Annotated in this window: 52 protein-coding genes and 1 pseudogene (1 of these 53 running past the window's edge); 10 read left to right on the forward strand and 43 right to left on the reverse strand. The window is 46.9% G+C overall.

All coding sequences use genetic code 11. The annotated features are described in order from the left end of the window. Both F7Y48_RS00005 and F7Y48_RS00010 read right to left on the reverse strand, forming a co-directional pair. Positions 1 to 2,377 (reverse strand): tandem-95 repeat protein (locus tag F7Y48_RS00005; RefSeq protein WP_316679279.1); only part of this gene is annotated, 2,377 nt, incomplete at its 3' end. Beyond that, complete coding sequence (locus F7Y48_RS00010; RefSeq protein WP_316679281.1) at positions 2,343 to 3,056, reverse strand: cadherin-like domain-containing protein; 714 nt, start codon at positions 3,054 to 3,056, stop codon at positions 2,343 to 2,345. The genes F7Y48_RS00005 and F7Y48_RS00010, both read right to left, overlap by 35 nt. A 400-nt stretch (positions 3,057 to 3,456) precedes the next feature. On the opposite strand from F7Y48_RS00010, the gene F7Y48_RS00015 reads away from it, so the two are divergent. The 4 genes from F7Y48_RS00015 (at position 3,457) to F7Y48_RS00030 (ending at position 8,066) form a co-directional block, all read left to right on the forward strand. Next, complete coding sequence (locus tag F7Y48_RS00015) at positions 3,457 to 4,767, forward strand: TolC family outer membrane protein (RefSeq protein ID WP_005395046.1); 1,311 nt, start codon at positions 3,457 to 3,459, stop codon at positions 4,765 to 4,767. Positions 4,768 to 4,769: 2 nt separating this feature from the next. After that, entirely contained in the window at positions 4,770 to 5,384 is a 615-nt protein-coding gene (locus tag F7Y48_RS00020; protein ID WP_065646447.1) for an OmpA family protein, read from the forward strand. Between the two features lie 167 nt (positions 5,385 to 5,551). Next, positions 5,552 to 5,905: a DUF2750 domain-containing protein gene (locus F7Y48_RS00025; protein ID WP_005395049.1), complete on the forward strand. Its 354-nt coding sequence runs from the start codon at positions 5,552 to 5,554 to the stop codon at positions 5,903 to 5,905. Between the two features lie 187 nt (positions 5,906 to 6,092). Next, a complete protein-coding gene (locus tag F7Y48_RS00030) occupies positions 6,093 to 8,066 on the forward strand; it encodes a tetratricopeptide repeat-containing diguanylate cyclase (RefSeq protein ID WP_316679296.1) in 1,974 nt (657 codons plus the stop codon). Between the two features lie 12 nt (positions 8,067 to 8,078). On the opposite strand, the gene queC is transcribed toward F7Y48_RS00030, so the two are convergent. Next, positions 8,079 to 8,774: a 7-cyano-7-deazaguanine synthase QueC gene (gene queC / locus F7Y48_RS00035; RefSeq protein ID WP_104969424.1), complete on the reverse strand. Its 696-nt coding sequence runs from the start codon at positions 8,772 to 8,774 to the stop codon at positions 8,079 to 8,081. Positions 8,775 to 8,788: 14 nt separating this feature from the next. Next, positions 8,789 to 9,439, reverse strand: a complete 651-nt coding sequence (gene queE, locus F7Y48_RS00040) for a 7-carboxy-7-deazaguanine synthase QueE (protein WP_181869439.1) — start codon at positions 9,437 to 9,439, stop codon at positions 8,789 to 8,791. A gap of 216 nt (positions 9,440 to 9,655) precedes the next feature. On the opposite strand from queE, the gene F7Y48_RS00045 reads away from it, so the two are divergent. Next, entirely contained in the window at positions 9,656 to 10,465 is an 810-nt protein-coding gene (locus F7Y48_RS00045; RefSeq protein ID WP_316679301.1) for a Cof-type HAD-IIB family hydrolase, read from the forward strand. 162 nt (positions 10,466 to 10,627) lie between these two features. Here the strand turns inward: F7Y48_RS00045 and F7Y48_RS00050 are convergent, their stop codons facing one another. The 10 genes from F7Y48_RS00050 to F7Y48_RS00095 all read right to left on the reverse strand — a co-directional run bounded on the left by F7Y48_RS00050 (position 10,628) and on the right by F7Y48_RS00095 (position 24,103). Further along, positions 10,628 to 12,073 carry a bifunctional NUDIX hydrolase/phosphatase PAP2 family protein gene (locus F7Y48_RS00050; RefSeq protein WP_006741551.1) on the reverse strand — a complete coding sequence of 482 codons (1,446 nt, stop codon included), beginning with the start codon at positions 12,071 to 12,073 and terminating at the stop codon, positions 10,628 to 10,630. Between the two features lie 388 nt (positions 12,074 to 12,461). Next, positions 12,462 to 13,793, reverse strand: coding sequence for a trypsin-like serine protease (locus F7Y48_RS00055; protein ID WP_301658844.1), 1,332 nt, complete (start codon positions 13,791 to 13,793; stop codon positions 12,462 to 12,464). Between the two features lie 194 nt (positions 13,794 to 13,987). Next, positions 13,988 to 14,464, reverse strand: coding sequence for a GNAT family N-acetyltransferase (locus F7Y48_RS00060; protein ID WP_012841786.1), 477 nt, complete (start codon positions 14,462 to 14,464; stop codon positions 13,988 to 13,990). Positions 14,465 to 14,654: 190 nt separating this feature from the next. Next, positions 14,655 to 16,532: a propionyl-CoA synthetase gene (locus tag F7Y48_RS00065; RefSeq protein WP_316679309.1), complete on the reverse strand. Its 1,878-nt coding sequence runs from the start codon at positions 16,530 to 16,532 to the stop codon at positions 14,655 to 14,657. Between the two features lie 57 nt (positions 16,533 to 16,589). Beyond that, positions 16,590 to 17,786, reverse strand: coding sequence for a 2-methylaconitate cis-trans isomerase PrpF (prpF, locus tag F7Y48_RS00070; RefSeq protein WP_316679310.1), 1,197 nt, complete (start codon positions 17,784 to 17,786; stop codon positions 16,590 to 16,592). A 9-nt stretch (positions 17,787 to 17,795) separates the two neighbouring features. After that, the gene (gene acnD / locus F7Y48_RS00075; protein ID WP_316679312.1) at positions 17,796 to 20,387 is read right to left on the reverse strand and encodes a Fe/S-dependent 2-methylisocitrate dehydratase AcnD; all 2,592 of its coding nucleotides are present in this window, start codon (positions 20,385 to 20,387) and stop codon (positions 17,796 to 17,798) included. A 156-nt stretch (positions 20,388 to 20,543) separates the two neighbouring features. Continuing rightward, positions 20,544 to 21,686: a 2-methylcitrate synthase gene (prpC, locus tag F7Y48_RS00080; RefSeq protein WP_012841784.1), complete on the reverse strand. Its 1,143-nt coding sequence runs from the start codon at positions 21,684 to 21,686 to the stop codon at positions 20,544 to 20,546. A 130-nt stretch (positions 21,687 to 21,816) separates the two neighbouring features. Next, entirely contained in the window at positions 21,817 to 22,713 is an 897-nt protein-coding gene (prpB, locus tag F7Y48_RS00085) for a methylisocitrate lyase (protein WP_316679316.1), read from the reverse strand. A gap of 12 nt (positions 22,714 to 22,725) precedes the next feature. Further along, on the reverse strand, positions 22,726 to 23,439 hold the full coding sequence (locus F7Y48_RS00090; protein ID WP_005395069.1) for a GntR family transcriptional regulator: 714 nt from the start codon (positions 23,437 to 23,439) through the stop codon (positions 22,726 to 22,728). Positions 23,440 to 23,704: 265 nt separating this feature from the next. Beyond that, a complete protein-coding gene (locus F7Y48_RS00095; protein WP_053807462.1) occupies positions 23,705 to 24,103 on the reverse strand; it encodes a GFA family protein in 399 nt (132 codons plus the stop codon). A gap of 259 nt (positions 24,104 to 24,362) precedes the next feature. Between F7Y48_RS00095 and F7Y48_RS00100 the strand changes: the two genes are divergently transcribed. From F7Y48_RS00100 to F7Y48_RS00120, 5 genes are all read left to right on the forward strand, one after another. Continuing rightward, complete coding sequence (locus F7Y48_RS00100) at positions 24,363 to 25,334, forward strand: tripartite tricarboxylate transporter substrate binding protein (protein WP_005395072.1); 972 nt, start codon at positions 24,363 to 24,365, stop codon at positions 25,332 to 25,334. Positions 25,335 to 25,573: 239 nt separating this feature from the next. Then, a complete protein-coding gene (locus tag F7Y48_RS00105; RefSeq protein ID WP_012841781.1) occupies positions 25,574 to 26,068 on the forward strand; it encodes a tripartite tricarboxylate transporter TctB family protein in 495 nt (164 codons plus the stop codon). A 19-nt stretch (positions 26,069 to 26,087) separates the two neighbouring features. Beyond that, positions 26,088 to 27,614, forward strand: coding sequence for a tripartite tricarboxylate transporter permease (locus tag F7Y48_RS00110; protein ID WP_005395074.1), 1,527 nt, complete (start codon positions 26,088 to 26,090; stop codon positions 27,612 to 27,614). A 277-nt stretch (positions 27,615 to 27,891) separates the two neighbouring features. Continuing rightward, positions 27,892 to 28,407, forward strand: a complete 516-nt coding sequence (locus F7Y48_RS00115; protein WP_104971761.1) for an adenylate kinase — start codon at positions 27,892 to 27,894, stop codon at positions 28,405 to 28,407. Positions 28,408 to 28,488: 81 nt separating this feature from the next. Then, positions 28,489 to 29,259, forward strand: coding sequence for a sulfite exporter TauE/SafE family protein (locus F7Y48_RS00120; RefSeq protein WP_005395076.1), 771 nt, complete (start codon positions 28,489 to 28,491; stop codon positions 29,257 to 29,259). 305 nt (positions 29,260 to 29,564) lie between these two features. Here the strand turns inward: F7Y48_RS00120 and F7Y48_RS00125 are convergent, their stop codons facing one another. The 29 genes and pseudogenes from F7Y48_RS00125 to F7Y48_RS00265 all read right to left on the reverse strand — a co-directional run. Further along, complete coding sequence (locus tag F7Y48_RS00125; protein ID WP_006741544.1) at positions 29,565 to 30,536, reverse strand: TAXI family TRAP transporter solute-binding subunit; 972 nt, start codon at positions 30,534 to 30,536, stop codon at positions 29,565 to 29,567. Positions 30,537 to 30,741: 205 nt separating this feature from the next. Then, on the reverse strand, positions 30,742 to 31,746 hold the full coding sequence (gene vopD / locus F7Y48_RS00130) for a type III secretion system translocon subunit VopD (protein ID WP_316679326.1): 1,005 nt from the start codon (positions 31,744 to 31,746) through the stop codon (positions 30,742 to 30,744). 10 nt (positions 31,747 to 31,756) lie between these two features. Then, positions 31,757 to 32,956 carry a type III secretion system translocon subunit VopB gene (vopB, locus tag F7Y48_RS00135; RefSeq protein ID WP_006741541.1) on the reverse strand — a complete coding sequence of 400 codons (1,200 nt, stop codon included), beginning with the start codon at positions 32,954 to 32,956 and terminating at the stop codon, positions 31,757 to 31,759. 7 nt (positions 32,957 to 32,963) lie between these two features. Then, positions 32,964 to 33,449, reverse strand: coding sequence for a SycD/LcrH family type III secretion system chaperone VcrH (gene vcrH / locus F7Y48_RS00140; RefSeq protein ID WP_005395089.1), 486 nt, complete (start codon positions 33,447 to 33,449; stop codon positions 32,964 to 32,966). 11 nt (positions 33,450 to 33,460) lie between these two features. Beyond that, positions 33,461 to 35,578 carry a virulence-associated V antigen gene (locus F7Y48_RS00145; protein ID WP_309303519.1) on the reverse strand — a complete coding sequence of 706 codons (2,118 nt, stop codon included), beginning with the start codon at positions 35,576 to 35,578 and terminating at the stop codon, positions 33,461 to 33,463. 19 nt (positions 35,579 to 35,597) lie between these two features. Beyond that, positions 35,598 to 35,882: an LcrG family type III secretion system chaperone gene (locus F7Y48_RS00150; RefSeq protein ID WP_258507858.1), complete on the reverse strand. Its 285-nt coding sequence runs from the start codon at positions 35,880 to 35,882 to the stop codon at positions 35,598 to 35,600. Between the two features lie 60 nt (positions 35,883 to 35,942). After that, complete coding sequence (locus F7Y48_RS00155; protein ID WP_258507859.1) at positions 35,943 to 36,356, reverse strand: LcrR family type III secretion system chaperone; 414 nt, start codon at positions 36,354 to 36,356, stop codon at positions 35,943 to 35,945. Continuing rightward, a pseudogene (locus F7Y48_RS00160) lies at positions 36,356 to 36,577 on the reverse strand (FHIPEP family type III secretion protein); the annotation flags it as partial. The gene F7Y48_RS00155 and the pseudogene F7Y48_RS00160, both read right to left, overlap by 1 nt. 234 nt (positions 36,578 to 36,811) lie before the next feature. Beyond that, positions 36,812 to 37,852: a reverse transcriptase/maturase family protein gene (locus F7Y48_RS00165; RefSeq protein WP_316679331.1), complete on the reverse strand. Its 1,041-nt coding sequence runs from the start codon at positions 37,850 to 37,852 to the stop codon at positions 36,812 to 36,814. A gap of 269 nt (positions 37,853 to 38,121) precedes the next feature. Continuing rightward, positions 38,122 to 38,466: a diversity-generating retroelement protein Avd gene (gene avd, locus F7Y48_RS00170; RefSeq protein WP_316679333.1), complete on the reverse strand. Its 345-nt coding sequence runs from the start codon at positions 38,464 to 38,466 to the stop codon at positions 38,122 to 38,124. A gap of 54 nt (positions 38,467 to 38,520) precedes the next feature. After that, on the reverse strand, positions 38,521 to 39,918 hold the full coding sequence (locus F7Y48_RS00175) for a hypothetical protein (RefSeq protein WP_316679335.1): 1,398 nt from the start codon (positions 39,916 to 39,918) through the stop codon (positions 38,521 to 38,523). Positions 39,919 to 39,930: 12 nt separating this feature from the next. Continuing rightward, entirely contained in the window at positions 39,931 to 44,814 is a 4,884-nt protein-coding gene (locus tag F7Y48_RS00180) for a phage tail tip protein (protein WP_316679337.1), read from the reverse strand. Further along, positions 44,814 to 45,227 (reverse strand): DUF6950 family protein, encoded by a 414-nt coding sequence (locus F7Y48_RS00185; RefSeq protein ID WP_206955243.1) that lies wholly within the window; start codon positions 45,225 to 45,227, stop codon positions 44,814 to 44,816. The genes F7Y48_RS00180 and F7Y48_RS00185 overlap by 1 nt, the downstream gene beginning before the upstream one ends. Next, a complete protein-coding gene (locus F7Y48_RS00190) occupies positions 45,228 to 45,821 on the reverse strand; it encodes a hypothetical protein (RefSeq protein ID WP_316679340.1) in 594 nt (197 codons plus the stop codon). 8 nt (positions 45,822 to 45,829) lie between these two features. Continuing rightward, on the reverse strand, positions 45,830 to 46,438 hold the full coding sequence (locus F7Y48_RS00195) for a hypothetical protein (RefSeq protein ID WP_206955234.1): 609 nt from the start codon (positions 46,436 to 46,438) through the stop codon (positions 45,830 to 45,832). Continuing rightward, complete coding sequence (locus F7Y48_RS00200) at positions 46,438 to 49,281, reverse strand: tape measure protein (RefSeq protein ID WP_316679341.1); 2,844 nt, start codon at positions 49,279 to 49,281, stop codon at positions 46,438 to 46,440. The genes F7Y48_RS00195 and F7Y48_RS00200 overlap by 1 nt, the downstream gene beginning before the upstream one ends. Further along, positions 49,265 to 49,582 (reverse strand): hypothetical protein, encoded by a 318-nt coding sequence (locus tag F7Y48_RS00205; protein WP_102586067.1) that lies wholly within the window; start codon positions 49,580 to 49,582, stop codon positions 49,265 to 49,267. The genes F7Y48_RS00200 and F7Y48_RS00205 overlap by 17 nt, the downstream gene beginning before the upstream one ends. Positions 49,583 to 49,602: 20 nt before the next feature. Further along, a complete protein-coding gene (locus F7Y48_RS00210) occupies positions 49,603 to 49,929 on the reverse strand; it encodes a hypothetical protein (RefSeq protein WP_316679347.1) in 327 nt (108 codons plus the stop codon). A gap of 68 nt (positions 49,930 to 49,997) precedes the next feature. Further along, a complete protein-coding gene (locus F7Y48_RS00215) occupies positions 49,998 to 50,906 on the reverse strand; it encodes a phage tail tube protein (protein ID WP_265555939.1) in 909 nt (302 codons plus the stop codon). Beyond that, complete coding sequence (locus F7Y48_RS00220; protein ID WP_206955207.1) at positions 50,896 to 51,333, reverse strand: hypothetical protein; 438 nt, start codon at positions 51,331 to 51,333, stop codon at positions 50,896 to 50,898. Before F7Y48_RS00220 ends, F7Y48_RS00215 begins: the two co-directional genes overlap by 11 nt. Then, on the reverse strand, positions 51,330 to 51,758 hold the full coding sequence (locus F7Y48_RS00225; RefSeq protein WP_206955206.1) for a gp436 family protein: 429 nt from the start codon (positions 51,756 to 51,758) through the stop codon (positions 51,330 to 51,332). The genes F7Y48_RS00220 and F7Y48_RS00225 overlap by 4 nt, the downstream gene beginning before the upstream one ends. A gap of 2 nt (positions 51,759 to 51,760) precedes the next feature. Beyond that, positions 51,761 to 52,165: an HI1506-related protein gene (locus F7Y48_RS00230; protein WP_316679354.1), complete on the reverse strand. Its 405-nt coding sequence runs from the start codon at positions 52,163 to 52,165 to the stop codon at positions 51,761 to 51,763. A 76-nt stretch (positions 52,166 to 52,241) separates the two neighbouring features. Next, a complete protein-coding gene (locus tag F7Y48_RS00235; RefSeq protein ID WP_258669444.1) occupies positions 52,242 to 53,135 on the reverse strand; it encodes a Mu-like prophage major head subunit gpT family protein in 894 nt (297 codons plus the stop codon). Between the two features lie 40 nt (positions 53,136 to 53,175). Next, entirely contained in the window at positions 53,176 to 53,565 is a 390-nt protein-coding gene (locus F7Y48_RS00240; RefSeq protein ID WP_316679357.1) for a hypothetical protein, read from the reverse strand. A gap of 6 nt (positions 53,566 to 53,571) precedes the next feature. Next, complete coding sequence (locus F7Y48_RS00245; RefSeq protein WP_316679359.1) at positions 53,572 to 54,708, reverse strand: phage protease; 1,137 nt, start codon at positions 54,706 to 54,708, stop codon at positions 53,572 to 53,574. Positions 54,709 to 54,953: 245 nt separating this feature from the next. After that, entirely contained in the window at positions 54,954 to 55,415 is a 462-nt protein-coding gene (locus tag F7Y48_RS00250; RefSeq protein ID WP_316679360.1) for a phage virion morphogenesis protein, read from the reverse strand. Further along, positions 55,415 to 55,612, reverse strand: a complete 198-nt coding sequence (locus tag F7Y48_RS00255) for a hypothetical protein (RefSeq protein ID WP_206955218.1) — start codon at positions 55,610 to 55,612, stop codon at positions 55,415 to 55,417. The genes F7Y48_RS00250 and F7Y48_RS00255 overlap by 1 nt, the downstream gene beginning before the upstream one ends. Next, the gene (locus F7Y48_RS00260) at positions 55,609 to 57,012 is read right to left on the reverse strand and encodes a phage minor head protein (RefSeq protein WP_316679361.1); all 1,404 of its coding nucleotides are present in this window, start codon (positions 57,010 to 57,012) and stop codon (positions 55,609 to 55,611) included. The genes F7Y48_RS00255 and F7Y48_RS00260 overlap by 4 nt, the downstream gene beginning before the upstream one ends. After that, positions 57,012 to 57,671, reverse strand: partial view of a DUF935 domain-containing protein gene (locus tag F7Y48_RS00265; RefSeq protein ID WP_316679362.1) — the 3' portion only. The gene runs 918 nt beyond the window's last position; 660 of the gene's 1,578 nt are visible here — the last part of the coding sequence; its start codon lies off the right edge, out of view — the gene reads right to left on this strand; its stop codon occupies positions 57,012 to 57,014. Before F7Y48_RS00265 ends, F7Y48_RS00260 begins: the two co-directional genes overlap by 1 nt.

The following is a 57,671-nucleotide window of genomic DNA, read 5'->3' on the forward strand; positions in this document are numbered from 1 at the left end:
CGGTATTCAGATCGATGGTGTATGGCATAAAGTCTTCCGCCAAGGTTTGGTCTGCGATACTGCTTTCAACCACAGGCGTGTCGTTCACCGCATTCACGGTGACGTTGACCGTCGCTTGGTCAGTCAGCGAACCATCCGTAACGGTGTAAGTGATTTCGGCGTCACCATTGAAGTTCTCGGCTGGTGTGAACACCAACTTACCGTCAACAATCTCAACTGTACCTTGGTCACTCGGCACAGACGCCGAGTCAATGCGTAACGTATCACCATCGATGTCAGTATCGTTTGGCAGGGCATCAATCGTCACTGGCGTGTCTTCGTTAGTAACGGCATTGTCATTGGTCGCCACTGGTGCGTCATTGACTGGTGTGACATCGACGTTCACCGTGGTGGACTCACTGACACCTCCGGACGTAACGATGTACGTGAAGCTGTCTGCCCCGTGGTAGTTGTCGTTTGGCGTGTAAGCCACGCTGCCATCAGGGTTGACCGAGACCGTGCCGTTGGCTGGGCCGTTATTGGTATCAAGCGACACCACTTTGTCGTCGCCTTCAAACGTGTCGTTACCTAAAACCTTGATGATGGTCGGCGTATCTTCCACAACCGTCGCTTTATCTGCCACGATGTCCGCCACAGGGGCTACCGTGAAGTTCACCGTTTGACTAACGCTTTCGCCGCTTGGATCGGTGGCGGTAAAGGTCAACGCTTCTGAGCCGTTCCAGTCTGCGGTTGGAGTGAACGTAGCAATGCCGTTGACGATCGCCACTTGAATGTTGCTATTGCCAGAGACGCTAAACGTTAACTCGCCATCAACGTTATCCACATCGCTGAAGGCGGTATTCAGATTGATCGTATATGGCGTAAAATCTTCCGCCAAGGTTTGGTCTGAGATGTTGCTTTCAACTACAGGCGTGTCGTTCACGGCATTCACGGTGACGGTGACCGTCGCTTGGTCAGTCAGCGCACCATCGGTGACGGTGTAAGTGATCTCAGCGTCGCCATTGAAGTTCTCAGTTGGAGTAAATACAAGCTTGCCGTCAATAATCTCGACTTGACCTTGGTCACTCGGCACAGACGCCGAATCAATGCGTAACGTATCGCCATCGATGTCGGTGTCGGTGTCGTTTGGCAGAACATCAATCGTCACTGCGGTGTCTTCTTGTGTCGTAGCGGTGTCATCTTTTGCCACTGGCGCATCGTTGACTGGCGTCACATCGACGTTCACTGTGGTGGACTCCGATACCCCGCCCGATGTAACGATGTAGGTGAAGCTGTCTGTACCGTGGTAGTTGTCGTTTGGCGTGTAGGTTACGCTGCCGTCAGGGTTGACCGAGACCGTGCCGTTGGCTGGGCCGTTATTGGTATCGAGCGACACCACTTTATCGTCGCCTTCGAACGTGTCGTTACCTAAGAGTTTGATGATAGTTGGTGTGTCTTCCACGACTGTCGCGCGGTCAGATTCAATATCCGCCACAGGGGCAACTGTGAAGTTCACGGTTTGACTAACACTCTCGCCGCTTGGATCGGTGGCGGTAAAGGTCAGTGTTTCTGAGCCGTTCCAGTCCGCAGTTGGAGTGATCGTGGCAATACCATTGACTATCGCTACTTGAATGTTGCTGTTGCCAGATACGCTAAACGTTAACTCGCCATCGGCATTATCCACATCGCTGAAGGCCGCATTCAGATCGATCGTGTATGGCGTGAAATCTTCCGCCAAGGTTTGGTCTGCAATGCTACTCTCAACCACTGGCGTATCGTTCACGGCATTCACCGTAACTTTGACCGTCGCTTCGTCAGTCAGCGCACCATCAGTGACGGTGTAAGTGATCTCAGCGTCGCCATTGAAGTTCTCGGCTGGCGTGAACACCAGTTTACCGTCAATAATCTCGACTTGACCTTGGTCACTCGGCACAGACGCCGATTCGATGCTTAACGCATCGCCATCGATGTCAGTGTCGTTTGGCAACACATCAATCGTTACTGAGGTATCTTCCTCTGTAATTGTTGCGTCATTAAGGGCAATAGGCGCATCGTTAACTGAGTTTACTGTTACCGAGACTTGAGCTTCATCCTCTAGCTCACCATCTGAGATAGTGTAGCTAATAGTTGCATTACCATTGAAGTTTTCAGCCGGAGTGAAAACAAGCTTACCATCGACAATCTCAACGATACCTTGCTCTTCTGATACAGAAGCAGAAGTAATGGATAAATCGTCACCTTCAATATCACTGTCATTAGCGAGCACATCAATGACAACCTGGGAATCTTCGTCAGTTTGAATCGCATCGTTAGTCGCTATTGGCGCGTCATTAACAGGCTTAATATCTAAATTAGCAGTGCCATTAATAACCCCCCCCATCGTCATCAATGATGTCATAGGAGAATGACACTTCAGTATCATCATCAGCTTCTGGGATATAAGTCCAAGATCCATCGTTGTTATCAATTAAAGTACCATTCCCACTCTCAATAGTGACGTTTGTAACGATAAGAGTATCAGCATCGTCAATATCGACATTCGATAGTAATTCTTCGGTAGTTATCGTGATGGGATCGCTATCTTCTTCGATAGCGCTTAATGTCACTGGAGAATTAGTAAGTGGTTTATTTGAGCCATCTCCACTGGTTTCTATATTTGTTGCGAAAAAGTCATTTAAGGTCAACGCTTGTGTTTCAGATAAACCGAGGGATTCCAAGCCAATAGTTTCAAAATTTGTTGAGGCCAGTACTTCAGTGCCATCCCGTGCAATCGTGGCACTATTTTGTAAACTTGAACCACTGTTTTCACCCGCAGCTGGCGCGAGTTCTTCATCAACTATAGAAGGGTCTTGACCTTGCTCAATAGCACCAATAATTCGTGCCACATCATCAGAAATATCTTTTGAGCCTTGCTCTTCAGTTAGTTGAATGTTCAAATTTAGAGGTGCAGCATCTGTCGTTGCCACTACCACTTCACCTGCTAGGGGCTGTTGTCCTTCTGTTAGGACTCTCAGCTCCCCATCTAAACCTATTACGACGACTTGATTACCGAGTGACACTAACGCTGTACGATCCATATAAATCTTAACCCTAAATAACTGTCAAGTTTTTGACTAACAATACTAATTTGCTATATATTGCCTGATTATATAGTGCAATAACAGCAATTTGATGCTCAATTAAGTAATTATGTGTCATACATCAATAGGAATCTATGCGCATATTTGTCTTGTTTTAATAAAAGCCACTCAACTCTTGTTAAACATCAATTTCACTTTAAAATCGGGATCCTTATTCAAAATTTAGACCCACCAAATGAATTGATTTATCAAGAATGAAACAAATGAACAATGAATCAACAGGTTACTTCATCGTGTATTAATGTTATTGTGCGCTAAATTATTGACGCCCTTATAGGTATCCCACTTATAAGCCCTCTCACCTCGAGAAATTTTATTATTATCTAGGAGAATCACAGTGAAGTGGACTCGTGCCAACGCCTTTTGCATTGGTGTGTTCGCAGCTAGTCATGCTTTTGGGCAAACACTAGAGCAAGCGGTTGAAAACACATTAAAAACCAATCCTGACATCAAAAGTGCGTTCAATGAATTCGTTAGCAAGCAGTATGTGAATGAAGCATCTGGCGGTGCTTACCTCCCATCCGTAGATTTAGACGCCGGTATCGGTTATGAAGGCATTAACCCAGCAGAAGCAGGGCGAGATTCAACGGATCTGACAAGAAAAGAAGCCACCGTGACACTAACCCAGTTGATATGGGACGGTTCTGCGACACTTAACGATATGGATCGAACAGCAGCTGACGCAGAATCAGTTCGTTATCAACTGCTCGCTGACGCTCAAGACACGGCACTCGAAGTGGCAAAGGTTTACTTAGATTCAGTAAAAGCTTATGAAATTCTTACACTTTCAGAAAACAACTTGAAGGTTCATAAGAAGATCTACGAAGATATTAAAAAGCGAGTTAACTCAGGACTTGGGTCTACTGCTGACCTAACTCAAGTAGAAGCTCGTTTAGCAAAAGCTCACGGTAACTTGGTGGCGGCTCAGAACAACTTATATGACAGCCACACCACGTTTACACGCCTTGTCGGACAGTCCCCACAAGGATTGATTTTTCCGCGAGCGGACCAGAACTTTATTCCCTACACCATAGATGAAGCAATTGACTTGGCATTTGAATCGCATCCAGTAATCAAAATTTCGATGGCAGATGTAGACTCAGCGAAGTTCCAATATAAGCAATCTAAGGGAACTTACTATCCAACGATATCTGTAGAAGCGGCTCAAACGTGGCGTGATGATGCAAGCGGTATCGAAGGAAGCAGTGATGAAACGACAGCGATGCTGCGTATGCGTTACAACCTCTTTAATGGTGGTAGTGATGTCGCCAATGCTGAAAACTTTGCCTATCAACTAAACAAAGCCAAAGATCTACGAGAACGCGCATACCGCAGCGTTGAAGAAGGGCTTCGTCTATCATGGAGCGCGCTAGATTTAACGCTTCAGCAAAAAGAGTTTCTGGCGGATCACGTAGATTCGGCATCTGAAACTGTTATCGCCTACGAGAAACAGTATCGCATCGGTAAACGAACCCTTCTGGATTTGTTAAATACTGAGAACGAGTTATTTGAAGCGAGAAAAAACTACTTGGATGCTCGATATTCAGAGCAATACGCGAAATACCGTGTAATGAATGCGACCGGCCAATTGTTAAATGCCTTGCGAGTCGATGTGCCTACGGAATGGAATGAAAAGGTGGAGTACTGATCATGAAACCAATGAAAATTCTATTTGTATTAAGTCTTCTCGCCGTTACTCAACAGGTTGTTGCTGAAGACGAGTATGACTATCGACCTGTACCAAGTGCAGAGCAAATCGCTGACCTTCAAGATGAAGATAACGATGGCGTCATTAACGCTCGAGATATGTGCCCTGGAACACCGGAAGGCTCAGAAGTCGACAATGACGGTTGCGGCGAATACATTAAAGCATCAGATAACATGCAAGTGAGAATACTTTTTGCCAATGATTCTGATGAAATCAATCCCGTGTTCAGAAGACAAGTACGTGAACTGTCCGATTTTTTAAAAGAATACCCTACTACGTCTATCGAACTGCACGGCTACGCGAGTAAAGTTGGTGGCTCTCAGCACAACCAAGATCTATCAGAGAGACGAGCACGCAATGTCCGTGAGGCGCTATTGAGCTACAACATCGAACCGAGCAGAGTTCGTATTGTTGGCTTTGGTGATACTCACCTAGCGCAACAAGGTACCGATGAAGTCAGCCACGCTTTAAACCGCCGAGTAACTGCTTCTGTCGTTGGTTATAAAGGCGAGATTAAAAAAGAGTGGACAATATTCACTACCCTCCCTGAAAGGTAAAAATATCTGTATTAATGTTTGTTCAAACTAGCATTAATAAACCTAGAACGACATAAGAAAAGGAGCTTCGGCTCCTTTATTTTTACTCATTGCAATAACCGTATTATGCTTTAGGAATCGGCACTTTAGTGTTACCCTAGCGGCGTCATAACAACGAGAGTTTTGAAATGAGCAAACTTACATCAGATATCCAAGCAAACCTTGACCTTTTTGTTGCAGAAACAAAAGAAAACCAACTGGTTTGGGGTTTACGCAATGAAGAAGGTTGGCTATCTTGCGATTCAACTGAATTCGAAAACAGTGAAGTCATGCCTTTCTGGTCTTCTAAAGAAGATGCAGAAGCGCACAATGTTGAAGAATGGGCTGACTTCACTGTACTAGAAATCCCACTAGATATCTTTGTTGAAGATTGGCTTTTAACTCTTGCAGAAGATGGTGTTCTTGTTGGTACTAACTGGAACGATCAGCTAGAAGGCAAAGAAATGGAGCCTCAAGATCTAGCTAAGCTTTACATTGCATAACGACTTCTAGACCTCAACTTTATGTTGGGGTCTTTCTTTTTATGCTCTTTTTTTGATATGTCGACCAAGTGCATAGTTTTCCTATTCTTTTTCTTCGTACACCCAACTCAATCACAACGCTGATCAATTAATAGCGTTATGATTCTCCAATTCCAAAGCAACAAAAGAACATAAGGCACGTTTAAATATGCGCACGCTCTATCCTTTGCTTGCGTCACTCTTACTCGCCCCGGTATATGCTAGTGACACTCAAGATATTGAGCCAGAACAAAATATCACGCAGTGGCACGCCGTTTATCAAACCACATTGAGAAGTAATCCTGACTCAGCATTAAGCATGCTTCAAGATCGATACCACACCGCGAAATCGCACAGCGAAAAACTCTACGTCAGCGGGCTGATTTATGAATACATGTCGAACATAAAACAGCCGTACTATGGAAGCAGCCAAGTTCTCAACAATAACTTTGCTCAGTTAGAGTCAGAGTACATTCTTGCCTTAAATGAACGTAAGCATGGTAGTTATGACGCCTCAGTAAATAGCTTTTCTTCATTGCGACAAAAAATGAAGCAGACTTCAGATTCTGAAGGCAAAGCTTTGATGAACTATCAGCTCTGTTATACGTTGAATCAACAAGGTCGTTATCACAAAGCAAACTTTTATTGCTCGTCGTTAGAAAGCCATCTAAGTCAACAACACCAAGAAAACTTCCCTATTGATCTCGCGTTACGTGTGGTAGCGAATAACTATAACTATCGTGGTGACTATGAAAAAGCGCTGAGCCTTTATCGAAAGCTGCTGGCCAACATGTCTGCTCAAAGCGATCCTTCTGGCATTTACAATGACGTCGGAAATTTGCTAGCAGAGCTTGGGCAGTTTGAACAATCAGAACAATATCTCATCCAAGCCCTACTCGCTCGTCAAGATGAAGGGACACCACTCAAAGTCGCCCAGGTCGAACATAGCCTTGGGGCAATGTATAAGAAATCCAAAGAATTCGATAAAGCCATCAATCATTATCAAAATGCATTAACAATACTCAACCAGCTCCACTACCCATATGGTCAAGGGTTAAGCTACTTAGGGCTGTCTGCGGTTTTAGCCGAAAGTGGGCAACTGGATACCGCAGTAGATTACATTAGAAAAGCTTTAGACATTGCTGAGACGTATGAAAATACGCACCTCGAAACGGAAGGGCATTTAGCTGCTGGGTTCGCGTATTTGAAAAACCATGCTACTGAAAAATCGATTGCACATGGCAAAGTCGCGTTAACACTAGCGATCAATAACTCTAGACCATTATTACAGGCACAAGCTCAATTACTCCTTTCCGAAGCATACCAAGCCCAAGGTGATTATAAACTGGCATTAGAGCACCACGAAGCCTATTCAACCATTGAATTGGCCAACCGAGACGCTAGCAATATTAAAGCATTAGAGGCATTAGACCTCACAAAGAAAGAGTACGAATATGATCTTCAAGTCGCTCGGTTGAATAATGAAAAAAGCTTAAATCAGAATCAATTTGAGAAGCTTACCGATCAAAAGCGCACTTATAATTTTGTGGTTTCCTGTTTGTTGGTCTTGCTCATTCTGGCATTGATACTTCAGCGACAAACACGACAAAAAGCCAAAATAGATAGTCTAACATGTGCGTTGAATAGAGCGGCAATTATAGAGACCATCAAAGGTCAAACCTCCAAAGCAGACGAAGACTTCCGCTATGTTTTAGCATTAATCGACCTTGATGACTTTAAGACGATAAATGATCAATACGGTCATCCGACTGGCGACTTGGTGTTACAGCAAGTTTGCCAAGTGCTTAAAGCTAAGCTCAATAAGGGAGAGTATATCGGCCGTTTGGGTGGAGAAGAGTTTATCTTACTATTGAAAAACGTCGATGAAATTGACGTTCCTTTCCGCGTACAAAGCCTACACAAAACGATTTCAGAGAAGCGCGTACGCACGGTAAATAATAGTGATCTGAGTGTAACCGCTAGCTTGGCCTATCTATCAACATCAATGCCGCTTACCAACTTTGATGAACTTTATTCGATACTAGACCAAGCTTTATACCAGGCTAAAAAGCAGGGAAAAAACATCATTATAGACGCATACGATGAGCCAATTAGCCTAGGTTCTGACTATGTTAGCCAGTAAAGCAAGGCACGACTAAACGTCAGCAGCCTGCTTGTTCACAAGAGACTGCATTACGGTCTCTTTATTGTTTAGGTAATCATCTAAGCCAGCCTTGCGCAAATCGCACGATGGGCAATCACCGCAACCATCACCAATGACCCCGTTGTAGCAGGTCAACGTATTTTCACGAACCAGTTGCAACGCGTCATATTGATCAGCTAACGCCCACGTTTCTGCTTTATTTAGCCACATTAACGGTGTTTTGATCGTCAGGTTACGGTCCATCCCTTGCACCAAAGCCGTGTTCATTGCTTTCACAAAATCGTCACGACAATCTGGATAACCACTAAAGTCAGTTTCACACACGCCAGTAATTACGGTTTCAGCCCCAATTTGGTAGGCGTAGATTCCTGCGAGCGTTAAAAATAGGATGTTCCGGCCAGGCACAAAAGAGTTTGGTAGGCCGTTTTCTTGCAATTCGTGTGAGACAGGGATGTCATCACGCGTGAGAGAGCTAATCGCAAGTTCGTTTAAAAGGCCAACATCCATCACTTTATGCGCTTTGACGCCAAGATCCTTTGCGATCTTTTGTGCCACTTCTATCTCTAACTTGTGGCGCTGACCATAATCAAAAGTAATGGCATGAACTTCATCAAACTCTTTAAGTGCTTGAACCAGACAAGTCGTGGAATCCTGACCACCACTAAAAACAACAACGGCTTTTTTCATTTCTCTCTCCGCTCTTAAGCAATACTTAGATATTTATGAGTTTGAACAGACAAGCGCCAATTGCGAGCAATGCACGTTTCAATACACAATTGCGTTGCACGAGGCTTTTGGCTAATAGGCTGCAATGCAATGACAGTCTCAACCGCGACATTCGCACTTGCCAATAGCTCATCAAGGTGGTCGATATCTTTTTGCGTACCAACTGGGTGCTTAATCTCATTCGCACGCTCTAACGCGCTATTGAGAACTGGCAGTTTACCCTTCATCGCCACTTTTGGTGACACGGTCACCCATGTATTTTCTGACGTGATGACTTCTGATGTGCCACTCGTTTCAATTTGGCATTGGCAACCCATATCCTCAAACGCTTTTGTTAAAGGGCGGAGGTCATAAATACAAGGCTCCCCACCAGTAATCACGATATGTTTAGCATTAAAGCCTTGCAGTTGATATTGCTCTACGATGTTCTCGGCAGATGCGACGCACCATGTCGGAGAATCTTCCGTCTTCACCAAAATATCACCAATTTGACGTTGGTCATTCTCATCTGCATACCACGTTTGTTTGGTATCGCACCATGAGCAACCAACCGGACACTCTTGAAGGCGAACAAAAACAGCAGGTACTCCAGTGAAAACCCCTTCCCCTTGGATGGTTTCAAACATCTCATTTAGCTTATACAACGTAGAACTCACTCAACTCATAATACTTCGAGGCGAAGACCTTAATGGACACACGTGTCTAGGTCAATTTAAACCAAAAATTAATTGTTAAAATAGACCATTTTGTAGTTTCATAGTCGCGGTGAGCGTAGGTTTCTGGTTCGCGTTATACCAAACCTTATTCACTTACAGTTCCCAAAAACTTTAAGGTAAGAAATGATGTATAAACTGATCGCATTAGATATGGATGGCACACTGCTCAATAGTGATAAAGCAATCTCTGAAGAAAACAAACAAGCGATCGCAAAGGCTCGAGAAGCAGGCGTTACTGTCGTTCTCGCTTCTGGTCGCCCATTAGAAGGAATGCAAGGCAAGCTCGACGAACTGAATATCCATTCCGATAAAGATTTTGTCCTTTTCTACAATGGCTCTATGGTTAAGAACGTAGGAACAAATGAAATCATCCACCAGCAAATCATTGATGGTAAGGCAGCAAAATTAGTCGCTCGCAAAGCGAAAGAATTAGGCGCTTATGTGCACGCATTCAGCCAAGCACATGGCTTGATCACCAATGAGAAAAACCCATACACTGACATCGAAGCCAACATTAATGGCTTAAATGTAACAGAGATTAATTTTGAATCGCTAGAAGATGATCATCCAATCATCAAAGCAATGATGGTTGCCGAGCCAAGTAAGTTAACTGAGGTCATCGCAGCGCTTCCGTCTGAAATGCGTGAAGAGTTTACGGTGGTTCAAAGCGCTCCGTTCTTCCTGGAATTTCTTAACCCAGCGAGCAACAAAGGTATTGGTGTTGCTGCAATTGCTGAGTATCTAGGTATTCAACCGGAAGAAGTGATCTGTATGGGTGATGCTGAAAATGACCACCACATGCTGAAGTACGCTGGCCTTGGTATCGCGATGGGAAATGCGATGGAAGAGACCAAACAAATCGCTGATTGCATTACGGTAAGTAATGATGAACACGGTGTCGCTAAAGCGATTGAAAAATTCGTCCTTAACGCTTAATTCTCTCCGCCGCTATTGCGTCAACGTTATTACCTTTAACTCAGCCATGGCGTCAGATATACGCAAAGCCACATTGTTGAGCTACTCAACGTACAAAAAAGCCTTGCTGTAAAGCAAGGCTTTCTTTTTACTCGTATGCCTGAGAAAGAAAGCATACAACCATCAATCTAGCACTGTTTCTCTCTGTTGTTTTTCATGAATCAGCTTTCTTGCAAGCAAGATAAACAGCAACATCAACAATGGATAATGCAACGTCGACAATACCAATGACCACAAACCACTAAACGAGACAACAGAGCTTGAGTATAAATAAAGTTGCTCAACGAATACCAACGCAAGCGTTACAAAAATCATCTGACGAGAATCCAAATGCACTTTTGACTCTCTAAACGTCATAACCAACGCTGATGCCGTAATTAAAATAGCTAACCAGCGGCCAAACACAGGTAATGGCCAGATAACAGAGATGACCGCCGTTACCGCAGTCATAATGAACCAGACGCCTTTTGAGCTCAGCACTTGATCAACATTCACGTCTTGATTTGTTTCCAATCGCAGAACATGCCAGGCTACCAAGCTTCCTAACAGCGCACCAAACAACATATCTAAGAAAAAGGCGCTACCAAGGAAAAACTTACATAACATAATAGTAAGCGTGATGAGCATCATAACAGCGGTCGTACCATTCAAACCGAAATAATGTGTTCTCTGAAATAAAAAGGTTAAAACACAAAACCAAACGGCAATAGGCAAACTTGGAAAACTAAATCCAAAGCTGTGTGTTAACTCCATCATTGGTATATAGACATGCGGGCGAGGAAGCGCAAAGCCCTGTTGAGCTACAAGTACCATCAGGGACGTCGCGCTAATAGCGAAAAAGAGTCGGAATACAAATCGACTGCCAAAACGCATCATTACTAACGGAAATAGAAAAAGCAGTATCGTAGGTTCTGTCAGTTCTATAACAAGATTTGAGATCTGATTCGCTACCTCGAAACTCGTTTCGGATAAAGCCCCTACCCAACTTTGTAAGTCTTTCATCCACCTCAATTCAATCTGACGAAATGAAGGCGCGGATTCGATCAGCTGAGTCACATAAGATGCGGACTGCTGAGTAGCTTGTTCAAAAAACTGAATGGCTTGTGGCCATTGAGCGGGATAGCGGTACAAAAATGATGGCAGCTCGGATGGTCCAAGTAACATTGCAGATGCGATTTCTACCCCGTAGTGAGGAGCAAACCAAATAGGTAACTCATTCCCACCTAAGGAATTGTTCATCGAAAAAGCAATAATCTCAGAATCTGATATGCAATCGTAATAAACCGCGGTGTCTGTTCTGCCAAGTTCCTCCCCAACCGTGACCACTAAACCCGTTTCTTCCCACGTTTCTCTTTGCGCAGCAACTTTGGGGGATTCTCCATCAATAATTGTCCCACCAGGTAGAGAAATCTTATCCGTCAATATTTCATGAACTAGCACTAACTTGTCGTCAGCACGAACAACGCAGAGTGCCCCTTTAACTTCGCTCGCGGCAGCTTTAGCCGTAGAGATTGGTGAAACAGGTAACAAAATAAAACAAAGGATGAGTAATAACAGCTGTCTCAACACAAAATATGACCTTAAGTAAACATTATGATAACCAATGAATAATGGCAGTTAATCTTATCTTTTTCGATAAAAATTAAGTAACGAGTTATGCCAAACAACGTTGATCGAATAAAGCATGATCTTGAAGCTCATTGGAGAGTAATTTAATGCAAACCTGACAAAAATCAGACAAAACATGAAATGTTGATCGCAATTCTGCCAGTTATATGAAGGTAGCGTCAGGATAAAGTCATACACATTTTATGGGTTCTCAAAGTTGGAACAATAAAAAAGGGCTTATTATTCGAAAACAATAAACCCTGCTTATGATAATTATGCGCTGTTCGTTGAAACCAAGAATGAATTCTACCTCAAGTCACCAACGAATCAGCTTTTGAATGCTTGATGGTTAGTTAGACTTGCAATGTGCGTCGCGAACTTCTTGCCAAACACCCCAAGGTCCAGAGTCTGCTGGGTTATCGCCTTGAGTCCACCACTGCGCCTGCCACACTTTGCCATTCCAAGTAACGTTATCCCCTTTGAGATACACCGTACTCGCTTGCCATTCTGCTGTGCAGTTATCTGTTGGAGGCGTTGTCACTGTTTTGGCTTGAGCCGACACTAGCGCCTGATATTGTGTACTGGTCTTATCAACGTTGAAGTTCAAAGCAACTCTTGCTTCTCCCGCCTGAGCTGCTCCAAATTCGACATCGACACGACAACTTGCATTCATTGCTAACGTCGCCTGAGAACACTGATCATTTGCAATAACGGCAGCATCAGCAACGCCAGAAGCAAACGCGCGAACGTTTTCTACAGTGAACGTCGTGTTACCTGAATTTTTGATAACAAAACTATGTTGCTGCAACTCGCCAACATTAAATGATGCCAATGTCTGTTCGGTGGTATACCCAACAGAAACATTCTCTTTAGGAGGTGTAGTCGTGCCAATGACACCATTAACAAAATTACGCATGGCGGCGATATCGCTATAAACACCATACATACCCGGACGAGCACAACCTATCCCCCAACTGACCACACCAAGTTGAGTAATTACGCCACCACGATTAATAACGATTGGGCCACCGCTATCTCCCTGACAGGAATCTATCCCACCTTGAGGAATTCCCGCACAGAATGACACTTCTCCAACGGTTGTGTAATTGCCACCGGCTTGACGACAAGTCGTGTCCGACACGAGCGGAACGTCAACCTCTTGCAATCGAGATGGGGAGCTTCCTCCTTCAGAGGTTCTCCCTAAACCTGCGACTGTAAGCCAATCTCCGATACTGGCGTATTGCGTTAGACTGCCATCGGCAATTTCAACCGCGGCAACACCTTGAGGTACAGAGTCTAACTTTAAGACTGCGAGATCGTGAGAAAGCGTTGCTCGGCGATATGCCGGGTGCATGTGGATTTCACTCACGTTAGCTCGAACACCGTCAGTGCCATTGTAAACGACGCCACCAATTTTAACCGCAATCTGATTCGGTGAATCACCCTCGACACAGTGGGCCGCAGTCAGGACGTAGCCATTTCCAATATAACTGGCACCACAATATGATCGGTTACCATAACGGCCCACAATTTGGGTGTAGAATCTCCACTCACTAGGATCAGCAGTGATGCCGCCTACGATCTGGGGTTGTATAGTGTGATTTTGTGTCTGTGACAAATCATCAGCACTTGCGAACATTGGCAAAACAGCCAACGCAAGTAACGATTTTGTTAGTTTCAAAATATTGTCCTCTTGTTTTTGTAAGCACGATCCTCGTGCTACTAATAAACAAGCAGACAAAAACGCCAATACCAATGTGGGCGCATATTAATTTACTAACATTGCGAGCAACTTATAGAGAAAAGTCTATTGACGAACTGAATGATTTCAATTCGCTAGAATGTGTATCACAATATTAAAATTAAGCATGGCCATTAGCTCAACGGCTTTCTTAGATAGTGAATATGGTGTGCAAACCCTTGTTTTTCATACAAAGAGACTGCACCTTGGTTAAAGTGCCATACTTCAACAAACATCTGTTTTGCACCGTAATCAGAGAACGTTGACTCAATTTTGTTAATCAATGCCTGAGCTGTGCCTTGTTTCCGAAACTCAGGTAACACATAGAGCTCATCCACACTTCCCATCATAACCGGCTGACTGACGGTAGAAACAAGTTCACAGAAATGACCAGAGATAAAACCAATAATTTCATCTCCTTGTTTTGCTACATAAACAAGACATTCAGGATCATCAATGTATCGAGCAATACTTTTTTCTTGCTCTATCTCCTCTGCAGTTTTGAACAGCTCAGGAGATTGAAGATGATGCTCATCATGCAGCTCAAACATAAGGTCGTTGAGCGACTCAAGGTCGCTAAAACACGCAGATTTAATTACAAACGTGGTCATACAAAGGGTCACTAAAAATTGAATGGCTGTAGTTTGTGAGGAAAATGCCGTATTGGCAAGTCACAAAATTGCCTGCACGAGACGTTTACGCTATCTACAAACAAAAAAGCCCCTGCACTTAATAAGCGTACAGAGGCAGAACCAACCTACAGAGTTCGAGGATCAGGGGTTAGTTAGAATTGAGTTTTAATTAACGTCTTAACACTCGTTCAATTTCGTTCAAGCTACTTGGGTCATCAATCGTTGACGGAACGGTGTATTTTTCACCATCGGCTATTTGACGTATGGTTCGGCGCAGAATTTTACCCGAACGTGTTTTCGGTAAGCGATCTACAACCAATGCATGCTTAAAGCAGGCAACCGCACCGATCTCACTACGTACCTTGCCAACAAGCTCACCTTCAAGATCAAGCTCGTCCACTTTGACACCATCTTTAAGCACAACAAAACCAAGTGGTAACTGCCCTTTTAACTCATCGTGGATACCCACGACTGCACATTCCGCAATCGCTGGGTGGCCACCGACAATTTCTTCCATTTCGCCTGTCGATAAACGATGCCCCGCGACATTAATCACGTCATCAATACGTCCCATAATGAACAGGTAACCGTCTTCATCCAGATAGCCCCCATCACCTGACACATAGTAGCCAGGGAATTGGCTGAGGTAACCGGTTTCAAAACGGTCATGGTTACGCCAAACCGTTGGCAGACAACTCGGTGGCAGCGGACGTTTTAATGCGACAAAGCCTTGTTGGTTAGGCCCGACCGACTCTCCAAGTTCATTCAGAATCTCGACCTGATAGCCCGGAATTGGCTTCGTCGAAGAACCCGCTTTAACTGGCATCATTTCAACACCTGTTGGGTTGCCCGCGATAGCCCAACCCGTTTCCGTTTGCCACCAGTGGTCAATAACGGGTTTGTCTGCTTTGCTCTGAACCCATTCCAGTGTTGGAGGGTCAAGGCGTTCTCCTGCCATAAAGATGGTTTTCAATTTAGAGAGATCATACTGTTTTAAAAACTCACCTTCTGGGTCTTCTTTCTTGATCGCACGGAACGCTGTCGGGGCAGAGAACAACGCATCTACTTTGTATTCGTCACACACTCGCCAGAATGCGCCAGGGTCCGGTGTTCGGACGGGCTTACCTTCGAATAGGATTGTTGTGCAACCGTGAATCAGTGGAGCGTAAACAATGTAAGAGTGCCCTACTACCCAGCCAACATCAGATGCCGCCCAAAATACGCCATCTTGAGGAATGTTGTAGATTGCGCTCATGGAGTACTTCATCGCGACGGCATGGCCACCGTTGTCACGCACAACGCCTTTTGGCTTACCTGTCGTACCCGAAGTATAAAGAATGTAGAGTGGAGCGGTTGCTAACACCGGAACACAACCGTGTGGCAACGCTTGGTTGTACTCTTGTTGCCAATCCAGATCTCTTTCTTGGTTTAGATCGGCTTCGCACTCAGGACGCTGGAATATAAATACTTTTTCAGGCTTCCATCGGCTGTCCATAATGGCCTTGTCTACCATTGGCTTATATGGAATAACTTTGTTGATCTCAATCCCACACGACGCCGTCATGATGACTTTCGGCTCTGCATCTTCAATTCGTACAGCAAGCTCATTAGGTGCAAAACCACCGAATACAACGGAGTGAATCGCCCCCAAACGCGCGCAGGCTAGCATCGCCATTGCGGCTTCTGGAATCATCGGCATGTAAATAACGACTCGATCGCCTTTTTCAACGCCTTGGGCAGACAGCATACCGGCAATTTTTGCCACTTGGTCACGCAGGTCACTATAGGTATACGTTGTTTTATTGCCGGTTACTGGCGAGTCATAAATGAGTGCCGTATTATCACCGCGTCCTTGCTCGCAATGGTAATCCAATGCTAACCAGCACGTATTCATTACACCATCTGGAAACCAACGTTCTATGCCGTTTTCATCAGATTTCAAGATAGTTTTAGGAGATTCGAACCAATCGATATTCTCCGCTTGAGCGCGCCAAAAACTCTCCGGTTCGTTTTTCGCCCATAAATATTCTTTTTCGTATGAAGACATATTGCTTCCTCCAGTATGTCCTGACATTGCTCTCGTTCTATTCAAAGACCGTTCTTTTCACTCAAAGACATCAGAGGGTACACGCACAAATCCCTCCATTAGTATTCTCGCACTTCGGCTCATGATGGCTTTTTGTACCACCCAGCCCTGTTCAGCTTGCTTCGCTTGTGCTCCAACTTTTAACGTTCCTGAGGGGTGGCCAAAAGTCACTGACTCTTTTTCACCGCCACCAGCCGCCAAGTTAACCAACGTACCCGGCACACACGCCGCTGAAGCGATAGCAACGGCTGCTGTTCCCATCATTGCATGGTGAAGTTTGCCCATCGACAACGCACGAACCAACACGTCTATGTCCGACTCATTTACCGCTTTGCCACTTGAAGACAGGTAACTTTTCGGTTTAGAAACAAACGCAATTTTCGGTGTGTGCTGGCGTGTTTGAGCTTCTTCTAAATCAGAAATCAGGCCCATTTTTAATGCGCCATGCGCACGGATAGATTCGAACATCGCCAATGCGGCATCATCGTTGTTGATATCGTCTTGTAGCTCAGTGCCCTGATAACCAATCGATTCAGCATCAATAAAAATGGTTGGAATGCCCGCATTTATAAATGTGGCGTTAAACGTACCTACGTCCGGTACCACTAAATCATCGACTAAGTTGCCTGTTGGGAACATGCTGCCTTCGCCATCAGAAGGGTCAACGAAATCGACTTGAATCTCGGCGGCCGGAAACGTCACGCCATCGAGCTCAAACTCGCCGGTTTCTTGGACGAAACCATTAACAATTGGAACGTGAATCAAGATGGTTTTGCTGATGTTCACCTGCCAAACACGCACCGTCACAATGCCATTTTCTGGAATGCGATCTTGTGGAATCAGCCCAGCATGAATGGCGAAGGGACCAACTGCCGCAGACAAGTTGCCGCAGTTACCACTCCAATCGACGAATGGTTTGTCGATCGACACTTGTCCAAACAAGTAGTCAACATCGTGATCTGCTCGGCTACTGCGAGAAACAATCACTGTTTTACTGGTGCTGGAGGTCGCACCACCCATGCCATCAATTTGCTTCGCGTAAGGATCCGGGCTGCCGATAACACGTAACAACAGCTTGTCACGCGCGGCTCCAGCCACTTGCGCTTCTTGAGGCAAATCCTCTAGGTTGAAAAAGACACCTTTACTTGTACCGCCACGCATGTACGTCGCCGGCACTTTGATTTGGCTCATTTGATTCGGAGTTTTGCTTTCCATAGCCACTCCTTATTGCGCCAAGAAATCTTGCGCAAAACGCTGCAGAACACCGCCCGCGTTGTACACATGAACTTCGTCAGCGGTATCTAGGCGACACGTAACAGGAACGTCGACTTTCTCACCGTTGCTACGTGTAATAACTAAGGCTAAATCTGCACCCGGCTTGATTTCACCAACCACGTCATACAGTTCAGTACCATCCAGTTCTAGCGTATTGCGGTTTACACCTGGCTTAAATTGCAGTGGTAGTACACCCATGCCAACCAAGTTAGTACGGTGAATACGCTCAAAGCCTTCAGCAACAATGGCTTCTACGCCTGCCAAACGAACACCTTTTGCTGCCCAGTCACGAGATGAACCCTGACCATAATCAGCACCAGCCACCACGATCAGTGGCTGTTTACGATTCATGTAGGTTTCAATCGCTTCCCACATGCGTACAACCTGGCCTTCTGGTTCGATTCGCGCCAGAGAACCCTGAACCACTTCACCGTTCTCTTTCACCATTTCGTTAAATAGTTTCGGGTTAGCAAAGGTCGCACGTTGCGCCGTTAAGTGATCGCCACGGTGAGTCGCATAAGAGTTGAAGTCCTCTTCCGGAACGCCCATTTTGGCAAGGTATTCACCCGCAGCACTGCTCGCCATGATCGCGTTCGATGGTGACAGGTGGTCAGTCGTGATGTTGTCGCCCAGAATCGCTAATGGACGCATGCCAGACAGTGTTCTTTCACCCGCCAGCGCACCTTCCCAGTAAGGTGGACGGCGAATGTAGGTACTCATCGGACGCCAGTCGTAAAGCGGACTAGAGCTTTTCTCTGCGTCATCGAGCTTAAACATCTGGATGTAAACTTGGTTAAACTGCTCTGGCTTAACGTGTTTGCCGACCACAGCATCGATCTCTTCGTCGCTAGGCCACAAATCATTTAAGTAAATTGGTTTACCGTTTTGGTCAGTACCCAAAGCATCGCGTTCGATATCGAAACGAATCGTACCCGCTAGCGCATAAGCGACAACCAATGGTGGTGATGCTAAAAAGGCTTGTTTCGCGTATGGATGGATTCGGCCATCGAAGTTGCGGTTACCGGACAGAACCGCTGTCGCGTATAAATCGCGGTCGATGATCTCTTGTTGGATTTTTGGATCCAACGCGCCACTCATACCATTACAAGTTGTACATGCGTAACCAACAATGCCAAAGCCAAGCTTCTCAAGCTCTGGTAATAAGCCCGCTTCTTCCAAGTACAGGCGTGCAACTTTAGAGCCCGGAGCAAAAGACGATTTCACCCAAGGTTTACGTACAAGGCCGAGCTCATTGGCTTTCTTCGCGACAAGGCCAGCAGCGACGACGTTTCTTGGGTTACTAGTATTAGTACACGATGTGATAGCAGCGATGATCACTGCGCCATCTGGCAACTCACCTTCTTTCTCTTCCCACGCACCAGAAATGCCACGCTGCGCCAACTCCGATGTTGGTAAACGGCGGTGAGGGTTTGACGGGCCGGCCATGTTACGACTTACTGATGATAAATCGAATTCCAGTACACGCTCATAAACGGCAGTATCTAGATCGTCTGCCCAAAGTCCGGTTTGCTTTGCGTACTTCTCAACTAAGTCAACTTGCTGTTCGTCACGACCAGTCAGTTTTAGGTAGTTGATGGTCTGCTCATCAATATAAAACATACCCGCGGTTGCACCGTATTCTGGTGTCATATTAGAGATGGTTGCACGGTCACCAATTGTTAGGTCGCGAGCACCTTCACCAAAGAATTCAAGATATGAAGAAACAACACGCTCATTACGCAAGAACTCGGTAATTGCCAGAACGATATCCGTTGCGGTAATACCCGGTTGACGTTTACCCGTTAGTTTTACACCGACAATATCAGGTAAACGCATCATTGATGGTCGGCCTAGCATTACGGTTTCAGCTTCCAGACCACCAACACCGATCGCGATAACGCCCAATGCATCAACATGAGGCGTGTGACTGTCCGTACCCACACAGGTATCTGGGTAGGCAATACCCTGTTTCGCTTGCACCACAGGAGACATTTTCTCCAAGTTGATTTGGTGCATAATGCCGTTACCCGCAGGAATCACGCTTACGTTCTCAAACGCTGTTTTACACCACTCGATAAAGTGGAATCGGTCTTCATTACGACGTTCTTCAATCGCGCGGTTTTTATCGAAAGCATCAGCTTCAAAGCCTGCATGCTCAACCGCTAAAGAGTGGTCGACGATCAGCTGAGTCTCAACCACAGGGTTCACTTTTGCAGGATCGCCGCCCTGATCTGAAATGGCATCGCGCAGACCCGCTAAATCAACTAGAGCGGTCTGACCAAGAATGTCATGACAAACAACGCGTGCTGGATACCAAGGAAAATCAAGATCACGTTTACGTTCAATTAACTGCTTCAGGCTATCCGTCAATGTGTTCGGTTCACAGCGACGGACCAGTTGCTCAGCTAGCACGCGGGAGGTATAAGGGAGTTTTTCATAGGCTCCAGGAGAAATGGCATTGACGGCTTCGCGTGCATCAAAGTAATCCAGTTGAGTTCCCGGAAGCGGCTTACGATATTGGGTATTAATATTTGTGTTCATGGTTTGCTTCCATTCAGTCTGTACATCTTGCCTTCATCAACGTTTTTCCATTGCTCCAGAAACATCGTGATGAGAGGGGCTCCTTCCTCTGTCAGAGAGAGGTACAAAGGAAGGAGGTGGTCAATCAAAGCATATGTGCCCTGATTGACCTTCGCGCTAGCGATTCTCGATAGGTACCCATTCTTGATGATCTGGGCCCGTGTAATCAGCACTTGGGCGAATGATGCGGTTATTAGCACGTTGCTCATAAACGTGTGCAGCCCAACCCGTTAAACGACTCATCACAAAAATTGGTGTGAACAGCTTGGTTGGAATGTCCATGAAGTGGTAAGCCGATGCATGGAAGAAGTCCGCATTACAGAACAGACCTTTCTCTCGCTTCATCACTGATTCCACACGCTCAGAAACAGCATATAGATGTGTATCACCGACTTGCTGTGACAACTCTTTCGACCAGCGCTTAATCAACGCGTTGCGAGGATCACTTTCGCGATAGATGGCATGACCAAAGCCCATGATCTTGTCTTTGTTGGCCAGCATTTTCATGATGTTCGCTTCCGCCTCGTCTGGCGTTTGCCAATCTTCAATCATTTCCATCGCTGCTTCGTTTGCGCCGCCATGAAGTGGCCCGCGAAGCGTACCGATTGCTGCCGTGATACAAGAATGAATGTCTGACAACGTTGATGCACAAACACGCGCTGCAAAAGTTGATGCGTTGAATTCATGCTCAGCGTAAAGGATTAAGGAACAGTGCATCACTTGCTTGTGTAGCGCTGATGGCTCTTTATCTGTAAGCAATCGCAAGAAGTAACCGCCGATGCAGTCTTCGGTTTGATCTTCTGTATCGATACGAACGCCATCGTGACTAAAACGATACCAGTAGCAGATGATAGCTGGGAAAAGCGCCAGCATACGTTCCGTCGAATGCAATTGCTCATCAAAGCTCATTTCTTGCTCTAGGTTTCCTAACACAGAACAACCAGTGCGCATCACATCCATTGGATGAGCAGTAGCAGGAATAAGCTCTAACGCTTGCTTAAGCTCAGTTGGTAAGCCGCGAAGGTTTAAGAGATGTGTCTTGTACGCATCCAGTTCTTTCTGAGTTGGTAAGTGACCGCGTAACAGAAGATGTGCAACTTCTTCAAATTGAGCATTATTGGCAAGGTCAGTAATATCGTAACCGCGATAAGTCAGACCGGTCCCCGTTTTTCCGACAGTACATAAAGCTGTGCTTCCGGCGCTTTGACCGCGTAGGCCTGCACCACCTAACTCTGCTTTCTTTTCTGCAGTTTGAGACATTGTTTGAACTCCTTTTCTGTCTGGCTTTGCCCTCTTTGGAGCGTTTTTTAGCCAGACGAATTTCACGTTATTGAATTAGATAAATTCCGATTATCTTTTCTTGGGCTTCCGTCTATCTTTTCTTTTCCCGCTATTTTCCTTCAGAGAATAGCTGGTCAAGTTTGTCTTCGTAATCGTGGTAGTTCAGGTGCTGATACAACTCTTTGCGTGTTTGCATTGAATCAACCAAAGCTTCCTGATTGCCCACTTCTAGCAAATGCTTATAAACCGTTTCAGCGGCTTTGTTCATGGCTCGGAACGCACTTAACGGGTAAAGCACCATATCGACTTTCGCTTTTGCAAGCTCGTCGCAGCCGTATAGTGGCGTTGCGCCGAACTCGGTAATGTTCGCCAGAATAGGAACGTGCTTTCCAGTTGCTTGCTCAAGTGCGTTTGAGAACTGAAGGTACTGATCCAGCTTGGTCATTGCTTCTGGGAAGATCATGTCTGCGCCAGCTTCCACACACGCAATCGCACGCTCAATTGCACTGTCCATACCTTCAACAGCTAGCGCGTCAGTACGAGCCATAATCACAAAGCTTTCATCATTTCGTGCGTCAACCGCGGCTTTTACGCGATCAACCATCTCTTGCTGGCTCACAATTGCTTTGTTCGGACGATGCCCACAACGTTTCTGTGCGACTTGGTCTTCCATATGAACCGCAGCAGCCCCCGCCTTTTCCATTGCTTTGATCGTGCGAGCAATATTAAATGCGCCTCCAAAACCAGTGTCGATATCAACCAATAGCGGTAAACCACACGCGTTAGTGATGCGGTCAACATCGACCAGTACGTCGTTCAATGTTGTAATACCGAGATCCGGCAATCCGTATGACGCGTTTGCAATACCGCCGCCAGACAAATAAATCGCTTGATGCCCCAAATTTTTCGCCATCATGGCGCAGTAAGGGTTAATGGTGCCAACAATTTGCAGCGGATTGTTTTGTTCAATAGCGAGTCTGAACTTCGCTCCCGGTGTTAAGCTCATGACGAATTCCTTCTAGTCTTTGTCTAAACTTTCTGTATGTATAATTTGCGATTGGATGAGCTTTCGACTTCCTGAGATGTGTCTTCTCATCAGCATTTCTGCAAGCTCTTCATCGCGATTACGGATGGCTTCCAGAATGAATTTGTGTTCAGTCAGCGCTTCATTTGGACGAGATTGCGCGCGCGGTGACTGATAGCGATACATGCGTAACAAGTGGTAAAGCTCGTCGCACAGCAGAGAAATCAGCTTGCTGTTTCGGCTTGCTTGGATGATGCGATAGTGAAAATCAAAATCTCCATGCTGATGGAAGTAAGAGGCTCCTTCCACTTGATCAATGTGCTTAGAATGTGTCGACAATAGCATTTCCAAGCTCAAGAGCTCTTCTTGCGTAATATGTCGCGCTGCTAACCTTGCCGCCATACCTTCTAGCGCTTCGCGAACCGCATAGAGTTCTATCAGCTTTTCTGGAGAAAAAGTGGTCACTCTAGCCCCGACATGAGGAATACGTTCAATGAGCCCTAGCCCCTCTAAACGCATTAATGCTTCACGCAAAGGGCCCCGGCTGACTTGATATTTCTTCGCCAGTTCAGGCTCCGAGATTTTATGACCAGGCTTAACATCGCCATTCACAATGACTTCAATCAGTGTTTCTGTCAGTGTTTCTGACTTGGTGTGTTCTTTCTCAGAACCCAGTACTTTATAACGAGTTTTCAACTCAGAGTTCATACTCAGATACTCACGTTACCGACATCAAAATGTCTACAATTTCTTAACCTGAATATAAAGTAGTCTATCAAAGTGTCGACAATCAAGTAAATTGTCGACACTTTAGACTAAGGTCGTAATTTAAATCGACGAAAATCGTCTATTACGGACTTAATGGAGGGATAATTGCGAAGGAAAAAATAAATTGTCGACAACCAAACACCTCTTAACATAATGATATAAAAGAAAAATAATTAAGCCGTCGAACAATTAAGGATACAAAAGGCTATTCTTTAGGTGAAAATTGCTCAAAAACTTGCTGCGATGTCATCTTTTGTGAGGTGGGATTGAGGTCATAATACGCGGGCTTTTCATCGGTAAAGATCTCTAATGAGAGTTTGAAATCTGGATTGTCGAACAAACCAGCGGAGAGAATGTACTCGCCTGTCGGTAACAAATGATAGAAAAGGTTTGTGCCGCATTCGCCACAAAAACCTCTCACCGCCCAGTCAGACGATTGATAACGCTTTGGCTCGGCCCCCTTAAACGTTACGTTAGGACCACAATGCACAGCATGGAGTGCTCCACTCGACCATTTTCGACACATCGAGCAGTGGCATAGACTCACTTCATTCTTAGCGTCTGCGATCACTTCAATAGCGCCGCACAAACATGTCCCTTTCATTCTCTGTTTCCTTATTCGTTTGATGTCATTCCATTATGACGCAATTGTTAGCACGCACGCGTGATGTGCAACCAATTTTTCAGCGTGAACTTTATGAACAAAATACCCGTTATGCTCAATATTCTCTTTATCGACGTTTTAAAGACATCGATTTAACACTTAATTAACCTTTGATACATCAGCATCCAGTTCGAGTTAAAGGCTGAAACAAAAATAAGACTCATCAAAAAATAGAGTCACCAACATAAGGAACGTGAACATGTTAAAGGTAATCAAACCAACGCTCGCCGCATCTATCATCGCAGCTTCATTTTCATTTAACGCTTTTGCTGCTGATGTAGAAAAAATGCATTTCTTGATCCCTGGAGGTGCCGGTGGCGGCTGGGATATGACCGCACGAGGTACAGGTGATGTGCTACTCAAATCAGACATCGTTGAGACGGTATCTTTTCAAAACCTTTCTGGTGGCGGCGGCGGTAAAGCCATTGCGCACTTGATTGAAACGGCAGATCGTCAAGAAGATACACTGATGGTGAATTCAACGCCGATCGTCGTTCGCTCTCTAACAGGTATTTTCCCTCAATCCTTTAGAGATCTCACTCCCGTTGCAGCCACCATTGCGGATTACGGTGCCATCGTAGCCTCTGTTGATTCGCCATACAATTCTTGGGAAGACGTAGTAAAAGCATTTGAATCTAACCCTCGCAAAGTGAAAATTGCGGGTGGCTCTGCTCGTGGCTCGATGGACCACCTCGTCGTTGCCGCCGCATTTAAAGGCGAAGGATTTGATGCGCGTAAAGTTCGTTACATCGCTTACGATGCGGGCGGTAAAGCCATGGCAGCCCTTCTTTCAGGCGAAACTCAACTGCTCTCTACGGGCCTAGGTGAAGTACTGGAGATGTCAAAATCTGGTCAAGTCAAAGTGCTAGCGGTAACTGCACCAAAACGCCTAGAAGCCGCACCAAACATCCCTACGCTAACAGAATATGGTAACGAAACTGTCTTCGCTAACTGGCGTGGATTCTTTGCTGCACCAGGTACTAGCCAAGAAAAACTGGATGAATGGAATGCAGCATTTACCAAAATGTACAACACTGACGAATGGCAAGTCGTCCGTGACCGCAATGGTTGGATAGACAACTACAAGGCGGACAAAGCGTTCTTCGCGTTCCTTGAAGAGCAAGAGCAGCAAATGGGTGACTTAATGCGCGAGTTAGGCTTCCTAAAGTAGCAGTCGAACTGGGTCCCTCAGATTCCAACCTCACCCAATAACGTGGGGTTGGTATTTCCCCAACTGTATTTGCACTCTAAGTTTCACCGTATATGGATATTGTCGACAATCGGCATGCACACTCCTTTGTTTATATACCCAAAGCAGCTCGACTAGCAGCGAAATGCTTAATTGTTAATGGTTTAGTTTATTCATTAACGTCCATATGCGGTCTTTTTTATTTTTGTTAGGAGTTGAATATGTCTCGTTCAACCAACTTTTTCACCAAAGAATATTTGCTCTGTCGTGACCGTGTCGGCGCAATGATCTTTCTACTCTTCTGTCTTTGCTACGGTTATCAAACCTCACAAATTCCATTGTTCCCTGGTGATGAATACGAACCGTTCACCGCACGTACTTTGCCAACCATCCTGACTTACGTTGGTGCAGGCCTTTCTTTGTTATTGCTGGTAACAGGACAACCAGATAAACAAAGTGGCGCGGTGCTGAACTTTAATTGGAAGTTACTGATCGCTTTCTTGGTTTTGATGGCGCTTTACGGCGTAGGCCTGACTTACCTAGGCTTTGTTATAGCTACTGGCTTCTTTTTATTGGCTGGCTTTTATCTGCTGGGGGAAAGACGTAAACCCGTTCTGTTCGGCGCGTCGTTTCCATTCGTGATCGCGTTCTATTTATTACTCACTCAAGGTTTGGACATCTATCTCGAACCGGGTTTGATTTTCACCATCTGGTAGTCAAAGAAAGGACTGAATTATGTTAGATGGAATTCTACAAGGTTTATCCACTGCAGTAATGCCAATGAACATCATGATGGTGATCGTTGGTTGTTTCGTCGGTACATTTATCGGCATGTTACCTGGGCTTGGGCCGATCTCAGCCATTGCTTTGATGATCCCAATTACTTATGGCCTAGAGCCCTCTTCTGGCCTTATTTTGATGGCGGGTGTTTATTACGGTGCGGTATTTGGTGGTTCTACATCGTCGATTTTAATTAACGCGCCGGGTTGTTCTTCAACCGTGGTGACAGCATTCGACGGCTACCCGATGGCTCAAAAAGGCCAAGCAGGTAAAGCATTAGCTTTGGCAGCTTATTCTTCTTTCACTGGCGGTACGCTATCTGCCATTATGTTGCTTGTCGCAGCACCAGCATTGGCTAGCGTTTCACTTAGCTTCCAATCGTCAGACTATTTTGCGTTGATGCTACTTGGGTTATCAGCAGTCGCGGCTTTTGCGGGGAAAGGTCAGGTCATCAAAGCGTGGATGATGACCATTCTTGGTTTGATGCTATCTACAGTTGGTATCGATAAAGGCGTAGGCGTTGAACGCTTTACCTTCGGTTTAACGGATTTAATGGATGGCTTTAGCTTCTTGTTGCTTGCAATGGCGACATTCGCACTGGGTGAGACGCTGATGGGCATTCTTAAACCATCAAAAGACACCAGCGATGAAGAACAGGAAAAGCTGAGTAACATTGGCTCAATGAAAGTGACCAAGGACGAAATCAAAGATGTTGCGCCTGTTTCAATTCGCTCTTCAATATTAGGTTTCTTCACTGGCGTTCTTCCTGGCGCAGGAGCAACCATTGCTGCTTTTTTAAGCTATGGCATGGAGCGCAACCTCGCACCTAAAGAGAAAAAGGAAGAGTTCGGTAAAGGCAGTATCCGTGGTTTGGTCGCGCCAGAGTCTGCGAACAATGCAGCGTCTAGTGGTTCATTTGTTCCACTGCTAACGCTTGGCATTCCAGGTTCTGGTACAACAGCAATAATGCTCGGCGCGCTGATCGCTTATGGTATTCAACCTGGTCCTCGCCTGTTTGTTGAGCACCCAGATGTGTTCTGGTCGGTGATCATTTCCATGTACTTCGGCAACATCGTACTCGTGATCCTGAACTTACCGTTGATTCCGTACATCTCAAAGCTTTTGGCGGTGCCTAGAACGGTACTTCTGCCGATGATTTTATTCTTCTCAATCACCGGAGTTTATTTGGTCTCATTCAATACCATGGATGTGTTCGTGATGCTGATTGTCGCTATGGCTGCCATTGCACTTCGACTCGCTAACTTCCCACTTGCGCCTTTATTGCTGGGTTTCATCCTTGGGGGATTAATGGAAGAGAACTTACGCCGCGCATTAATGATTTCAGACGGCGAATTGAGTTTCCTATGGGAGCGCCCTATTACCCTTACCTTTACTGTTTTAGCCGTATTGGTACTGGCAAGTCCACTAATCGTAAAGCTGATTCAAAAGTTTAAAGCACAGCCAGTGAGCGTTGAGCAGTAATAGCTGTCTCTTTCAACCTAGACAAAGCCATCCATCGCGATGGCTTTTCTTTCTCCTATCAAATCGTTCACTTATTAAGCAAAACAATATTGACAAGTCATCGCCTATATATAAGAGTAGTTACATGAATACACACTTAGCGCAACTTAACCAACGAATTATCATCATTCCATAGGAATGGTGGGATATTTGATGCGCTCAATATTTATCGAACCCACCCATAGCGGTGGGTTTTCTGTCTCTACCGTATGGGAAATACTCTCTTGGAGGCGGTCACATGCAAAAAGTAGCGGTTTTTGGTAAGCCCGGCAGCGGAAAATCGACGATAAGTAAAGCAATCGCGTCTGCTACCGATCTCCCTCTTCATCAATTAGATTCCATAGTCTATAAACCAAACGGTGAGCCCGTTGAGCGTAACGTTTTTGATGAAGCACATAGCAATATACTTCACTCAGATCGTTGGATCATAGATGGTCTGGGGCCTATCAGCTCCTTTAATGCTCGTTTAGATGCAGCCGATACTCTCGTTTATATTGATCTACCATACTCCGTAAGCTATTGGTTTGTGACGAAACGTCTCCTTAAAGGACTATTCATTAAACCCGAAGGTTGGCCTGATGGCAGTTCGGTATTGAAAGGGACATTACAAAGCTACAAAGTTCTTCAGCAATGCCCTGCATTCTGGAATGATGACTTTATGTCTCGTCTCGAAGGGTACTCTCAAAGTAAAACCGTTCATGTCATCAAAAACGTCACAGAACTGAACAATTTTGTTTTAGAGCGGGTAAAGTAAACTTCATATCAGAACACTAGAGCATGTGGGATGGGCCATCTAAAGCTCTAACAATGAAAAAGAACATAACAAGGATTGTTTATGCTTTTAGAACTAGCGCTTTTATTCGTTGCCGGCGTAGTTGGTGGGATCATTAACTCCATTGCGGGAGGCGGAAGCTTTATTACTTTTCCGGCCCTATTGGCGGTTGGTGTGCCTCCAATTATGGCCAACGCAACAAATACTTATGCTTCATGTGCAGGGTACATTAGCGGAGCCGTTGGCTTCAGAGAAGAGATCATGAAGAACAAGCAAGAACTGTTGTTCACAGTCTCATTCAGTTTAGTAGGTGGCGCTGTCGGAGCATATCTGCTGCTCAACACACCAGAATCGCTATTTTTGGAAGCCATTCCTTGGCTACTATTGTTTGCCACCGTGCTTTTCTTGACTGGTTCTCGTTTAACAATGCTTATCAAAACTGTCGCGAAAGAGCACAAACACGCAGGAATACTCGGAGCAATCGCTTTGGGTCTATTACTTGTTGGTGTCTCTGCTTACGGTGGTTTTTTCAACGCAGGTTTAGGGGTTATTGTTCTGAGTTATCTGGTAGTAGCGGGTCACCAAGACATTAATTTAATGAACGGTTTGAAATTGCTGGTATCTACGTGTGTTTCACTCATTGCTATCGTGATTTTTGTTGCGAATGGTTCCATTGACTGGCGCACAGGTAGCGTTGTTTTGGTCGGTACGTTGGTGGGTGGTTATCTTGCAGCTCGTGTATCTCGTCAACTTAATCCCAATCATGTTAAAGGGTTTGTTGCTCTTTCTTCTATTCTCATCACTATCTACTTTTTCATTGATGTTTATGCTTAAGTAAAACTTGCACAAGTAGATAACACTCCTATAAAAAACGCCATCGCGAATGATTAATGCTGATCGCTTAACGATGTTTTTGTGTCATTCCAGCGAGCCTTGGCGAGACTAGGAATCTAATAGCAGTACGCTGAGCGGCTAATGAAACAATTTTGACCATAAAGGGCTCGGATAGAAGATCCTGTATCACGCTCCTCCGTCGCTGTACAGGATGACGAGAGACATAAATATGCCACTCGCTGTTAAACGAGTGGCATTAATCGCGAAAGATGGCGTTCTACATCAATAAGAAGAGAAAGTAACGGTTACTTAATCAGCCCTACTTCTTTGTAGTATTTGAGCGCACCTGGGTGAAGAGGCGCAGATAAACCGTCTTTTACCATTTCCTCTTTCTTCAAGTTCGCAAACGCTGGGTGGAGACGGCGGAAATCATCGAAGTTTTCAAATACCGCTTTAACCACGTTATAAACCACATCTTCTGGTACAGCAGTAGAGGAAACAAACGTCGCACCCACACCAAAGGTTTGAACATCACTATCTGTGCCACGATACATACCACCCGGTACATTTGCGACACGGTAGAAGCTATTGTCTGCAACCAATTTTTCTACATTAGGTCCAGCTACCGTTACGATATTACTATCACACGACGTAGTGGCTTCTTTAATCGCTCCACTTGGGTGACCAACGGTATAAATCATCGCATCAATTTTGTTATCACAAAGTGCTTTTGATTGCTCTGCTGCTTTTAACTCAGACACAAGCTTAAAGTCATCGTTACTCCAGCCATACTGGCTCATTAACACTTCCATGGTGCCTCGTTGACCTGAGCCAGGGTTACCAATGTTGACGCGCTTACCTTTCAAATCATCAAAAGTTTTGATGTTCGCGTCTTTACGTGCAACGACAGTGAACGGTTCTGGATGAACGGAGAATACGGCGCGTAGTTCTTTAAAAGGCCCGCTTTCCTTAAACTTACTGGTCCCTTTGTAAGCATGATACTGCCAGTCTGATTGAGCGATACCGAGATCCAATTCACCAGCACGAATAGTGTTGATGTTATAAATCGATCCCCCAGTACTTTCTACCGAACAACGGATACCGTGATCTTCTCGCGATTTGTTAACCAAGCGACAAATAGCGCCACCAGTCGGATAATAAACCCCTGTTACACCACCAGTACCAATCGTGACAAACGTTTCTTCCGCAGATGCAGAAAAGCCTGTTGTGAGTGCCGCTAAAGAAGCAGCAAGTGCGATTTGCTTAAACTTAAACATTGAACATCCTTTTTACCTGTGTTGATGACCGTTTAAGTATAGCAACCGTTAACAATTTGATAACGTTTGAGTTCTCATCTTTGAAGGTTGAATTATAGATATGTACTTTTTCATCAACGTAACCTACTGATAAATAATATCTATACTTGAATTGCACAAAAAAAGCGTTGTATAAACAACGCTTTGTAGTTAATGAGATGGACGGTTACACCGTTGGGACTGACGCTCGCCACGCTTGGTTCTGACTATCTGAGATAGAACGGAACAAGTCACGTAGCTCTTTCAATAAGCCTTCTTGGAAACCAATGTTTTCATCAGCTTTCTGTTTGGCTGCTTGTGCGCGAGTCGCTTGTACTTCATCATCTTTGCTGCGCGCTTGCGCTTTGGTTTGCTCTACATTCGATGCAGAGTTTGCCATCTGGCCCAAAGCTTGAAGAATTGCGTTCTTCGCTTGGTTTGAGCTCATCAACTTATCGAACTTACGGCCACCACTTGTCAGCTGTGCTGTCGTGTCCGCGATATTGTCTTTTGCTAGTGAGTGCGCACGCTTAACCTGATCTTGCTGAGTTTTAGATAATCCATTGTTATTCATCAACTCTTCTGCTTGTTCAAAGCCTGCTTTTTGCGTCTTCAGTACATTATTGCTCGCCATTTCATTCTTGATTTCTTTCCCTGCTTTGAAAGAACCAAGGGCACCAATAATTGCGGTAGCACCCGCTAATACACCCGAAACGACTGCCATCGCGATCATCGCACTTGCCGAGTTGTTTAGTTCTGCCGCTTGGCTTTCTAAACTCGCGACGTTTGCTTCAACAGCAATTTCACGTTGTAGCACTTGCTGCTCACGGCTCAGCTTTGATACTTGATACAACAATGTTAATAGCGTCAACGATTGTGATACCGCATCTGATGGTGACTTGATCACCTCCTCACCGTTAAGCGCTTTCATCGTTGTGCTCATTAATGAGCTCACCGTCGGTGCAAGAGCGCTCATTAGGTTTGCAACAACTTGAGCTTGGTTACTCACTGTAGGAGCTTTAGGCGTCTCTAACTGGTAGCGTGCTGCACCAGAAACACCTGACTCACTTTGGCTTTTAACGGCGCCCGCTTCAAGCTTTGTTTCCGGCGCTTTTTCTGCTTTGTTGGTTTTAATGGTATCGCCTAAACCGTATAGTTCACCACGACCCGTTTCGCCTACTTTATCTAGCATAATAAACTCCTTATACCGTTGCAGGACGGCTTAACACCGTTTGCATGGTTTCACTTTTCGCTTGGATCATTTGCATGATGACGCTCATCAGCTCTTGGAAATCTTCCATCAACTTGCCAATTTCTTCTTTAAGCTTGTCGATGACAGCCTGGCTTAAGGTCATTTTGGCGCGAAGGTCCGTGATATCTGCCTGAATCTCAGTTACGTGAGCATTGTTAGCGGCATGAACACTGTCCGTAGCGCCTTTACCTACGTTGACGGCAATATCGACAGTTTCTGCTCCGTAACGAATCGCTTTTGCGGTCGTTGTCGCGGCTTTTGAGCCCATGTCCGCCACTTTCGCCATATTTGCAGCTGTTTTCGTAGCGATTTCTGTGACCTTTTGAGCTATCTTGCCAGCACCTTTTGCTGCAAGTTTCGCGATACCGCCAGCTGCTGCACCACCAAACGTCACAACAGCTCCGATAACCGCGACTGCGATTTCTAATGCCATTACGACTTTGTTTAGCACATCGACATTTACGCCCGCTTCTTTTAGCGCATCTTGAACGGCTGGCTCTTGCAGCGCCATGCTCACTGCTCCCATGACGCCACCAGCGATCATAAGAGCACCAGCTGCTGCACCAACACCCGTTGCCACCATTACGGCACCAACAACAATAGAAACCACCGCACTGATCCAACCAAAGATCTTCGCTGCTAAGCCTGATTTTTGGGCTTCTTTTGCAGCGGCTTCCGATTCTTTGATTTTGTCTTGGTTTTCAACCATCTCTTTTTCGTGCTTAGCTTTTGCGACCTTCACTTCCTGAATTTTCAGCTCGTTTTGAGCACTTTTCAGTTTATCCGTGATAGCAGCAAGCTCTACTTCAAAATCATCAGCAGAACCTGCGATGATTTTGACTGCAATCGAACCTGTTTGATCTGCAACTGCATGGAGAGATTTTGCAATGGTATCGACGATCTTTTGCAGCTGTGCCATGGCTTTTAGCGTCAAATCATTCACTTTGTCGCTAACAGCTGCGTTAGGTGCATCTAACTGAACTTTCACTTTTCCAGTGTTCAGTACATCTGCATCTTTACTCTTCACGTTTTCTACCGTCACAGAAGGCGTCGCTGTAGACGCCGTTTTCTGCACGTTATCTAACGTGGTTTGGCCAGATTCAGGGCTATAAACCTGCGTCTGGATGCGGTCAAGTGCAATAGAACTCATAGTCTAATTACTCCTTTTTATTTCTCACCGCTTCTAACATGATGCCTGCACGCTCATGCAAATCTGCATATTGTGATTTTCCGGCAGACATCTCCTTCGCGCTGTAAAACCCACTCTCTGCTTCTGTCAGTTGTTCCAGTTTCAGGTGACATTCAGCAGAGTGAAAAGGTGGGCGTGGATCATTTACGTCCACTAGCGCTGCGTAGCTGTAGGCATCTATTGCCTGCAGATACTCACCCAACTCCTGACGAGCCGCGCCAAGGCCAATGAAAAATCGCGCCTGATAATGATCAAGCATGCTGAGTAATTGAAATACTTTCGCTGCTTGCTCAATCTTTCCCGACTGGAAAAAGTTGTAACCTACGGCATAAATGTGTTCGATGGTGTCCTGAGACACATCGTGCAACATTTTTAGCGTGCCTCCCTCTTCCAAAAAAGACAGCAGTTCTTCTGCTTGCATTTGAGATGGATCGGTCGCGTTTTGTTTAGTCATGGTTGTTATCCTTAAATGGCTCGTAGGATTTCTTGTAAAATACTGTGGTACTTCTGAACAAACTTGTTCATTGCTTCAACGGTCGAGTTGTATTGGGAGCTTGTATCATTTAGCTCTGTCGTTTTGATTTGAACTTCGTCGTTGAGTAGTTTGGATTTGTCACTGACCGAGCTGGAAAAGTTAGATAAATACTTAACATCATCTTCATCTTCATAGTTATTATTTTTTGCAGTAACACTTTCGGACTGTAAAAAGTCCAAATGTGAAATAGGTAAAAACCCTTTTTTCACTTCAGAGATAAATTCAGGCTTTATATACGTCTCAATGTTAGTGCTATCTAATCTAACTCTTGAATATTCACCACTTGTGTCTTCGATCTTAGGCACTTTCACTAATATCTCAGTTACAAAACCAAAACTGCTACTCTTTACGATGTATTGGTCGTTATACTGAAGGCCGCGAACTTTAAGATTGCTTGTAGTGCTACCAATTAAATCTTTATGTTCTTCGTCGGCTTCAAAGTGACTATTAATATAATTAGTAGGTACCCAAATCTCAGTGCTTTCTGACAAATTTCTTTCCGTCAGAATTGTTTGCAAGTACTTGTTTTCAGGAGAAGATATAAACTCTTCTCCATCCGAGTAACCAAAAGATTCCGCAGTGAAAAAGCTCTTAGCGGGGTTATAGCTTTCATTACTACTTTGCGCACTATGAATCGTTGATTGAACTTCACCAAATATTTTTAGACGGGTTGTAAGCTCTTCTAATTCTTCTTTTTGCTCATTACGTTTCTCTAAACGGTTAACACGACGCTCATTTAGTGCAAGCAGCACTTGCTCATCAAAGCGGTCGCCAATGCTAGACTCAACGACAGCCAGCAAATCACGAGCCGTTAGAGAGTGCTCTGCTCTCACCTCGCGATCCGCTTTCTCTTTATCGGTGATATTGAGTAGACGCTCTTTCAATGCCCCTAAGTTCTTGCGCAATGCCTCGTATCGCTCAGTAAATGAAGCCCCGGTAGATTCACCTTTTACTATTTTTTCAAACTGTAATCGGATATCTCGTTCGGTGTTTTCTTTGATCAAAGTAACTTGAGCTGGCGTTATTTGTGTCTTTTGGACATCGGCTATCGCGCTGTCCTGGTAAAAGTCGTCGATTTCTATATTTGTTAAACTCACCGCGAAGTTGGCGAACAGACTAGAAAGGGTCAAAGGCTCGGTTCCATCAATAACAGTGTTAAGTGCTGCTTTTAGGTTGTTTGTTCCAGCCGCATCCCCATAAGCTGCGCTATATTGGCCTTTCACTTGAGCGGCCATTTCATCTAACGCTTCTTTAAGCTGCTGTTTAGAAATACCAGGAGTCCATGTAATTCTGTTAGCTAGCGCACTTGCGTCATCGGTGCTTAAAGTAATACCGATGCCTTGAAAACTACTTTTTAATTGAGCTGAGACTTGAAGAGCGAAACTCTCTTTAGTCAACAGGAAATCCGAGCTCTTCAGTTGCGCGAGATTCACGGAACCTAAGCTACTAAAGGCATTGCGAAGAAAAGAAATAGAAGCATCTCTCACTTCACGGGAGCCCATTTGATTAGCAAGCTCTGCAACAAAAAGAGAAATTTCTTTGGTGGCATTAGCCAGTTCTGTCTCGGAGAGGTTGGCGATCTGCTCCGCTTGGTTACTCTGAGTCCCCAGATTAAATTGACTAACAAACTCAGTAGATAACGAGCTATCTACGTTTTCCGTGAGTAACTTACTAAACCAAGCCTGAAACTGATTTGATAGTGTTTGGTTTGTTTGAGCATTGAACTCGGCTGCGGTTAATTCGCCATCTGAGTTAGCACTTTGTAGCGACTTTATCCAAACAGATGCGGTGTCGGTCAATGATATATCAGCAAACGCGTTATTTTTCGCTTTTAGGTTTTCAAGCGTATCAACATAAAGCGCGATGCTTTGTGATTCCGTTTGTCCCGAGATAGTTGGCAATGAAGAGATTATCGAGGCAAGTTGCTGAGTCTCTGCTTCACCCAGTACAGGGGTAAATGCCTCTATCAAGTTTTGTTGGAAAGTGGGTAATGGTGCACTACTCGCAGCTGTGTCTGTTGCTCCTGTCGTAGAGCCAGTCGTTTTCATATTCGTCATTTCCAAACCTCTAAATCATCATGCCGCGCATCACTGTGGGACGCTTTATCCGTTTACCTGACGTACCTTGTAGCTGATTTTGTTGTTGCCGGCGGCGCTGGACTTCGTCTATTAGCTCTTGCTCTGCACGTTTCATGGTATCTACTGGCGCTTTTATGCCGCCAAGTAAAACATCACCCGCAACAGGACCAACACCGAGGCCTTCCAATAGCTCGTTAAAAATATCGGTTCTGTCTTCAGCTTTTCTAATGGCAAGCTCAGCGTTCTCAATCGCATCGGTAAACGGTTGCTTCATCTTGATTCCTATCTTAAAGCGGGTCATCTCATCGGTGCTGTCAGTAACAGTCGTGAGTTTTTACTTTTTCAACTTTTTCAAAGGTCTATAATCTGCTAGGCATAAACAGTACCAGTCGTCTAGCTCATCATGGCTTGCACCGCATGCTTTTAGATAGAACTGTGCTAATCGCTGGCTGCTCATGTTGCTACCACGTAACACATCAACGTTTCCGCGAATGACCCAATCGGAGGGATAAAGTTGAATGGCATGTTCAGCCAAGAGAAATAAGCCGGCAAAGGGGTTACTCAACCCCAATTTTGGACGAACGCGTTTCAGAAGAACGATGATGATTTCTCCGTCCTCCACCCGAAAAACGAGCTCTAAACCCTCTACTTCAATTCGATAACCAAGTTGAATTTCACTTTTTTGCCAAAAGTATGGCGTCACTTCGATCCCCGCTTGCGCGAGCGAGAGCATTAGTTTTGTTTTCATTACATCCCCACCCTTCCAAGTGGCTGAATATTGATTTGCTGAGTTAATTCTTGAAATGACAAAACGGGCAGATCGTAGTACTCCGATTCAATAAGCTTTCGCACATATCGGCGTACATCCATAGACACAACTAACACAGGCTTATTCGGCATGCGGCTTAAATCACCAATGGTCTGTTTCACATCACTCACAAATTGTTGAGTTACTGACGGGTGTAGCGCGCCGATGAAAATGAACACAACGGACTAAAAAAATGAGCAACAATTAAAATGCTCATTTCACTAGGCGCAAACCCTTTAAACGGCGTTTAAAGGGTTGCAGTCAAATCCTCGTTGAATCGTCTTTCGCTCTCAATAATACCATCGATGACCGCTTGCGGGTCGTCAGCGTCTCTTACAAGCGAGCGCAAGAATGTAAGCTCTGTGTTGGTGTATCTGACACCATCAAAATAATAATTAAACTGACTCTGCATTTTCGTAACCCCTCGTGAATGGAACCGATAAAACATTGTTGATTAAATTGTAAGCATTGGCGTGCGTGGCGCAACCCATATAGCTGGACAATACGGGCTTTATATCGGAGAGATCAATATCATCGTTAGCGTACAGCTTTCTGAGTTTCTTGACCTTGTGTCTAAAGCGCTTCTCTGTACACTTGCGCAAAAGCTTGTGCGTTGCGTAGATGCGATAGCCAACAAAATCCAGAGCTCTGCCACGGACAAGCCCGACTGGGAAAACCTGAGTTTTGCTGTTTGTTTTAAGCTGCAAGTTTATCAAGAGCCACTCTTCGATCTCTTTTCTGATGCGCTGCAAGTGGGTCTTGTCGTGATGAATAATAATGAAGTCATCCATGTAACGTACGTAAAACCGCTCTCTAAGCCCATGCTTGACGAACTGATCGAGCTCGTTCAGATATAAGTTTGCAAAAAGCTGACTGGTCAGATTGCCGATAGGGATTCCAACGCCATACGTATCGGTATCGGAGTGGTCGATTATCTTCTCAAGCAACGCCATTGTTCGCTTGCAGCTAACATGCTTCCCAAGCACATACTTTAATGTGGCGTGATTTATTGAGTTAAAAAATTTGGAAATATCAGCCTTTAACGCATAAACGTTGCCGTGATTCTGCTTGGCTATTCTAATGAAGCGCTGCACCCTGTTAGCTGCCGCATGAGTCCCTTTACCAGCTCGACATGCGTAACTGTCATAAATGAAACGCTTGTCGATCACAGGCTCAATAACTCTGTGTATAGCATGATGAACAACACGATCATGAAACGGCGGTGCCGATATGGTCCTCATCTTCGGCTCATACACGCAAAAACGACGATGCTGAGATGGAACGTAAGAGCCCCAGATTAGATGGTTTTGAGTGTTAATCAAATTCTCTTCGATATTTGACATATACCTCATGACGGGAGCCTTGAAGCGCTTACCTTTCTGAGCGTCATATGCCGCCATCATCAGGTTTTCGAACTGTATTATCTGCTCAAACATATTGAATCCTTACAACCAGATTTCTCCAGCTGTTTGTATAAATTTCGGCGTCCTGCCGCGGCAAGGTCATCCTTTCATTTTGCACTGGATTGAGCTCCTTGAAGCTCAACCTTCTGGCAGTAAAGGGAAGCGGAGCGAAACCCGATGTTGCTGTTCGTGTTCGAGCGCGGATTGTTGCAGTTCAGCGCCGCGGGGCCAGCATTGGACGCGTTGTTCCAGTTGCCACCGCGGATCGGGAAGCGGAGTAATGACCGAGCCTTTGGTTTAAGTTATTTAGAGGCCGACTTAAGCCAGCCGCCAACCATCTTGCCAATCTCCGAAAGGTGACGCGACCACAGCTCATACTTTTTTGAATCGATATACTGAAGATCATATGAAACTCTGATCATGTTTTTTAGCATTGCGAGCTCAATATCAAGATCTTGGATGGTCGTCTTCTTGTGATACCTCTTTGATGCAACAACAGTTAGTCTAAGCATGCTATACATTGACCGTCTGATGTCTGCGCAAAGAATGAATCTCTCATTTTTTGGAAACTGGCGAAGACAGATAAAGCCATACTTCATCATATCTCTGGTTTTTGTTTGTATTATTAGTTCGTCGTTCAACTGCATTACCGAAAAAAGCCTGCGCTATCGCGCAGGACGCAAAACACAAAATATCAAGAATCAAGACACGAAAGCGGAGCGAAACCCGACGTCGCTGCTCGTGTACGAGCGCGGAAGGCTGCAGAACAGCGCCGCGGGGCCAGCATCGGACGCGTCGTCCCAGAAGCCACCGCGGAACGGGAAGCGCTCGCCATCAAGATTCCAGTAGAAGCGGCCACTCAGTACGCTCGTGCATGCAATCGGCTCAATCATCAATCTTTGCAAGCGCTCGTTTCCAGCATAACCCGACGCTTTCGGCATGCTGCCCCAAACTTGACTGCCTGAGTTTAACGTCGATGGCGCGACGCTGGTAAATTGACCTGTCTCACTAATATATACACCCGTAGCGAGCCACTCTGCCTCTGGCTGACCCGTGTACTCAGCAACGATGAACTGGCCGCTAACCATCTTCATCCCATCGACCCATTCCCAGACGTTGCCAACCATGTCAGCAACACCAAAAATAGTGCCGTCATGACGCCACGACTCTGGACCCGAACCTGTCAGCGTGCGAGCATATCCATTTCTGTCGTCTGGCACGCGACCATCGGCTCGGCGGCCAAATTCGTTCTTGTTTGAGTGCGAGCGACCGTATTCTGTATTGCCGCGCGGCTGAAACCCTTGAGATATCATATTCCAGCACAGCATTGCCCAAATCTCTTGACTCATCATCATCGAGTTTGCGTTAAGCTCAACGCATCGCGCTCTTGCTGTGTCTGCGCTGATGAACGCCCATGGGTCTTTATCCGCTTGCGATGTCGCTTTTCCACCTTTGCTGCTAGCTTGATAAACAGCGACGTCCACATACGGTCGATAAGAGCCATCTTGGCGAATGAAGCAATCAAGTGGACCAGTGAATGGGCAACCAGAAATGTTTAAATCTTCAAACGTGTGAATCGGAACTCGTCGCACGCATTGCGCATTTCCGAAATCGTCAGTAACAAGAACCCACTTACCGCCAGAGATGGCAACCAGCGCTTCTAGCGCTCCAGTTCTTGCGACTTCTAACGCTTGCCGCTCGATAGCCGCAACGTCATCATCCATCTGTTGCAATGTTCTGGCGGTGTAGGTTGCGCCGTCTTTGCCTGTGAACGTTACTTCACCTGCTTTTGTACCCCAATCTTCTATCGCCGTCAGATTTCCGATGGCAACATCAGCAAGGTCACGCATTGCTGTTACTGCCGCATTGAAATCGCCAAAGGTGGGCACAACAACCGCTTTTGCGGCGGTTTGCGTGGCATTACCCCAAGGTTCCCTCAGCGAAAGCTGGTTAGCAAACACGCCCTCAATCTCATAGATGTCGAAAGCGCCAATTTTCAATGCATCCCCAACCTTTATGTTGGCGGTGCTGCCGCTGTTTACTTCAACCGTTTTTTGTCCGTTGGTTGCCGTGACGGATGTTAAGGTAATCCAAGACATAATGATGAGCTCCTATGCTTTAGTAGTCCAAAGGACCAGACCTGTCTTTCTCAAATAGCTAAAAACATAAACAGCATTGCTACTTGCAGATAGATAAGTTTTCTTTCGTATTGAAAGGGATAAGTTTTGATTTGGCGCTAAATAAACTGAATTAGCAAATGTCACATAAGACGAATCCACTAATTGAGTGTTACTTGGCGTGTATGTATAGACAACCTGCCCGTTGAGCAAAACCTCTAAAAAATCACCTGCCTGGCTTGTGTCGTCATACATTACCCCGGCTGGCACAATTAGCTGCCTTGCCCAGGCCTCAGAGCCCAATGCAACGTCCTGACAAAGATACAAGTACTCTGTAGTGCCTCTATTTACTCGAACCTTAAGCTCTTCAGTAAGGTTGACCAATATCGGGCGCGCCACATCACCTACAATCTGGCCAGCCGTCATTGTACCTAGAATGTCGCAGTTCTCGCCTATCGTGACGTTATCAAATTCGCCGCCCGTCGCCTTGATTTTGTCTGTTTGAATCAGGCCGTCTTGTGAGATCTTGGTGTGATAGCCGTCAAATGGCGCGCCAACCTCTTTGCCAAAGCGTGCCTCACCACCTTTAATGACTGGCGAGGTCAGCTCACTCCCTGCGACAAAGCGATCGCCAAAGAGTGTCCCTGGTGTTATCAGGTCTCCACTAAACCTTAACGCTGGTGCCACCCAAGCCGAGCCGTTATAGCTCTTTGCGCTCGACACTGCGCCGTCATTGCTGACGTATGTGAGCATGTCATCGAGTATTGGCGCGCGGCCATATCGAGAGGTGAAGTCTGCCGTTGCAAGCGCATCGCTTGGGAAAATACCATCGCGCAGCTTTAGCGTCCCCCAAATGGTGCCATCCTTGCCTTGCAGCTCATCTTTACTGGAGATGAGCGAGCCATCATCAAGAATTAATCGCCCCTTTAGAACTAGCTTTTTGCTGACGGAGTCAAGACCAAGCACGGTATCAAAGTTACTGCCATTCATTATGCCAACGCGGAAAAAATCGGCGATAAAGTCTGTTTGAGACAATGTGCCGTCATTGGTGCTTACGAAGCCAGAAATCTTACCCTGATTGTTCACCGTCATGCCGCCGCGAACAATCAGCTTGCCTTCCTCATTTTCAAAGGCTTGCATCATGTCGGAAATGGTGGCCGTTTCGCCCGCCGCGTTCTGGATGGATAAGTTGCGGATGTATTCAGCAAGCGGGCCTTGAATCCAGTTATGGCCAGCCTGAACACACAAAACCGCATCCGTCTCTGAGGTGATGTTGCCTTTCGCGTCTACGCAATAGCCCACTGCGGCACGAGTGTATTCATTGGCGCTGGCTAGCACTTCGGCATCGTCTGTTTCAATCTTGGCGGTGAGCTGCTCGACGCTATCTGTCAACGCTTGTTCTTGCGTTGCTATTGCTCGCTGCACTTGCGTTAAGGTGGCTTGCTGCTCATTCTGAAACGCTGCTAGCTCTAGCGTTCTTTGTGCCTGAGAGGCAATGGCCGTTGAGTTGGCACTGATTTTTTGCTCCGCGTAAGCGAACGAAATCTTTTGCTCCTGAAACTCTTGTTTTGCCAAGAAATCCTTATACGCACCCATGATATCGTTAAAGCCCGCACCCTCATCCAACCCTAGCGCGCCCTGAACATCAGAAAGGCTAGTAATGGCTTGCGTGATGGAACCTTCAAGTGCATCAATCTCTTGCTGAGCGGAATTAAGTCGCGAATCTGCATCTTCCAACTGGTCATTAATACCACCTGGTTGCGACACGTAACTTGTTACCACGTCGGTAATATTGGCGTTTGCGGCATCCACCCATGTTTGAGCGCTGTTTGCCTTATCTATCGTGCCGTTAGCGCTTAGCTCCTGAATGGTCGCTGAAACACCCCAGCTAGCATCATAGGCATCAATCTCTTGCTGAACGTCGCTAAGCTTTAGCGCATTGCCATCCCAATACTCTTGAGTAATGTAAATTCCCCAACGAGCATTGGCAGGATCTAACACCTGTTCGATGTGCGTGGTACGCGCCGTTAAGTCTTCTAGAGCTTGCTCTGCGGCGGATGGCTTGCCAACTTCAATGAAATCAATGGTGGCATCGAAGTTAATTTCAAGCGATTGGATTGCACCAGTCCAGCCATCAGCCTCAGTAAGCGTGAGAATAATGACCTCAAACTGGCCTGGGTCTGCTGGTTGCTTCAAGGCCACGTTTTGCGCGCCACCGTTCCAACTTAAAGTGCCCACTGCTGATGACCGCACACGAATGCGGAATACGGGGTTTTCATCCGCATTGATGTCTAGACCAGCAATGGAAAACGCCGTGCCTGTTACATAGCCGCCCGCAACCCATGTAGCACCCGTCCAACCTTCATTTGTGGTGTTGAACTGCCAAGAACGCGCAGGCGTAATGGCTTCGAGCGCGCCTGCAACAATCTCATTAACTTCGGTATAACTTGCTTTGAGCGCAATCTGATCGGCATTCACCAAAATCTGAGCCTCAGCCTCGGCGATTCTGTCGCCCGCCTCTTGCTCTACGCGCCGAATCTCTTGCGATTGAATCTTGACCGACGCCTCAACGCCATCGATAAGCAAACCAGCCTGAGTGAATTTTTGCTCGGTGTAGTTGAACGCAAGGTTAACGATTTTCCCCGTCTCTGGGTCAACCTGAACCACTGCGCCAATCAACGCTTCACCATTAAGGAATCGGCGCTGATATTCATCTTCCATTGCTGCAACGGAAGAGGTTAAACCAAGCACAGAGAGAGAAAGTGTGGAGTTGAGATCTTGGATACGACCAAGGCTGACATCCAAATCCGCGACGCTTTCTTGCGTCTCTTTTGAGCGCTCATCAACTTGCGTTAGAAAGTCGTTTAAATTGCCATCTAACATCTCCTGGGTAACTTTACCGTCGATAAGCTCTAAGACATCATCGCTGTTAAAAGTGGTTTGCGCGCTACTGCGATACCAGCCAGATTTGCCCCAACGAGAGACTTCGCGCACGGCAATTTGATAGGTGGTATTGGCCTTTAGATTGCTCACCGTGATGACCTTGGCGCGGCCTACGATATATTGCTCCACTTGCTCATCGGTTGCACCTTGCTCAAAACCAAGCGCAAAGTCATACATGGTGTCAAAGTTGACCAAGCCAGCACTCACAGGCGTTAGTCCTAGCGCCCAGTTTTCTGCTTTTACATCGATACCGATTGGCGTTTGCGGTGCTGATGCATTGAACACCAAACTGGCAATAGGCGAGCGGCGCTCATAACTGATTGCCACAACCTGAACTTGATACTGACCAACCTCAAAGCCATCTTGCAGGCGGTATTGCTTATCAACCGTTAGCTCTTTGCGCAAGAACTCGCCATCTTTGTAGAAGCTGAGCTCGAACGTGGAAATGCCCAAGCTTTTGTGCTGCCAAGTAATGACCGCCTGAAGCGTGTTTGAATCCGCCAGCGTAGAATAGGAAAGATTGGTTACTGGCGGCACATCTCGGCTTACCAAAGAAGGCACACCAGGGCGCGATGGTACTTTCGCTGTGTCGCCGTTGAATGCGTAATGGCTAGGCTTGGTTTGCTTGGCTACTAGTGTCACCAAGCCGTTAGTACTGTATTTCCACTTGGAAACAATGAACTCAACGCCATCCCATTCGTTTTCTGGCAAGTTCAACCTAAACACGGAGCCAGGCAGCAAACGCGTGCCACGCAAGTTTGAAGTGAACTCGATAGACATCGCATCACGCGTGGTGAGGATTTGAATAAGCGCCAAGCGCTGCGCTTGATATGGGCTTGGCACGGCGAGTAGATCTAAGTCATCTACCACTTCATAGCCATCTTGCGCCAAATAACCCTCATGCACTACGCGAGGCATATCAACTTCATTCCAGTTTGAAATCGGGTCTGTGTATTTGGCTGAGATGGTATTAATGCGATCGCGACGGCGGACATCTGGCATTGTCGTGATGTCGCCAACAATGTCATCTTCCGTCAGCGTTGTGATACCTGGGCCATAATAAGCCCCAACCTGAAAGGCATGACGGCCAGCGACGCGCAAACTAATGCCATCACACGTTGCGCGAATCGTGCTAAGAATGGTTCTTGGCGCTTGGTCGGCCATGAATGCGTAGTTACAGCGATAGCGCTTCTCTTGTCCGCCTTCTGGCGTTGCGACAACTTCATCACAAATGTTAGCTGAGGTGATGTAAGTATCATCCATCGCCACCCCTTGCTTAAGGGCGTTGCGATACCAACGAACGAGCAAGGCAGGATTGTCTGTCCATGTGGTTTGATTGATGCGAGGGTCAAACACCTTTAATCCTCGCACAGCAAATTTAGGGTTAGGGATGCCGCCTGCCCATTTTGAAGGGTCAGACTTAAGCTTGACATGAGCAAAACACTGCTCACGGCCAATCATATTCGCATTCCAGTCCGGCAAGTTCGCCAGCGTTGGCGGCGCTTCCGTCTGCTCACCGAGATAGATGTAAACGAACCCTAAGCCATTTTCATGGCGAAACTCGATATCCGCACCTGATGTTGATGCCTCAAATCGACTTAATTGAATATCATCAAGCCATGCATGCGTCACATCATCACAAACGTGACCAGCGATATGAACGATAATATGAACCCATTCACCTTCACCTGCATCATTTGGCGCGCCTTCTTCTGCTGCAAAAATCATAGGACCAGAAAGCACAGGATGACCAAGCACAATTTGCTTTGCCGCTACCGCACTCTTGAACATGTACTTTTGCGCATCTCGGCTTGCGGATTTTCTTGCTTTGTCTGCGGCTTTCTTCGCTTGCTTTTTCGCCTCAACCGAAACGTAAACACTTGCTGCGGCTGAAACGGCCGCAATAACCAGCGCCGCTACTACTTCTACACCCATTAGCCTTCAATCTCCCAAGCACAGACAATTGAGGAAAGCGGCAGCGATACCAATCCTGTAACGCCAAGCACCAATACACCACTCGCACCCACTACACCGCAAACGCGCTCTTTTGAACCAATCACCCAAGCCACATCACCACGCTGAGCCATTAGCGGGCTTTTTCTGCGCTTAGCGATGCGATCGAACTCTCGGTAAACCAAATCTTCCAAACCTTTGTAGCCAAGCTTTTTAATCAGCCGCGCGCTGCCTAAATCGGTCTTGTAGCGTCCGCGAAACGGCGCGGCCAAATCTTCACCCGTTAGAGCAAGCGCCCAATCGGAAACAAAAAGAGCGCAATCATTAACGCCCGTTGCAAAGCCTTTATTTGCGTACTGAGCAAGGAAGGCATTCAGTTTTTCTATTTTGTTCATCTAGAAGTCCTTAAGCGGGATGCCGTCTTTTGCGTTGCCCCAGTAGATCACGAAATCTTCCATGTACTTGGTGTATTGATAGAACTCATCATCTGGGAATTGCGCCTTGTGAGACTCATCAGTGCAGCGCCAATTCAGGCCCTTTTCCATTGCGTCATCTGGTGCGGTAAGCGGCAACTGAATAACGTTGGTGGTGCCTTGCTTAATTGAGGCGGTATCCATTACGCCATCAAACATCAATGCCCAAGCCGCCACGCGACCTACCTCATCCATCGCGACCAAAAAGAGCTCACCCGTCCTTCCCTGATAGCCGCCTGCCAAAATCTCAGCGCGGATTGCATCGTCTTTCACCGAAAGCTCTAGCGTGATGCTCGGAGAGGTTTCATCCCCATCGCCGTAATTCGCATCACCAATACCGCCCAAGTTGCCCACTCCGTAATATTTTTCGTTTGGGTCGAAGGGGAAGTGATTAAACGTGCCGATATCGGTATGAAGGCGAGAAATGCCCGTTGGCATATCTAAGCGCACCGCGTAGATCAAACTCACTTCTGGCTTTTCCATTGCTGCAATCATGTCTGGGCTAAAAATATCCATAACCGCTCCTAAATCGTGACTGCTTCAATGCAGTCGATAGTAATCTCTGCATGCACTAATTTTTTACTGGTCATTCTTGGCACCTTGTAACCCGGCGCAAGACGAAACTTGCCCGTTGGCTTATCAAAGCTCACTTGCGTATCCACCGTGATTGGATTGCGCAGGAACGGCTCAAACAACAACGTCGCCTTGCCTAGCTCATCGGTATTCACATCGGCTATCAGCGCTTTTAGCTCACCTCCAATCTCAACATAATCACCCACGGATGCTAACTTTGTGCTTGGCAGCGTAGTGATGATCACAACAAGGCCAGGAGCCGATTGGGAAATGTCCGTCACTGGATACGCGCCGCCAGCGCCATTGGCATTTGGCGCAGACCAATCAAACAGACGAAAATTACCCGAAGCGCCGCGAAGCGAGATAAGAAAGCCGATCAACACTCTGGCATCTGCCACGCGCACGTTTTCAAACTTCAATTTCGCCGCCCATAACCCCGTAGGGCTACCAATCACTTGCGCCGCTTCTGTGAACGCACTTTTATTTAGCCTTTCCGTTCTTCCCAATTGAAAATCCGAAAGGGTTGGAATTAAATTCTCAGTAAGCAATGGTTCTGACATTACGCACTCGCTCTGATTCTGGTTGTAATTGGGCCACCGTTATCTGCATCTTGATACATTGCATCCAGCGTCGCCTGCTTCGCCTTCTCGATATAGAAATCGATCTGCTTGCTACCATCTGGCGCAACGCTTTCTTGCTGCCTTGTTTGCGTGCCAGCTGGGGTGTGAATGTTGACCACCACGCCGCCGCCGAAATTTGAACTGGCACTCGATGCAGACATCGCTCCGAAGGCAGATTTCATTTGCTGCATCGCGCCAACCATCCATCGGAAGTTATCGGCTTGAGCGGGGTTAAGCACCATTTCGTTGGCTTTAAGTAACCATGTCCCTTCGTTCTCTTTGGGAACGCGGTTGATACCGTCGTGCGCTTGCCCCGCAATCGCCTGTCCTGCAACAATCCCGACCGATGCATAGCCCAACGTTTTCACTGCTGCTGACGCGATAGGGCCCGCTATGGGGCCAAGGGTGAGCGCCTTGGTTGCCGCCTCCTCCGTGGCAATGATCATGGATGGAATGGCCGCTAGTTTTTGCACTGCCAAAAGCGTGCGATACATGGCGGACTGCTCTTGGCCAGACTGCCTTAAAAAGTCCGTGGTAATCGACAATTGTTGCTGAGTAAATGACAGCGTGTCTGCCGCCACTCTTTGTTGATACGCAGCGCGTTCGTCAGCCGCTTGTTTCGAAATGTCTGTTAGGTTCATTTCGTGCTCTTGGCGCAGCACTTGGCGGTTTTGGAAATACTCGCTTTCTAGCGTATTCATCAGAGAGTGATTGCCCTGCGCTTGCGCGTATGCCTCTTCAAACCGCAGTTTTAACTGTTCTTGCCGCTCTGCGTAGGCGTATTGCTCTTGTATCTTGGCTCGGTTTTCATAATCCGCCTGAATGGCCAAACGTTGCAGATAGCTCGAATTCAGATCATCGGAAGAGTCGAAGAAGTCATCGATCTTGTCTGTCTTTGGCTCTTCTTTCGGGTTTTCTTCTGCGGCGCGTTTTTGGTCGATGATCCTTGCTTGCAGTAACAGCTGCTCTTTGAGCTGGTCGTTGATGCCTTGCAGTGAACCCTTTTCGATTTCGTAACGAACGCGAGCCACTTCCGATGTGTTGCCATAAAGTGCCGCTTGCTTGGCTAGGTTCTCTAACATTCGCTCGCCCGCTTTTAGGGCTTTTTCTTGCTCCTCTGTTTGAGAGCCTTCGCCAACTGGCTCTTGCCATTTGCCATCTGTATTTGTTTTTAGAAGCTCTTGGTAGGCAGCGTTAGACTTAACCACTGCCTGTTCGAATTTTTCGGCCTGAGCTTCAAGCGAACTTAGCTCAATGCGCTTCTGCACCATCAAAGGAGATCCGGAGCGCTCAGCATCTGCAAGCTCGCTCTTCACTTTATTGATGGCGATCTGAGTATCAATGAGCGCTCTGCGAGCCTCAACGGCACCATTGGCAAGATTTTGAGCAAAGCGCTCTTTACCAACTTCGTTTAACTCCTTGTACTCTGAAATCAGCTTGCTCAGCTCGTCTTTTAGGCCTTCACTGCTGTCTTTTGCTTGATCCGACGTCAAAGCAAAGTAGCCAATCGCACCCGCCGCCATCATTGCGATGCCGAGCGGGCCACCTAACGCACCCATCAGAACAGAGCCAGCGCGCATGGTCACATTAAGGCGAGCCTGTGAAGCAGCAAGCGCATCTTTCACCACTTTCTCTCTCGCTTCAGCCGCGGCCAGTGCGTTCACTGCGCCCGTTGCCGCAAAGCGCTGCGCATTGGTGGCGCGCATCACTTCCAAATGGCGAATTTCAGATTGAATCGAGGCCAGCTCGACCACGTTCTTTTGTTGTTCTGCCACGATCTTTTGTCGATCTGCCGCAATGTCTCTTATTTTGACTTTCGTCATCGAGGCCACGGCCGCCGCACCACGGCCCATAGCAGCAAACAAGGCTACGCCAACCAAATCAGTAATGAGATCCGCATTGGCCGCGAAAGTATCGAGCACTGAAACGCTGGCAGAGATGGAGTTTGAGAACACGGTTGAAATGGGTTTTTCAAACGCAAGAACCATCTGCTGATAAGAGCGAGAAAACGCCGCCTGCTGCGCGTTGACATTTTGCGCCGTTCGCGCTGCCGCGCCTTCGTAATCTGCCAACGCTTTAATCAGCGTGGTTTTGAAGAAGTCACTGGTGACTTTGCCATCAAGCATCATCTGGCGGAATCCGCCTGCATTCAGCCCTGCCGCTTTATCAAGCTTATTGAGCAAACCTGGCAAAGGTTCAACCACTTGATTTAACTCTTCCGCGCGAACAATTGGTGAAGCCAACGCCTGAGATAAGCCATACATGGCTTGGTCTAGCTGCGTTGTAGTTGCGCCCAATTGACTCTGGGCGTTGCTCATACCCTCAAACAGCATCATGGTTTCACGCTGCGTCACCAAGCCAGCCTCTTGAAGCACAGAAAGACGCGCATAGCTTTGAGCCATATCGAGAATGGTCTTGTTGTGCTCTTCAGCAACCTGGTTGAGGTACTGCTCCGTTTGCAGCCACTGCTCCTTACCGCCCACCAACGCCGTGATTTGCGTGCGCATGTCTTGGTATTGGCCTAGCGTATCTTTTGCGTTGATAGCCACGGCCAGCGCCGAGAAACCGCCAGCCAAACCAAGCACCTGAGATTTGAGAGAGGAGAGATCGACACCTGCCGATTTCGACTCTTTAGAAAGCGTTTTTAGCCCCGCGCCCGCCTTGTTTGATTTGTTGCCCAAATCATCCACTACGTTGGCAGAGCTTTTGACTTGACCAATGAACTCTTTGTTCTCGGCATTAAATCTCAGCTTTAAAACAAGATCTTTACTGTTTCCTGCCATTGAGTTCCTCGGTCACTGTTCTTGCGATCACTTTGAGCTTGTTGTAATCGTCTGGGTTGATGCTCCTTGCGCTCATTTCCGCATCCGCCTTAACGGCAAATACATCCATGCCAAGACAAGCCCCCATATTCCACTTGAGAAAGCAGGGAATGGATAACCACCACATCACTGCATCCCAGTTTTCCTGCCAGAGCAATATGCTTTCATCCTCCGGCTCTTCATCTAAATCTTCGATGCCCCAAAGGGCTTTCTCTGCTTGCCACTCGCTATCGTCCTGTGGCGAAACGGCGGGCGCCCTCATAAAAGAACGCACCGCATCTATCAGTTTTTTTCAGCGGCCTGACCGTTAGAGGCTTGGGTATAAGCGCGGAAAACCGCAATAACGAAAAATTGGTTAAGAAGCAGGGCGTCTAGGTTGGCGTCGTTAAACAGCATTTCTTTGCCGTCTTTATCAAAAACACCTGACCAACCTTTAACAATGTTCTTGAGCACCTTTTTGTCGCCATTAAGCACCTTGCCGTTTTCATTCACATCGAGAATGAGCAGATCAAGCGTGATATTAAACTTCTCAATCACACCGCCATCTGCTGGCATTTCAACCACCGCAGGCCAACTCTTCACCAAATATTCGCTTGTTACTTTAAACATTCGTCGTCTCTCTTTAATTCGGGTTTGAATGGGGATTAAAGCGCCCATAAAGAGCGCTTTAGATTGGGTTAGCGCGTGACGAACTTGTCACTATTGCCCAAGAACCGCAGCGGAATACTGTAGGTTTGCGTTCCGTCCTGGTCTGCGTAGGTTGGGCGACCAAGTTGAACCTTAGTGCTAGAGAACTCCACTTGATTGCCAACAGGGCCATTGGTAAAGACCAGTGCATGAGGCAGCGCCGCCTTTGCTGCTGCAAATGGATCAAAGGTGGCGAGGTCTGGTGCTTCAATCACCAGAGTACCTGTTGGCGCAAAGTCGGTAATGATGACTTCCTCATGACCAACGTACTCTTGGTAAACCACGCTGTTTGCTTGGTCATACTCAAGCGAAATCATTTTGACTGGCGCAGCGTCAATGGTGAACGCGGAGTTCTCCACGCCAATCTTTAACGGTGTTTTCCATGGCGTAAAATCCGCCGCAGGCAATGCAGAGGCACTCACCACACTGAACAAACCAGAGAAGCTAAACGTAATACCACCGAAGCTCTTCGCGTTCGCCGCCATAGATAAAGAGCCACGAGCACCGGTGACTTTGTGCAGCACTCCGCTTTGGTAGAAATAAAGCGTGAGTGAAGATTCAACCGCATCGTCAATAGCGTAAGTACTGCTATCAGCACCTGTTGTCACGGAGCGAAGGCAAGCCTTCATGAGATCACCCCAAGGCGCAGGCGTTGCTGCTGCGCCGCCGGAGGCAAGGTCTACCGTGAATTCCACTGTGACATATAACTCAGTGACAATTTCACCAGAGTTGCCAAGCAAACCGTCATCGTAATCCAGCGGAGTGGACTCGCCCGCCATTGGCGTAATCGAGAACTCGCGACCAAGAAGATACTTAGGTGTGCCACCATCGATCGCATCCTGCCCGTAAGTTGTTTCCGTGGCATAAGCGATCACTTTTTTTCGAGCTTTACGAGCCATAGCGATTCTGATCCTCTGTGTATTCAGTAATGAAATTATCCAGCCAAGTTACCTGGCCTTTTTGCACGTTCATCAATCGACCATCGCCAAGCCAGAAAGGCTCATAATCCGCATTGGGCGACCAGCCAAACAGGCGCTCACGCAATGCTTGACGAACGGGCGTGAAATCAAATTTGTTATCGTTCACTACCTTGGCGACAATCAGCACGCCAATGGTTTCGGTGACGGTTTGAAGATATGGGCCAGAGCCGCGAACATCCGCCGCCACTCGCTCACCCTGCGAGAACACAAACACCGTTATGCCACGCGTTCCGCTTCTGCTGATGTCTAGCGTTGATAGGTCTGAGATTTCTTTCACATCTACCCAAGGCGGCGTTTTTGCGCTCTTATCTGAAAGCCTTGTGACCAGATCAGCGATATCAATCATAAAAAGCCCTTCGACTTGTCTCGCGCAAACACGCTGCCAGCGCTATAGAACTCCGCAAGGTTGGTCGCACTGGCGTTTGCGTCTTCAACTGGCATGTCTAGGCGAATTTTTCCGCCCGCAACCAGCTTCAAATAATCCATGCCTTCTTTGTAACGACGCGCCGCTTGATGCGCGTCATCGAGCACATCGTCATACAGGAAGTAACGAGCAATATCAGCACAGAGACGATTCAAATTCTCTGGCGGGCTAGAGAGCGGAAGGCGAACAATACCCGAAAGGTAGCCATTAATGGTGCTGGTTGCGTCAGCAATGGCTTGGTCAAGAACAGGCATCACAATGTCACCTGTTGAGCCGTCCTTGTCCGTTAGTTCTACCAGCTCGTTTCGCTCAAAGCGCTTGATCATATCGTCCGCTGTGCAGTACATCATTACTCTCCGCTTGCCGCGTCAGCCGCTTCTTGCATCGCGGTCCAAACTTCATCGCGCTCTGCACCAGTCACGTTACGACCAACAATGGCAGACAGCGCTTTTAGCTCTGGCTTGCCGCTTTTGGTGAAGTGCGCATCGTTGCTTAGGTCTAGCTGCTTGATGGCATCCATCAAGCCAACGCCACCCGAAACCCCGTCCACGGACCCCGATGCATCGCCACCATCAACATCTTCTTGATGTAGCTCATATCGAAGATGCGGATCGGCTTGAATTTGCGCCAACTGAGCTTCGGTAAACTGGCTGGCTGGCAGCAGGTTTTCGCCATTCTTGAAAGCCATCCCCGCACGGCGGTAACCGTCATGCGCAGCACTGATAACAAGAATGTTTTTAACTTCTTCAGACATTGCATTGTCTCTCCAAAACTTAACCAGATAGGCGCATGTGTTGGCTGGCGCCTATCTATGCTGATCTAAACGGCTGCTATTCCAACCAAGGCACCACAAGTAATTCAACCGCTTTGTAGTTCGGGTTGTCGCCACCATCCGCTTTGCGTTCGGTCTCGATCAGGGCGCGAGCCGCTGCACGGTTTGACGGGCCAACCACCAATAGAGATGGCTTGATGCCAAGCGGGCGACCTTTGTCGGATTTAAACTCCATCATCTTCTGCACCGCAGAGTCGAAGTTGGTTTCATTCAGAGTCTCTTTAGAGGCAAAGGCTTGTTGCCAGAAACCAAAACCCCAATTACCACGAGCATCAACGCCATACAGGAATTCATCCAGCATATAAACGTGATCAGAGTTTGACGCGTCGGTCTTGTTGGTTAGGTTGTAATCTTTGCGCTTTTGATAGATAAGCGGCTTAAGCGGACGGCTTGTATCGAGCAAGAACCAAGGCTTACCCGAGCCCGCCTGCATGTTAGAAATCGAGGCTGTTTGACCTTCTTCGCCCACTGGGTGGTCCGTATCGAAGAAGAATTGTCCGTCATAACACTTGGTGGTAAAGCCAGCTGCCAGCAAAGCAAAGGTCATTTCGTCTGGGTGAGATTCCGCTGCATATCCCATGTCTTGGAATTTAGGCATCATCACGCCATAGGTATCATCTTCAACGTATTCGCGAGGAATGCCTTCCGTCGCTTCAAACTTTTTGTTGGTGAGCGAGTAACCGTGCAACTTCATACGGTTAATCTGGCGCTCGCCAATCCATTCACGCAAGCGAGAGAATTCACCAAGCCATGAATAGTTCTCCGTGCCCGTGGTTGAAGGAACCAGCGTGGCCACCTTGCTCCACATTGGCGTATACATGCCACGGCCTTGCTGAAAGTTTGCCTTCACAGCCGTGTACAAAATCGATAGGTTTGCACCTGATGTAATCATTTGATAGCTCCTACGCTACGTAATCTGAAACTGCCAAGGCTTACGCCACGGCAGGACTAATCCACACAAGATCACCTTCAAGCTGGGTGATGATGCCTGCGACTGGGCGAGAGTCTGTGCTGCTGTCGATGGAGACAGACGTCGCATTCGCAAAGTAAGCCGTACTGCCTACGCTTGCGTTCACCACATCACCAGAGTTGACGAGAGCAAACTCTTGATGCTCAACTTCAACCCACAATTCACCATCGGCACCCACATTGTCCTTTTCAAAGGTTGCGATACCTGCAAACTTTGCCGTGCCATCAGCAGAGGCGAAAGGAACCGCCAAACCAGCCAGCAAGAACACCGGATTCACAGCACCAATCTTGACCGATGCTTTCATAGGGTAGGCGCGCTTAATGCCAGCGCGACGTGCATAAACAGAGCTCATGACGGCTTATCCTTCTTTTGCTGCCAAGTACTGCTCTTGGGTTAAACCCGTTGCGCTCAGTACGGCAAGTTCTTCTTGAGACAGCTCACCATCTTTCTTTTGATGATCCGCTGGCGGCGTTTGTGTTTTGGTTTGCTTTGCGGTTAGCGCAGCAATCGCAGGGCGCTTTTCAAGCATCGCAGAAAGTGCCGCGACGCCCTGCTGCTGACCGAACTGGGTTAGGTAGTCAATTTCCGACTCAATCACCTTGCCTTCGGCTTTTGCGTCAGCGATCACTTTCTCAAGAGACTCATCCGAAAAGCTGGCAGAAAGCGCGGCCATCTTGCCAACCAGTGCGTTGTAAGCTTCAACCGGAACAAACTTGGATAAATCAACGCCATCGCGCGCAGAAAGTTCCGCCACTTGCGTTTGTAGCGACTCGGCAGTATCGGCCTTTGTCTTTAACGCATCGATCGCAGAGAGCGCAGCGGTTTGCTGCTCCTGCGTAAGCTCGCCGCCTTCCGGCACATCAATGCCGACTTTGGCGAGCAGCTTTTTCAGCAATTCATTCACGAGAGAGTCCTCCGTTTGTCCATACAGATTGATGGAACCTTTTGGGTGATAAAAACTGAGATTAAAATCCGCCGCCAGCTCAGCAATCGGCTCAAGGCCAATTAAGCCTGGGTCATTGGTAATTGCCGCCATGCGCAGCAACAAAGGGCGACCGGATTTGTCATAAGGGAATACCGCAGAAAGAAACGCATACTCTTTTGCGTCGATGTGATGCTGGGCTTTTTCTGTCCAAGAAGGACGGATGTATAAACCCTTTCCTTCACGCCATTCGATATCACTGCTTGAAAGCCAAGCCGCCGCAGGGGCAGACGCTCCGGTTTCTTTGGCACGCAGCGTGGCGTGTTCGTAATCGATAAGCACTTTATCTGATGTGGATTTAGTCGCCGCAATCAATGCCGCTGCCGATTCCGCATCCAAATGCCAATAACCATCTTCCGTATCATGAGGACGACCATCACGCGCTTTAAACTTGCCAGCAGGAAGAAGCTGATACCAACCGTCATCTTCAACATCAAGAGACGCCGACAACGTAGCAAAGCCAGCAAATGCGCTAGCACTTAAAACAGCAAGGGGAAGTTGGTTTTTCTTCATGTGATTGTCCGGTTAAAAGTCTTGGCTAACAGTGACTATTTTGGACAAAACAAAAAACGGCCCAAATTGAGCCGTATTAGTAGTTTTTGAGGAATTTATCTGGATAAGGAGGAACGCGAGCAAAAATACATGGTGCAACCCAGTTTAAACAGTGTTTAAATCGCGTCAGATTCGTTTAAACTTTTTTATTGGTCTGATTGTATCAACACACAAATCAAACACGCTTAGAATCGATTAGAGCGATTCTACCCATTTAAAAGATAATCCGATAGGGTTTCTAAAATCATTTCTCGATCACCATCATCAACACCAAGAAACGGACGAGCTGGAATCTCCTTGTTGGGGATCATGCTATTTGGCGTTGTTGTACGGCCAAACTGATGCGTCGCGGCATACTCTAACGGAGAGCCAAACAAAAGGTTATCCGACGACGCCTGATAATTCAGCGTGCCGCTCAGAACACCATTTAACACCAGTATGGTATCGACATTCTTCGATTTAAGAGACTTGGTTGTTTCGGAAAGCGGAGCCCATGGCACACCATCTGGCGACTTTTGATCGCGAAAACGTTGGTCATGGCTAATCAGTAGCTCTTCACCTATCTCCATCATTGCGGGCGTTAAATTGCTGCCTCGCTTGATAAGCTGATTTAGAGCCTTTTGTATCTCTGAGTCGTTGAGTCTTACCGAATAGCGAACGCCCGCCATTATGCGACACCTAGCGCTGCGGCGTGGTAGTCGTCAATCACCTCTTGGCTGGCCTGCACCAAAGCTGCTTCCCATAAATCTGCGATGCGCTCTGCTTCTTCACCGCGTGAACTGGCGCAAAGCGCATCGAGCCCATTAAGCACTTCAACTGTAACGGGGCCGTTTAAGAGCGTCATCGCCTTTTCTAAATTACTCATCTCACACTCTCTGTTACTTTCTGAATAAAGTCATACACATCGGGCTTGCTTTGCTGCAACGCTTTTGGCGAAAACAACCAAGCCACATAATGCTCAGCAAACCACTCATCAGCATTAGCCCTTGAATATTGGGTAATGGCCTGAGAGAGTAGCGCCTCACTCAATACTGGCTTTCCTGCCTTGTAGTAAACCTGATGGCCTATCTCGTGTGCCCATGTCAATGCTACGCCTGCTGCATTGTTTTTCATCTCAGCGCGTACAGAGGAAGAGAAAGACCAGGGCTTGGCATCTTGCTTAAGTATACTCGCTATCGCTGCATCAATCTTAGATGCGTCAACCGATTTAAAGTTATCGGTACTCTTAGCCTTCACCACAACATGATTCCAGGCTCTGGCTGTAAAGCCATTGGTTCTTGAAACATTGCGCGTGTAGTAATTAGCCACAGGCATGCGAACGCCACTTTGCAAATAAGCCTCTACCTCACCTGCAATCGATACGGCCTTTTTGCTTCCATTCATTTCTCCCGCTTTTAAGAAAAGCGTCTTCACTTCATGCCGCCTCATAAACGCCTGAAGTGATGCAACGCTTTCGCTATCGAGAGAGGAGAGCAAGTCACTCAAACCCTGAGCGCCGATGCCTTTTACTGTTGAGTAAGCGTCATCAACCACGCGAACAGGAAGGCGATCGGCCAATGGCGGCTTGGCGCCCACTGCCTCTTGAACCTTTCTGGTTAACTGCGCGCTGGTTTTTGGTGTGTAATCAAAACCTGGGTCAATCCCCTTTGGCACTTTGTGAACCTCTCCGGTCACTTTGTCCACCCAATCGTAATACTCAACGTTTGGCGCACCTGTCACTTCAAGCCCAAGTCTCTCTAGCGTGCGCTTGCTGGCCGTGAGCTTTTTGCATTTGCAGCCATAGCCATTGATTGGCGTATGCGTTTTCCACCACGGGTCATCGAGAGGGATAACTAGGTTATTCCAAGAAAGATGAACAAGACGAGGATGCTCGCTGCCGCTGTGCTTGTAAATGCCGTAGGGCCGCGAACCTTTAAGCGCCTCTATCTGCTGCTCTCGGCCTGCGCTGTAGCTTTGGCGAAGGCTGGTCTCGTAAATCACTTGTGCGCGCCAATCTGCTTGGCCTTTGTGCTCCCATCCGTACTGCTTCACAATCTGGTTAAACTGGCTTTTAAACCAGTTTAAAGACTTACCTTCGCTGATGGCCTTATCCACGGCCTTGCGAAAATCGGCCAGCATATCGTCACGCAGTGCGCCAGCAACGGTAAAGCTGCGGTTATGCGCCTCTTGCCACATGTCCGCCCAACGCTCCGTAGTGACGTTAGTTTTACTGCGGAAGTAGTCGATCTGCTCAGAGAACGGTAGCGAGCCGTATTGGGTTGGCATCAGATACCATCCTCTACATCGCTGATGCCTGCCAGCTCAGCTGCCGCCATGGCCTTTGCCATTTCATCTGCCAGCAGGTCAATACCGATCACGCCTTGCAATGAAAGAATGTCATCGCGCAGCGCAGAGAGCGATGTTGCACCTTCAACCAGCTCGCGCACTGGTGCGAGCATCTCATCGAGTAACGGCGCAGCATCAGAGCGAAGGCGCTTTATTTGCTCATCATTCACATCCGTTTCAATCTCGGCGCTTAGCTTGGCCGCTGCTACGGGTGCTGATGGATTGGATTTTGCCTCTAGCGCTCGTGGCGAACCAAGCGCTGGCTCACCGTCTTTTGCCATTGGTATTTGCGTTTTATCGTGCAGCCATTGCAGCGGAATGCGCATGCCCAAATTCACCAAGCCTGGTAAAGAATCAGAGAGCGCTTTAACGTCTTCTGGCTCAGCAATTTCGAATTCCAGCCTAGGGTGACGGCGAGGGTGCTGATAGCTCTTGCCGTTCAGTGCATAGAGCGGATAAATCACATCGCGCGTTAACGTTTGAGCCAAGCGCATTAAATCGAAATTGCGGATTTCAGTGCGCACCTCGTTGTGCACATTGCCTAGCGCGTTGGTGCTTGTCTTTCCGTCCGCTTGCGAAGTGAGCGTACCGCCGAGAAT

It is taken from the genome of Vibrio sp. 2-1-2a, from assembly GCF_032648565.1.
In the GTDB taxonomy this organism is placed as follows: domain Bacteria; phylum Pseudomonadota; class Gammaproteobacteria; order Enterobacterales; family Vibrionaceae; genus Vibrio; species Vibrio diabolicus.

What these genes read in the sequence shown, in the direction of transcription:
- F7Y48_RS00010 (WP_316679281.1), bottom strand. Translation starts at nt 3,056, where the DNA reads ATGGATCGTACAGCGTTAGTGTCACTCGGTAATCAAGTCGTCGTAATA.
- F7Y48_RS00020 (WP_065646447.1), top strand. Translation starts at nt 4,770, where the DNA reads ATGAAACCAATGAAAATTCTATTTGTATTAAGTCTTCTCGCCGTTACT.
- F7Y48_RS00025 (WP_005395049.1), top strand. Translation starts at nt 5,552, where the DNA reads ATGAGCAAACTTACATCAGATATCCAAGCAAACCTTGACCTTTTTGTT.
- F7Y48_RS00030 (WP_316679296.1), top strand. Translation starts at nt 6,093, where the DNA reads ATGCGCACGCTCTATCCTTTGCTTGCGTCACTCTTACTCGCCCCGGTA.
- queC (WP_104969424.1), bottom strand. Translation starts at nt 8,774, where the DNA reads ATGAAAAAAGCCGTTGTTGTTTTTAGTGGTGGTCAGGATTCCACGACT.
- queE (WP_181869439.1), bottom strand. Translation starts at nt 9,439, where the DNA reads ATGTTTGAAACCATCCAAGGGGAAGGGGTTTTCACTGGAGTACCTGCT.
- F7Y48_RS00045 (WP_316679301.1), top strand. Translation starts at nt 9,656, where the DNA reads ATGTATAAACTGATCGCATTAGATATGGATGGCACACTGCTCAATAGT.
- F7Y48_RS00060 (WP_012841786.1), bottom strand. Translation starts at nt 14,464, where the DNA reads ATGACCACGTTTGTAATTAAATCTGCGTGTTTTAGCGACCTTGAGTCG.
- F7Y48_RS00065 (WP_316679309.1), bottom strand. Translation starts at nt 16,532, where the DNA reads ATGTCTTCATACGAAAAAGAATATTTATGGGCGAAAAACGAACCGGAG.
- prpF (WP_316679310.1), bottom strand. Translation starts at nt 17,786, where the DNA reads ATGGAAAGCAAAACTCCGAATCAAATGAGCCAAATCAAAGTGCCGGCG.
- acnD (WP_316679312.1), bottom strand. Translation starts at nt 20,387, where the DNA reads ATGAACACAAATATTAATACCCAATATCGTAAGCCGCTTCCGGGAACT.
- prpC (WP_012841784.1), bottom strand. Translation starts at nt 21,686, where the DNA reads ATGTCTCAAACTGCAGAAAAGAAAGCAGAGTTAGGTGGTGCAGGCCTA.
- prpB (WP_316679316.1), bottom strand. Translation starts at nt 22,713, where the DNA reads ATGAGCTTAACACCGGGAGCGAAGTTCAGACTCGCTATTGAACAAAAC.
- F7Y48_RS00090 (WP_005395069.1), bottom strand. Translation starts at nt 23,439, where the DNA reads ATGAACTCTGAGTTGAAAACTCGTTATAAAGTACTGGGTTCTGAGAAA.
- F7Y48_RS00095 (WP_053807462.1), bottom strand. Translation starts at nt 24,103, where the DNA reads ATGAAAGGGACATGTTTGTGCGGCGCTATTGAAGTGATCGCAGACGCT.
- F7Y48_RS00100 (WP_005395072.1), top strand. Translation starts at nt 24,363, where the DNA reads ATGTTAAAGGTAATCAAACCAACGCTCGCCGCATCTATCATCGCAGCT.
- F7Y48_RS00105 (WP_012841781.1), top strand. Translation starts at nt 25,574, where the DNA reads ATGTCTCGTTCAACCAACTTTTTCACCAAAGAATATTTGCTCTGTCGT.
- F7Y48_RS00110 (WP_005395074.1), top strand. Translation starts at nt 26,088, where the DNA reads ATGTTAGATGGAATTCTACAAGGTTTATCCACTGCAGTAATGCCAATG.
- F7Y48_RS00115 (WP_104971761.1), top strand. Translation starts at nt 27,892, where the DNA reads ATGCAAAAAGTAGCGGTTTTTGGTAAGCCCGGCAGCGGAAAATCGACG.
- F7Y48_RS00120 (WP_005395076.1), top strand. Translation starts at nt 28,489, where the DNA reads ATGCTTTTAGAACTAGCGCTTTTATTCGTTGCCGGCGTAGTTGGTGGG.
- F7Y48_RS00125 (WP_006741544.1), bottom strand. Translation starts at nt 30,536, where the DNA reads ATGTTTAAGTTTAAGCAAATCGCACTTGCTGCTTCTTTAGCGGCACTC.
- vopD (WP_316679326.1), bottom strand. Translation starts at nt 31,746, where the DNA reads ATGCTAGATAAAGTAGGCGAAACGGGTCGTGGTGAACTATACGGTTTA.
- vopB (WP_006741541.1), bottom strand. Translation starts at nt 32,956, where the DNA reads ATGAGTTCTATTGCACTTGACCGCATCCAGACGCAGGTTTATAGCCCT.
- vcrH (WP_005395089.1), bottom strand. Translation starts at nt 33,449, where the DNA reads ATGACTAAACAAAACGCGACCGATCCATCTCAAATGCAAGCAGAAGAA.
- F7Y48_RS00145 (WP_309303519.1), bottom strand. Translation starts at nt 35,578, where the DNA reads ATGAAAACGACTGGCTCTACGACAGGAGCAACAGACACAGCTGCGAGT.
- F7Y48_RS00150 (WP_258507858.1), bottom strand. Translation starts at nt 35,882, where the DNA reads ATGAAGCAACCGTTTACCGATGCGATTGAGAACGCTGAGCTTGCCATT.
- F7Y48_RS00155 (WP_258507859.1), bottom strand. Translation starts at nt 36,356, where the DNA reads ATGAAAACAAAACTAATGCTCTCGCTCGCGCAAGCGGGGATCGAAGTG.
- F7Y48_RS00165 (WP_316679331.1), bottom strand. Translation starts at nt 37,852, where the DNA reads ATGTTTGAGCAGATAATACAGTTCGAAAACCTGATGATGGCGGCATAT.
- avd (WP_316679333.1), bottom strand. Translation starts at nt 38,466, where the DNA reads ATGCAGTTGAACGACGAACTAATAATACAAACAAAAACCAGAGATATG.
- F7Y48_RS00175 (WP_316679335.1), bottom strand. Translation starts at nt 39,918, where the DNA reads ATGTCTTGGATTACCTTAACATCCGTCACGGCAACCAACGGACAAAAA.
- F7Y48_RS00180 (WP_316679337.1), bottom strand. Translation starts at nt 44,814, where the DNA reads ATGGGTGTAGAAGTAGTAGCGGCGCTGGTTATTGCGGCCGTTTCAGCC.
- F7Y48_RS00185 (WP_206955243.1), bottom strand. Translation starts at nt 45,227, where the DNA reads ATGAACAAAATAGAAAAACTGAATGCCTTCCTTGCTCAGTACGCAAAT.
- F7Y48_RS00190 (WP_316679340.1), bottom strand. Translation starts at nt 45,821, where the DNA reads ATGGATATTTTTAGCCCAGACATGATTGCAGCAATGGAAAAGCCAGAA.
- F7Y48_RS00195 (WP_206955234.1), bottom strand. Translation starts at nt 46,438, where the DNA reads ATGTCAGAACCATTGCTTACTGAGAATTTAATTCCAACCCTTTCGGAT.
- F7Y48_RS00200 (WP_316679341.1), bottom strand. Translation starts at nt 49,281, where the DNA reads ATGGCAGGAAACAGTAAAGATCTTGTTTTAAAGCTGAGATTTAATGCC.
- F7Y48_RS00205 (WP_102586067.1), bottom strand. Translation starts at nt 49,582, where the DNA reads ATGAGGGCGCCCGCCGTTTCGCCACAGGACGATAGCGAGTGGCAAGCA.
- F7Y48_RS00210 (WP_316679347.1), bottom strand. Translation starts at nt 49,929, where the DNA reads ATGTTTAAAGTAACAAGCGAATATTTGGTGAAGAGTTGGCCTGCGGTG.
- F7Y48_RS00215 (WP_265555939.1), bottom strand. Translation starts at nt 50,906, where the DNA reads ATGGCTCGTAAAGCTCGAAAAAAAGTGATCGCTTATGCCACGGAAACA.
- F7Y48_RS00220 (WP_206955207.1), bottom strand. Translation starts at nt 51,333, where the DNA reads ATGATTGATATCGCTGATCTGGTCACAAGGCTTTCAGATAAGAGCGCA.
- F7Y48_RS00225 (WP_206955206.1), bottom strand. Translation starts at nt 51,758, where the DNA reads ATGTACTGCACAGCGGACGATATGATCAAGCGCTTTGAGCGAAACGAG.
- F7Y48_RS00230 (WP_316679354.1), bottom strand. Translation starts at nt 52,165, where the DNA reads ATGTCTGAAGAAGTTAAAAACATTCTTGTTATCAGTGCTGCGCATGAC.
- F7Y48_RS00235 (WP_258669444.1), bottom strand. Translation starts at nt 53,135, where the DNA reads ATGATTACATCAGGTGCAAACCTATCGATTTTGTACACGGCTGTGAAG.
- F7Y48_RS00240 (WP_316679357.1), bottom strand. Translation starts at nt 53,565, where the DNA reads ATGAGCTCTGTTTATGCACGTCGCGCTGGCATTAAGCGCGCCTACCCT.
- F7Y48_RS00245 (WP_316679359.1), bottom strand. Translation starts at nt 54,708, where the DNA reads ATGAAGAAAAACCAACTTCCCCTTGCTGTTTTAAGTGCTAGCGCATTT.
- F7Y48_RS00250 (WP_316679360.1), bottom strand. Translation starts at nt 55,415, where the DNA reads ATGGCGGGCGTTCGCTATTCGGTAAGACTCAACGACTCAGAGATACAA.
- F7Y48_RS00255 (WP_206955218.1), bottom strand. Translation starts at nt 55,612, where the DNA reads ATGAGTAATTTAGAAAAGGCGATGACGCTCTTAAACGGCCCCGTTACA.
- F7Y48_RS00260 (WP_316679361.1), bottom strand. Translation starts at nt 57,012, where the DNA reads ATGCCAACCCAATACGGCTCGCTACCGTTCTCTGAGCAGATCGACTAC.